Source organism: Pseudomonas sp. UFMG81, assembly GCF_015354575.1.
Taxonomy (GTDB): Bacteria; Pseudomonadota; Gammaproteobacteria; order Pseudomonadales; family Pseudomonadaceae; genus Aquipseudomonas.
Genome location: NZ_JACAFQ010000007.1, coordinates 1 through 57,671 on the forward strand (window position 1 = coordinate 1; position 57,671 = coordinate 57,671).

Annotated in this window: 47 protein-coding genes and 1 pseudogene (1 of these 48 running past the window's edge); 34 read left to right on the plus strand and 14 right to left on the minus strand. The window is 65.3% G+C overall.

Annotated features, from left to right (window positions below; all coding sequences use genetic code 11):
• The 13 genes from IX761_RS27095 to IX761_RS07205 all read left to right on the plus strand — a co-directional run.
• On the plus strand, positions 1 to 312 hold a 312-nt coding region (locus IX761_RS27095; RefSeq protein WP_194788915.1), incomplete at its 5' end, for an integrase core domain-containing protein.
• A 331-nt stretch (positions 313 to 643) separates the two neighbouring features.
• The gene (locus IX761_RS07150) at positions 644 to 1,636 is read left to right on the plus strand and encodes an isocyanide synthase family protein (protein ID WP_194788916.1); all 993 of its coding nucleotides are present in this window, start codon (positions 644 to 646) and stop codon (positions 1,634 to 1,636) included.
• A complete protein-coding gene (locus tag IX761_RS07155; RefSeq protein WP_194788917.1) occupies positions 1,636 to 2,343 on the plus strand; it encodes an HAD family hydrolase in 708 nt (235 codons plus the stop codon). Before IX761_RS07150 ends, IX761_RS07155 begins: the two co-directional genes overlap by 1 nt.
• A 24-nt stretch (positions 2,344 to 2,367) precedes the next feature.
• On the plus strand, positions 2,368 to 4,128 hold the full coding sequence (locus IX761_RS07160) for an isocyanide synthase family protein (RefSeq protein WP_194788918.1): 1,761 nt from the start codon (positions 2,368 to 2,370) through the stop codon (positions 4,126 to 4,128).
• 299 nt (positions 4,129 to 4,427) lie between these two features.
• Positions 4,428 to 5,636: an alanine transaminase gene (gene alaC / locus IX761_RS07165; protein WP_194788919.1), complete on the plus strand. Its 1,209-nt coding sequence runs from the start codon at positions 4,428 to 4,430 to the stop codon at positions 5,634 to 5,636.
• Between the two features lie 195 nt (positions 5,637 to 5,831).
• Positions 5,832 to 6,215, plus strand: a complete 384-nt coding sequence (locus IX761_RS07170; protein ID WP_194788920.1) for a YkgJ family cysteine cluster protein — start codon at positions 5,832 to 5,834, stop codon at positions 6,213 to 6,215.
• Positions 6,216 to 6,500: 285 nt separating this feature from the next.
• Positions 6,501 to 20,483, plus strand: a complete 13,983-nt coding sequence (locus tag IX761_RS07175; RefSeq protein ID WP_194788921.1) for an autotransporter-associated beta strand repeat-containing protein — start codon at positions 6,501 to 6,503, stop codon at positions 20,481 to 20,483.
• Positions 20,484 to 21,266: 783 nt separating this feature from the next.
• On the plus strand, positions 21,267 to 21,512 hold the full coding sequence (locus tag IX761_RS07180; RefSeq protein ID WP_194788922.1) for a hypothetical protein: 246 nt from the start codon (positions 21,267 to 21,269) through the stop codon (positions 21,510 to 21,512).
• Positions 21,509 to 21,760: a DUF3077 domain-containing protein gene (locus tag IX761_RS07185; RefSeq protein WP_194788923.1), complete on the plus strand. Its 252-nt coding sequence runs from the start codon at positions 21,509 to 21,511 to the stop codon at positions 21,758 to 21,760. Before IX761_RS07180 ends, IX761_RS07185 begins: the two co-directional genes overlap by 4 nt.
• Before the next feature lie 1,254 nt (positions 21,761 to 23,014).
• Positions 23,015 to 24,376: a PAAR domain-containing protein gene (locus tag IX761_RS07190; protein WP_194788924.1), complete on the plus strand. Its 1,362-nt coding sequence runs from the start codon at positions 23,015 to 23,017 to the stop codon at positions 24,374 to 24,376.
• The gene (locus tag IX761_RS07195; protein ID WP_194788925.1) at positions 24,369 to 24,758 is read left to right on the plus strand and encodes a hypothetical protein; all 390 of its coding nucleotides are present in this window, start codon (positions 24,369 to 24,371) and stop codon (positions 24,756 to 24,758) included. Before IX761_RS07190 ends, IX761_RS07195 begins: the two co-directional genes overlap by 8 nt.
• A 429-nt stretch (positions 24,759 to 25,187) precedes the next feature.
• The gene (locus IX761_RS07200) at positions 25,188 to 25,751 is read left to right on the plus strand and encodes a GNAT family N-acetyltransferase (RefSeq protein WP_194788926.1); all 564 of its coding nucleotides are present in this window, start codon (positions 25,188 to 25,190) and stop codon (positions 25,749 to 25,751) included.
• A gap of 50 nt (positions 25,752 to 25,801) precedes the next feature.
• Complete coding sequence (locus IX761_RS07205; protein ID WP_194789054.1) at positions 25,802 to 26,341, plus strand: hypothetical protein; 540 nt, start codon at positions 25,802 to 25,804, stop codon at positions 26,339 to 26,341.
• Positions 26,342 to 26,401: 60 nt separating this feature from the next.
• On the opposite strand, the gene IX761_RS07210 is transcribed toward IX761_RS07205, so the two are convergent.
• Complete coding sequence (locus tag IX761_RS07210; protein WP_194788927.1) at positions 26,402 to 26,869, minus strand: DMT family transporter; 468 nt, start codon at positions 26,867 to 26,869, stop codon at positions 26,402 to 26,404.
• Between the two features lie 93 nt (positions 26,870 to 26,962).
• Between IX761_RS07210 and IX761_RS07215 the strand changes: the two genes are divergently transcribed.
• Positions 26,963 to 27,883 (plus strand): LysR family transcriptional regulator, encoded by a 921-nt coding sequence (locus IX761_RS07215; RefSeq protein ID WP_194788928.1) that lies wholly within the window; start codon positions 26,963 to 26,965, stop codon positions 27,881 to 27,883.
• Between the two features lie 33 nt (positions 27,884 to 27,916).
• Positions 27,917 to 28,303, plus strand: a complete 387-nt coding sequence (locus tag IX761_RS07220) for a lysozyme inhibitor LprI family protein (protein ID WP_194788929.1) — start codon at positions 27,917 to 27,919, stop codon at positions 28,301 to 28,303.
• Positions 28,304 to 28,564: 261 nt separating this feature from the next.
• On the opposite strand, the gene mnmH is transcribed toward IX761_RS07220, so the two are convergent.
• A complete protein-coding gene (gene mnmH, locus IX761_RS07225; protein ID WP_194788930.1) occupies positions 28,565 to 29,680 on the minus strand; it encodes a tRNA 2-selenouridine(34) synthase MnmH in 1,116 nt (371 codons plus the stop codon).
• The gene (gene selD, locus IX761_RS07230) at positions 29,680 to 30,714 is read right to left on the minus strand and encodes a selenide, water dikinase SelD (RefSeq protein ID WP_194788931.1); all 1,035 of its coding nucleotides are present in this window, start codon (positions 30,712 to 30,714) and stop codon (positions 29,680 to 29,682) included. The genes mnmH and selD overlap by 1 nt, the downstream gene beginning before the upstream one ends.
• Before the next feature lie 124 nt (positions 30,715 to 30,838).
• On the opposite strand from selD, the gene IX761_RS07235 reads away from it, so the two are divergent.
• From IX761_RS07235 to phnE, 4 genes are read left to right on the plus strand one after another with little or no spacing between them, the layout of a single operon-like run.
• The gene (locus IX761_RS07235) at positions 30,839 to 31,693 is read left to right on the plus strand and encodes a putative selenate ABC transporter substrate-binding protein (protein ID WP_194788932.1); all 855 of its coding nucleotides are present in this window, start codon (positions 30,839 to 30,841) and stop codon (positions 31,691 to 31,693) included.
• Positions 31,690 to 32,484: a phosphonate ABC transporter ATP-binding protein gene (locus IX761_RS07240; RefSeq protein WP_194788933.1), complete on the plus strand. Its 795-nt coding sequence runs from the start codon at positions 31,690 to 31,692 to the stop codon at positions 32,482 to 32,484. The genes IX761_RS07235 and IX761_RS07240 overlap by 4 nt, the downstream gene beginning before the upstream one ends.
• Positions 32,478 to 33,305 (plus strand): PhnE/PtxC family ABC transporter permease, encoded by an 828-nt coding sequence (locus tag IX761_RS07245; RefSeq protein WP_194788934.1) that lies wholly within the window; start codon positions 32,478 to 32,480, stop codon positions 33,303 to 33,305. Before IX761_RS07240 ends, IX761_RS07245 begins: the two co-directional genes overlap by 7 nt.
• Positions 33,302 to 34,069 carry a phosphonate ABC transporter, permease protein PhnE gene (gene phnE / locus IX761_RS07250; protein WP_194788935.1) on the plus strand — a complete coding sequence of 256 codons (768 nt, stop codon included), beginning with the start codon at positions 33,302 to 33,304 and terminating at the stop codon, positions 34,067 to 34,069. The genes IX761_RS07245 and phnE overlap by 4 nt, the downstream gene beginning before the upstream one ends.
• A gap of 3 nt (positions 34,070 to 34,072) precedes the next feature.
• Here phnE and IX761_RS07255 read toward each other — a convergent pair whose 3' ends face one another.
• Positions 34,073 to 34,861 (minus strand): lysophospholipid acyltransferase family protein, encoded by a 789-nt coding sequence (locus tag IX761_RS07255; RefSeq protein WP_194788936.1) that lies wholly within the window; start codon positions 34,859 to 34,861, stop codon positions 34,073 to 34,075.
• A complete protein-coding gene (gene olsB, locus IX761_RS07260) occupies positions 34,861 to 35,616 on the minus strand; it encodes an L-ornithine N(alpha)-acyltransferase (protein WP_194788937.1) in 756 nt (251 codons plus the stop codon). The genes IX761_RS07255 and olsB overlap by 1 nt, the downstream gene beginning before the upstream one ends.
• A gap of 136 nt (positions 35,617 to 35,752) precedes the next feature.
• Between olsB and IX761_RS07265 the strand changes: the two genes are divergently transcribed.
• The 6 genes from IX761_RS07265 to IX761_RS07290 all read left to right on the plus strand — a co-directional run bounded on the left by IX761_RS07265 (position 35,753) and on the right by IX761_RS07290 (position 40,636).
• Positions 35,753 to 36,640 (plus strand): acyl-CoA dehydrogenase, encoded by an 888-nt coding sequence (locus tag IX761_RS07265; RefSeq protein WP_194788938.1) that lies wholly within the window; start codon positions 35,753 to 35,755, stop codon positions 36,638 to 36,640.
• Between the two features lie 167 nt (positions 36,641 to 36,807).
• Entirely contained in the window at positions 36,808 to 37,893 is a 1,086-nt protein-coding gene (locus tag IX761_RS07270; RefSeq protein ID WP_194788939.1) for a serine hydrolase domain-containing protein, read from the plus strand.
• Entirely contained in the window at positions 37,890 to 38,186 is a 297-nt protein-coding gene (locus IX761_RS07275; protein ID WP_194788940.1) for an amidase, read from the plus strand. Before IX761_RS07270 ends, IX761_RS07275 begins: the two co-directional genes overlap by 4 nt.
• Before the next feature lie 44 nt (positions 38,187 to 38,230).
• Complete coding sequence (locus tag IX761_RS07280; RefSeq protein ID WP_194788941.1) at positions 38,231 to 38,824, plus strand: YceI family protein; 594 nt, start codon at positions 38,231 to 38,233, stop codon at positions 38,822 to 38,824.
• 1 nt (position 38,825) lies between these two features.
• Complete coding sequence (locus IX761_RS07285) at positions 38,826 to 39,983, plus strand: phospholipase D-like domain-containing protein (protein ID WP_194788942.1); 1,158 nt, start codon at positions 38,826 to 38,828, stop codon at positions 39,981 to 39,983.
• Positions 39,984 to 40,057: 74 nt separating this feature from the next.
• Positions 40,058 to 40,636, plus strand: a complete 579-nt coding sequence (locus IX761_RS07290) for a DJ-1/PfpI family protein (protein ID WP_194788943.1) — start codon at positions 40,058 to 40,060, stop codon at positions 40,634 to 40,636.
• A 185-nt stretch (positions 40,637 to 40,821) separates the two neighbouring features.
• Here IX761_RS07290 and IX761_RS07295 read toward each other — a convergent pair whose 3' ends face one another.
• Complete coding sequence (locus IX761_RS07295; protein ID WP_194788944.1) at positions 40,822 to 41,220, minus strand: nuclear transport factor 2 family protein; 399 nt, start codon at positions 41,218 to 41,220, stop codon at positions 40,822 to 40,824.
• A gap of 114 nt (positions 41,221 to 41,334) precedes the next feature.
• Here IX761_RS07295 and IX761_RS07300 point away from each other — a divergent pair, with 114 nt between their 5' ends.
• Together IX761_RS07300 and IX761_RS07305 are read left to right on the plus strand one after the other, a co-directional pair.
• Positions 41,335 to 41,925, plus strand: coding sequence for a GNAT family acetyltransferase (locus IX761_RS07300; RefSeq protein ID WP_194788945.1), 591 nt, complete (start codon positions 41,335 to 41,337; stop codon positions 41,923 to 41,925).
• Positions 41,922 to 42,794, plus strand: a complete 873-nt coding sequence (locus IX761_RS07305; protein ID WP_194788946.1) for a carbon-nitrogen hydrolase family protein — start codon at positions 41,922 to 41,924, stop codon at positions 42,792 to 42,794. Before IX761_RS07300 ends, IX761_RS07305 begins: the two co-directional genes overlap by 4 nt.
• Positions 42,795 to 42,880: 86 nt before the next feature.
• On the opposite strand, the gene IX761_RS07310 is transcribed toward IX761_RS07305, so the two are convergent.
• Positions 42,881 to 44,404: a fumarate hydratase gene (locus IX761_RS07310; RefSeq protein ID WP_194788947.1), complete on the minus strand. Its 1,524-nt coding sequence runs from the start codon at positions 44,402 to 44,404 to the stop codon at positions 42,881 to 42,883.
• Positions 44,405 to 44,811: 407 nt separating this feature from the next.
• Here IX761_RS07310 and IX761_RS07315 point away from each other — a divergent pair, with 407 nt between their 5' ends.
• The gene (locus IX761_RS07315) at positions 44,812 to 45,741 is read left to right on the plus strand and encodes an iron-sulfur-binding ferredoxin reductase (RefSeq protein ID WP_194788948.1); all 930 of its coding nucleotides are present in this window, start codon (positions 44,812 to 44,814) and stop codon (positions 45,739 to 45,741) included.
• A gap of 13 nt (positions 45,742 to 45,754) precedes the next feature.
• On the opposite strand, the gene IX761_RS07320 is transcribed toward IX761_RS07315, so the two are convergent.
• Positions 45,755 to 47,062 carry a hypothetical protein gene (locus IX761_RS07320; RefSeq protein WP_194788949.1) on the minus strand — a complete coding sequence of 436 codons (1,308 nt, stop codon included), beginning with the start codon at positions 47,060 to 47,062 and terminating at the stop codon, positions 45,755 to 45,757.
• Positions 47,063 to 47,233: 171 nt separating this feature from the next.
• The gene (gene pyk, locus IX761_RS07325) at positions 47,234 to 48,685 is read right to left on the minus strand and encodes a pyruvate kinase (RefSeq protein ID WP_194788950.1); all 1,452 of its coding nucleotides are present in this window, start codon (positions 48,683 to 48,685) and stop codon (positions 47,234 to 47,236) included.
• A 181-nt stretch (positions 48,686 to 48,866) separates the two neighbouring features.
• On the opposite strand from pyk, the gene IX761_RS07330 reads away from it, so the two are divergent.
• From IX761_RS07330 to sbcB, 3 genes are all read left to right on the plus strand, one after another.
• Positions 48,867 to 49,250 carry a tetratricopeptide repeat protein gene (locus IX761_RS07330; protein WP_194788951.1) on the plus strand — a complete coding sequence of 128 codons (384 nt, stop codon included), beginning with the start codon at positions 48,867 to 48,869 and terminating at the stop codon, positions 49,248 to 49,250.
• Positions 49,251 to 49,374: 124 nt separating this feature from the next.
• Positions 49,375 to 49,734, plus strand: coding sequence for a PilZ domain-containing protein (locus IX761_RS07335; protein WP_194788952.1), 360 nt, complete (start codon positions 49,375 to 49,377; stop codon positions 49,732 to 49,734).
• 63 nt (positions 49,735 to 49,797) lie between these two features.
• Entirely contained in the window at positions 49,798 to 51,228 is a 1,431-nt protein-coding gene (gene sbcB, locus IX761_RS07340; protein WP_194788953.1) for an exodeoxyribonuclease I, read from the plus strand.
• Between the two features lie 78 nt (positions 51,229 to 51,306).
• Here sbcB and mvaT read toward each other — a convergent pair whose 3' ends face one another.
• On the minus strand, positions 51,307 to 51,684 hold the full coding sequence (gene mvaT / locus IX761_RS07345; RefSeq protein WP_194788954.1) for a histone-like nucleoid-structuring protein MvaT: 378 nt from the start codon (positions 51,682 to 51,684) through the stop codon (positions 51,307 to 51,309).
• A gap of 298 nt (positions 51,685 to 51,982) precedes the next feature.
• Between mvaT and purU the strand changes: the two genes are divergently transcribed.
• Complete coding sequence (gene purU / locus IX761_RS07350) at positions 51,983 to 52,834, plus strand: formyltetrahydrofolate deformylase (protein ID WP_194788955.1); 852 nt, start codon at positions 51,983 to 51,985, stop codon at positions 52,832 to 52,834.
• Positions 52,835 to 53,155: 321 nt separating this feature from the next.
• Positions 53,156 to 53,374, plus strand: a complete 219-nt coding sequence (locus IX761_RS07355) for a hypothetical protein (RefSeq protein ID WP_228533325.1) — start codon at positions 53,156 to 53,158, stop codon at positions 53,372 to 53,374.
• Positions 53,375 to 53,416: 42 nt separating this feature from the next.
• Here IX761_RS07355 and IX761_RS07360 read toward each other — a convergent pair whose 3' ends face one another.
• The 4 genes and pseudogenes from IX761_RS07360 to IX761_RS27530 all read right to left on the minus strand — a co-directional run.
• Positions 53,417 to 54,181: a DUF2334 domain-containing protein gene (locus tag IX761_RS07360; protein ID WP_194788957.1), complete on the minus strand. Its 765-nt coding sequence runs from the start codon at positions 54,179 to 54,181 to the stop codon at positions 53,417 to 53,419.
• Complete coding sequence (locus IX761_RS07365) at positions 54,174 to 55,295, minus strand: glycosyltransferase family 4 protein (protein WP_194788958.1); 1,122 nt, start codon at positions 55,293 to 55,295, stop codon at positions 54,174 to 54,176. Before IX761_RS07365 ends, IX761_RS07360 begins: the two co-directional genes overlap by 8 nt.
• Positions 55,296 to 55,478: 183 nt before the next feature.
• Complete coding sequence (locus tag IX761_RS27525) at positions 55,479 to 56,243, minus strand: methyl-accepting chemotaxis protein (RefSeq protein WP_416366763.1); 765 nt, start codon at positions 56,241 to 56,243, stop codon at positions 55,479 to 55,481.
• A 93-nt stretch (positions 56,244 to 56,336) separates the two neighbouring features.
• A pseudogene (locus IX761_RS27530) lies at positions 56,337 to 57,353 on the minus strand (cache domain-containing protein); the annotation flags it as partial.
• Between the two features lie 172 nt (positions 57,354 to 57,525).
• On the opposite strand from IX761_RS27530, the gene IX761_RS07375 reads away from it, so the two are divergent.
• Positions 57,526 to 57,671, plus strand: partial view of a helicase HerA-like domain-containing protein gene (locus IX761_RS07375; protein WP_194789055.1) — the 5' portion only. Its footprint extends 1,330 nt past the window's final position; only the first 146 of its 1,476 coding nucleotides appear in the window; it begins with the start codon at positions 57,526 to 57,528; its stop codon lies off the right edge, out of view.

The window sequence follows — 57,671 nt, forward strand, 5'->3', positions numbered from 1 at the left end:
ACAGGAGTGGTGTTCCATTCGGATCAGGGGCGTCAGTATGCGAGCAGCCGCTTCCAATCGGTACTGGCCAGGAAAGACTTCACGCAAAGCATGAGCCGAAAGGGAAACTGCTGGGACAACGCAGTGGCTGAGAGCTTCTTCGCTACGCTGAAAAGGGAAGAAGCATTCAGTGCATATCCCAGTAAACGACATGCTCAACTAGCCATCGCCAGCTATGTTCATGGTTTTTACAACAGCTGTCGGCTGCACTCCGCCCTTGGCTACCGTTCTCCGAACGAATATGCCAAGAGCTTAAGGCCGAAGGCTAAATAGCCAGCTTTTTGGCGTCCGTTGTCACGGGACAGGCCCATGCCTACTTTTTCCAAGAAAAAAGTAGGCCGCCGTAAGGGCGGAAGGGTGAATCAGCGTCTCCATAGCCAATGGATATTCACTCATCAACAAAACCCACACGCTAAAAATCGACCTCGACCTCGACCTCGACCTCGACCTCGACCTCGACCTCGACCTCGACCTCGCCCCCACAGAAAATTCATCACCCCCCAGTTGACATGACCACACCCTTTGCAGGATTTTATCCGCCGCAGGTCAGGACGACCTGACGGCCAAGGGTTGGCCGAGCTCCATTCAGACAAAGGACTGTTCCATGACCGAATCGAATTTCGCGATTTCGGCGTGTGGCGCATTGCTGCGCCAACGCCATCCAGATACCCCCATCGACACCGCGCTCGCAATCCTCGACTGCCTGTTCCGCCGCCGCAGCCTGGCCCCTGGGCAAGACCCGGCGCTGAACGAAGCCGCACTCGCCCCACACCTGCCCAAGGTTCTGGCCGCCCTCGAGCAAGGCCTGCCGATCGAAATGGTGCTGCCCGCCTTCCCAGGCAAGTCACCCAACCGCCAGAAAACCCTGGGCCCATTGCCCGACCTGGCCGAGCACCACGCCATCGACGAACTGCACCGGCTCTGCGAAGAGATCCGCGCACTGCATGCCCCAGGCGCGGTGATCCATATCTGCTCCGACGGCTACGTGTTCTCCGACCTGGTGCGCGTACCCGACGCCCACGTCCAGGCCTACACCGACGACATCCAGCGCTACGCCGACCAGCACTACCCAGGTAGCTTCACCCTGTTCGACCTCAAGGACGCTTACCCGCAACTGGGCTGCCTGGACTCGATGCGCGAAGAGCTGATGATCGAGCACGGCCAGTCGCTGCGTGCATTGCAGCAACGCTTCGAGGACGAGGAGCACATGATGCTGATGTATTGCGGCATCCACCGCTTCCTCGCCGAGGACTACTCGGGCCTGGCGGATTTCGCCGGCATGAGCCTGAACGCGGTGAAGAAGGTCGCCAAGCCCGCCTCCCAGCGCGTGATCCAGCGCAGCGAAGCCTGGAGCGCATTGCTGCAGGCGCGCTACCCCCATTGCCTGCGCTTGTCGATCCACCCGCAGTTGGCCGTGTCGAGCAAGATCGGCATCCGCCTGGTGCCCACCAGCGACCTGTGGCGCACCCCCTGGCATTCGGTGGCCATCAAACGCCGCGGCGTGGTCACCCTCGAGCGGCGCAGCAATGTCGACGAACGCTACAGCCGCCTGGTGTTCCGCCGCGGCCGCCCCTGCCACTACGCCAGCGTGCAGTGATGACGCAGCTGAATGAAGTACACGCGGTGCTGTTCGACCTGGATGGCACCCTGGTGGACACCTTGCCCGATATCGCCTGGTGCCTGAATCAAGTGCTCGAACAGCATCGGTTGCCCGAACTGCCCATGGACCGCGTGCGCGCCATGGTCGGCGGCGGCGTGGCGGCAATGATCGAGCAGGTGGCGCAGGGGAGGGCAGATGCGGCGCGCCTGCATACGGATTACAGCGCCTGCTATCGGCAAAACCTGGTGCGCCTGTCCAGGCCCTACACCGGGATCGGGCCTTTGCTCGAGGCCCTTGCGGCGCGCGGTCTACCCATGGCCGTGGTGACCAACAAGGCCCATGCGCTGGCCGTGGAGCTGGTTGCTCACCTGTTGCCGGCCGATGCCTTCGCCGTGGTGCTGGGGCACCAGCCTGGGCAACGGCTCAAGCCCGCGCCCGAGATCGCCTTGCGCGCCGCCGAACGACTCGGCGTGGCACCTGCCCACTGCCTGTTCGTCGGCGACACCGCCATCGACCTGCTGACGGCCCAGGCGGCGGGCATGCCGGTGGCGGCAGTCGGCTGGGGCTACGGTGAAGCCACCCTGTTGCACGCCCATGGGCCACAGCTGTACTGCGAACACCCCCATCAGTTGCTCGCGGCCTTGCGCCCGGCAACTGTGACGCCCCCCGCGAGCCAACCCGTGGAACGCACCGGCTCGCTGTAACACCCACTCAAGGACGACAACACGATGCATGACAAGGACAGCTGGATCGCAGCCGTCAGCCAGGTGCTGGACGGTTATCTGCTCAAGGCCGTGGACGACCGCTTCGCCGAAGCCGGCCAGGCCCATCTGGCACAGAGCCTGGCCCGGTGTTTCGAGCGTGGCGAACCGGTGCGCATGGTGCTGCCGGGCTTCCCCTGCAAGTCACCGAACGACCGCGACAAGACCTTCGGCGTGCTGCCGGACTACGGCGAGGTGATGGCCATCGAGCGCCTCGACCAGCTTGGCCAGGAGATCGCCGCCCTGCACGCGCCCGGGTGCGAGATCACCATCCTCAGCGACGGCACCACCTTCAACGACATCGTCGGAGTGCCCGACGACGTGCGCCGCGCCTACAACCAGGCCCTGCGCACCCTGTGCGTTACCCACTGCATCCGTTGGGTCAGCATGGAGGACCTGTTCCCCCAGGCCAGCAGCCCCGAGGCGCTGCGTGCAACGCTGGTCAAGCAGGCCCGCCTGCCGTGGAAGCATGTCGAGGCGCTGATCGAGCAATGCCACCAGGACGAAAACTTGGCCCGCAGCCACGACAAGCTGTGCAGCCACCTCTACAACGACCTGCGCCTGTGCCGTGAGCCTGGGCAGGACGAAGACGAGCACCTGCGCCAGATCAGCCACAAGGCCTACCAGATGATGCTGCGTGGCCAGGCGCTCAACGCTGCGGTCGATCGCTTCTTCCCCGAGCACATTCGCCTGTCGGTGCACCAGTACGACAACGCCGGGCCCAAGTTCACCCTGGCCCTGGCCGAGGGCCTGAACCACGTGGTCAGCCCCTGGCACGCGGTGCCGGTGCGTCAGCTCGACGGTAGCCAGTCGTTGCGTGGCCGCGCCGAGGTCGACAGTGCTCGCCATGTGTCGGTGACCTGGCAGGGGCGGCCATGGCTGCTGCACGAAACCAGCGGTGAGGCCCTGGAAGGTTACCGCTTCGAACTGCAAAAACTACCGCTGTTCGGCCTGGTGATCAGCGACCCCCTGGGGCAGGGCTGGCAACGGCTGACTACCGAGACCTTGCAAGGGCTGGTGCGCAGCTTCGGCTTCGTTTGCCTCAAGGGTTGCGAGTACCCCGACCAAGCCGCGTTCGCCGCCGACTGCGCGCGTTTCGGCACCATCTACCGCTGGGCCTTCGGCGAGGTGCACGTGGTCAAACCGGCCGACCAGCCCCAGGGGGTGGTGCACTCGCTGGAGAAGACCCCGCTGCACTGGGACCTCAACCTGCTACCCGACAGCGACCCGCTGGTGCAGCGCGACCCCAAGTTCTGCGCCCACACCTTCATGCTCTACTGCAAGACCCCTCCGCAGCCTGGGGAAGGGCAGACCACCATCGTCGACAGCCGCAACGCCCTGCGCCAGGTCGGCCTTGAGGTGGCGCGCCGATGGCAGGGCGTGGACATCACTTACTACACACGCATGACCTACTTCGGTGGCTCGCCGCGCACCTACCCGCTGGTGGACCGCGACCCACGTACTGGCGAACCGGTGCTGCGTTACCAGGAGGGTTGCGAGTCATCGCTGCAGACGCTGGAGCAACAGGTGCAGGGCGGTGATGACGCCTCCCGGCGCGCGCTGATCGACCAGCTCGACGGCCTGGTCTACGACCCGCAGTGCCTGATCGCTCATGAATGGGCGGCGGGTGACCTGGTGTTGATCGACAACTACCAGACCTTGCACGGGCGCCTGCCCATGAGCCCTGCCTCGGCATCGCGCGAGCTGTGGCGAGTGCAGGTGTACTGATGCATTTACCAGGAAGCTTGCAACACTGACCTCGAGGACGGCTCGTTCCCTGTGGGAGCGGGCTTGCCCGCGAAGGCGGCGGTGGATTCACCCTCGTAATCGCGAGCAAGCCCGCTCCCACAGGGGGAGGGTGTGATTCTGTAAATTCTGCTTATTCACTTTTTGCGCCTGAAAACATCGATAAAAACAGAAAATTGTCCTTTACCTTTGTTGCTTGGCGGGATTATCTTCTTGTTCGGCCGCCGCAGCGGCCAACGTCGCTCGGACGGTTCCGGGCGCTTACGTCTCTAGAGGAAACCATGGCCAACCCAGGTTCGCCGCGCCGTTTCGCGCGCATTGATCGTCTGCCCCCCTACGTCTTCAACATCACCGCCGAACTCAAGATGGCCGCCCGCCGCCGTGGCGAGGACATCATCGACCTGAGCATGGGCAACCCCGATGGCGCCACTCCGCCGCACATCGTCGAGAAGCTGGTGCAGGTCGCCCAGCGCGAAGACACCCATGGCTATTCCACCTCCCGCGGCATCCCACGCCTGCGCCGGGCCATCTCCAACTGGTACAAGCAACGCTACGCGGTCGACATCGACCCGGAAAGCGAAGCCATCGTCACCATCGGCTCGAAAGAGGGCCTGGCGCACCTGATGCTCGGCACCCTCGACCATGGCGACACGGTGCTGGTGCCCAACCCCAGCTACCCCATCCATATCTATGGCGCGGTGATCGCCGGCGCCCAGGTGCGTTCCGTGCCACTGGTGCCGGGCGTGGATTTCTTCAACGAGCTGGAGCGGGCGATCCGCGAGTCGATCCCCAAGCCGAAGATGATGATCCTCGGCTTCCCCTCCAACCCCACCGCCCAGTGCGTCGAGCTGGACTTCTTCGAGCGCGTGGTGGCCCTGGCCAAGCAGTACGACGTGCTGGTAGTGCACGACCTGGCCTACGCCGACATCGTCTACGACGGCTGGAAGGCCCCGTCGATCATGCAGGTGCCAGGTGCCAAGGACATCGCGGTGGAGTTCTTCACCCTGTCCAAGAGCTACAACATGGCCGGCTGGCGTATCGGTTTCATGGTCGGCAACCCCGAGCTGGTCAGCGCCCTGGCGCGGATCAAGAGCTACCACGACTACGGCACCTTCACCCCCTTGCAGGTGGCCGCCATCGCCGCCCTGGAAGGCGACCAGCAGTGCGTGCGCGACATCGCCGAGCAGTACCGCCAGCGCCGCAACCTGCTGGTCAAGGGCCTGCATGAGCTGGGCTGGATGGTCGAGAACCCCAAGGCGTCGATGTACGTCTGGGCGAAGATCCCCGAGCAATACGCACACCTGGGTTCGCTGGAGTTCGCCAAGAAGTTGCTGGCCGAGGCAAAGGTCTGCGTATCGCCAGGCATCGGTTTCGGTGATTACGGCGATGACCACGTGCGTTTCGCCCTGATCGAGAACCAGGACCGTATCCGCCAGGCGATTCGCGGCATCCGCCAGATGTTCCGCGCCGACGGCCTGGCCAGCAAGTAAGCAGGCAGGGCCTTATCGCGGGGCAAGCCCGCTCCCACGGACTTTGCGTGGGAGCGGGCTTGCCCCGCGATGCATTTGTGCCGATCAGCGGCGATCTTTTTTTCATCTCCCCCTCTTCTCAGCCGCACGCGCCTGCATTACAAATAGCGCCGCGGGCGCTCGCCCCCATAACAACAACCTCCCTCCCTGGTCATCATGTCCGAACAGAACCCTTGCCTGACCTGCGGCGCCTGCTGCGGCTACTTTCGTGTGTCTTTCTTCTGGGGTGAATGCCAATCCGCCGGCGGCTTGGTGCCGGACGATCTGGTGGTGCAGATCAACCCGACCCGCGTCGCCATGATCGGCACCGACGCCAAACCCTGCCGCTGTACCAGCCTGGGGGGCGAAATCGGCAAGCAGGTCGCCTGCGGCATCTACGAGAACCGCTCGAGCCCCTGCCGCGAGTTCGAAGCCTCGTGGGAAAACGGCGTGCACAACCCCAGCTGCGACGACGCCCGGGCCGCCTATGGCCTGCCACCGCTCACCCCACCCGGGGCGAACGAGCCGCACTGGCCGGATGACGGCGCGGAAGTGGCCTGAGGCCCAAGCGAAACGGTAAAGCGGTCACATTCTGGCCATTGGCCATGACCGCTCGTCGGATGGATCCAATCTTCACCGGGCTGTAGCCCCCGAAACACGTGCCGCCTCGACAAAGTATTAACACCATTTGATCGCCCCACACGGCGTGCTGCCTGGCCCCGAGCGGCTACACATTCCCACAAAGGAACTTGTAGCCAGGGTCAGGCGTTTCGGCCGCCGTGTGTAGCGTTGCTGCGACACACGCATTCAAGGACTGAATGGCCTGATCCACGAAGGAGCTCTTACGTGGACAGATGTGTCGCCGCCCGTTCGCCCGCCCGTTTCCATCAACTTTCCCTGGCCATCAGCCTGGCTGTCGGTGCCATGGGCTTCGGCCTCGGCAGCGGGCCAGTGCTGGCCGCCTGTTCCGCCGCCGCCCTGACCGTTACCTGCAACGGCGCCGCCAACCCGCTGGCACCCAGCTATTCCAACGCCACCAGTGGCCTGACCGTCAACATCAACCCCGGTGCTGGCGTGGGTGTGCTGCTGGGCGTGGGCGGCACCGCGCTGACGCTGACCGGCAACAACAACACCCTCAACAACTCCGGTACCGTCAACCCCGCACTGCTGGGGGTGTTGAGCCTGCTGTCCAGCGGTACCGTGATCGGCAATACCAGCACCGCCAGCACCCTCCTAATCACCAACACCGCCACGGGCGTGCTCAGGGGCACCAGCGGCCTGCTCGGCGCGAGCCTGATCAACCTCACCGGCATGGCGCTGGACGCGCGCAACGCCGCGGGTGGCACCACCACCATCAACAACGCCGGCTCCATCGGCTCCACGGCATTGGCCGGCGTTTCCCTGCTGGGCGAAGACATGCCGGTGATCGCCGTGAGCGGCGGCGGTGCGGTGAACTTCACCAACACCGGTACCGTGCTTGGGCGCACGGCGTTCCAGGCCTCCTCGGCCGGCAATATCTTCACCAACGCCGGCAACCTCACCGGCAGCCTGTCGATGGGCGCGGGCAGCACCAACCGTTTCAACGCCATCACCGGCTCCAGCGTCAGCGCCGGGGCAGGCATTGCCGTGTCCTTGCTGGTCACCAGCAACCCCAACCTGGCCTTCGCACCCACCGGGGTGATCGACGGCGGCGCCAGCGGCGACAACACCCTGGCGCTGCAGAACGCCATCGGCGGTGGCAGCGGCACCAGCGGCAGCGGCACCATCAACGCCAGCAACTACATCAACTTCAACCGGCTGATCGTCGACGCCGGCACCTGGAGCCTGATCGGCCAGGTGCTCAACGGCACCACCCAGACCACCCTCAACGGCGGCCAGCTGAACTTCGACAACGCCAGCGCATTCGGCAGCGGCGGCATCGTCGCCAACGGCGGTGGCCTGGCCGGCACCGTCGCCGGCCTGAGCCTGAACAACACCTTGACCCTGAACGCCGGCCTGAACGTCGGTGGCGCCACCGACATGACCTTGGCCGGGGTGATCAGCGGCGTCGGCGGGCTGACCAAGACCGGTGCCGGCCTGCTCACCCTGGGCGCCGGCAACACCTATTCCGGCGGCACCACCCTGGCCGCTGGCGGGCTCAACCTGACCAGTGCCGCGGCGCTGGGCAGTGGCGGCCTGACCGTCAGCGGCGCCGGCAGCCTGCAAGGCAGCGTGCCGCTGGTGCTGAACAATGCCGTGGCACTCAACGCCGCGTTGAGCCTGCCCGGCAGCAATGCCCTGACCCTGGGCGGGGTGCTCAGTGGCAGCGGCTCGCTGCTCAAGAGCGGCAGCGGCAACCTGACCCTGAACGGCGTCAACACCTTCAGCGGCGGCACCACCCTGGCCACCGGCACGCTCACCCTGGGCAACGACAACGCCCTGGGCACGGGTGCCCTGAGCCTCACCGGCAACGCCACCCTGGACACCACGGCGGCGATGACCCTGGGCAACGCCATCAACCTGGGCAGCAGCGCCCTGACCTTGCCGGGCAATAACGCGCTCACCCTCGGCGGCGTGATCGGCGGTACCGGCAGCCTGGTCAAGAACGGCATTGCCGACCTCGCCCTCAACGGCGTCAACACCTACAGCGGCGGTACCAGCCTGGCCGCCGGCAAGCTCACCCTCGGCAACAGCGCCGCGCTGGGCACGGGGGCCCTGGCCCTGACCGGCAACGCCAGCCTCGATGCCAGCACCGCAGTCAGCCTGGGCAATGCGATCAACCTGGGCGCCAACACCCTCAACCTGCTGGGCACCAGCGCCACCACCCTGGGCGGCGTGATCAGCGGCACCGGCGCAGTGGTCAAGAACGGTGCCGGCGACCTGGCGCTCAATGGCAACAACACCTTCAGCGGCGGCCTGACGCTGAACACCGGCAAGCTCACCGTCGGCCACAACAATGCCCTGGGCGGCGGCGCGCTGACCCTGGGCGGCAATGCCAGCCTCGATGCCAGCACCGGGGTCAACCTGGGCAACGCCGTCAACCTCGGTGCCAACACCCTCGACCTGCTCGGCACCAGCGCCACCACCCTGGGCGGGGTGATCAGCGGCACCGGCGCGCTGGTGAAAAACGGCAGCGCCGGGCTGACCCTCAACGGCGCCAACACCTTCAGCGGCGGTACCACCCTCAATGCTGGTGTGATGACCGTCGGCAACAACGCTGCCCTGGGTACCGGCGCGCTGACCCTCGGCGGCAATGCCGGGCTCGACGCCAACACCGCGGTCAACCTGGGCAACGCCATCAACCTCGGCGGCAACACCCTGACCCTGCTGGGCAGCAACGCCACCACCCTGGGTGGCGTGGTCAGCGGCACCGGCGCACTGGTCAAGAACGGCTCCAGCAACCTCACCCTGGCCGGCGCCAACACCTTCAGCGGCGGCCTCACGCTCAATGCCGGCACCCTGACCCTCGCCGACGCCGCCGCGCTCGGCACCGGCGGGCTGACCGTCGGGGGCGCGGCCACCCTGAGCAACAGCCAGGCCATGACCCTGAACAACACCGTCAGCCTGGGCGGCAACCTGACCCTGGCCGGCGCCAACAACCTGACCCTGGCCGGCAATGTCAGCGGCAGCGGCGGGCTGATCAAGAACGGCGCCGGCAGCCTGACCCTCAGCGGCACCAACAGCCAGAGTGGCAGCACTGCGCTCAACGCCGGCAGCCTGATCCTGGGCAGCGCCACGGCACTGGGCAGCGGCGCGCTCAACGCCGCCAATAACACCACCCTCGACAGCAGCGTGGCCGGGCTGAGCCTGGGCAACAACCTCAACCTGGCCGGCAACCTCAACCTGACCGGCAGCAATGACCTGACCCTCGGTGGTGTCATCGCCGGTGTCGGTGGCCTGACCAAGAACGGCAGCAGCACCCTGACCCTCAACGGCGCCAACACCAACGTGGGCAACACCAACCTCAATGCCGGGCGCATCGTGGTTGGCAGCAACACCGCCTTGGGCTCGGGCGCGCTCAACGCCGCCGCTGGCACGATCCTGGACGCCAGCACCGCCGTCACCCTCGGCAACGCGGTCAACCTGGCCGGCGCCCTGACCCTCGGTGGCAGCGCCAACCTTGGCCTGGGCGGGGTGATCAGCGGCGCTGGCAGCCTGGTCAAGAACGGCAGTGCAACCCTGACCCTGTCCGGCCCCAACACCTACCTCGGTGGCACCACCCTCAACGCCGGTGGCCTGGTACTGGGCAACGGCAGCGCCCTGGGCGCAGGCAAGCTGACCGTGGCGGGTGCGGGCAGCCTCGACACCAACGCCGCGCTCAGTGTCGGCAACGCCGTCACCCTGGATGCAGACCTCACCCTGGCCGGCAGCAACAACCTCAGCCTCAACGGCGTGATCGACGGCACCGGCCGCCTGATCAAGAACGGCGCCGCCACGCTCACCCTCGGCGGGCTCAACACCTATGCCGGTGGCACCTTGCTCAACGCCGGCAGCCTGGTGCTGGGCAACGGCAGTGCGCTCGGCACGGGCACCCTGACCGTGGCCGGTGCGGCCAACCTGGACAACAGCAGCGCCATCAGCCTGGGCAACAACGTCGCGCTCGACGCCAACCTCACCTTGGGCGGCAGCAACGCGCTGACCCTCGGCGGCGTGCTCAGCGGGGCAGGGCAACTGATCAAGAACGGCAACGCCAGCCTGACCCTCAATGGCGTCAACACCTACGCCGGTGGCACCACCCTGAATGCCGGCGGCCTGGTCATCGGCAACGGCAGCGCCCTGGGCAGTGGCGCCTTGAACGTGACCGGTGCCGCCAGCCTCGACAACAGCGCCGTGCTGGCCCTGGCCAATAACATCGGCCTGGGCGCCAACCTGACCCTGGGCGGCAGCAACGACCTTACCCTGGGCGGCGTAATCAGCGGCACGGGCGGCCTGATCAAGAACGGCCTGGCCGACCTTACGCTCACGGGCAACAACACCTTCAGCGGCGCCATCGACCTGCTCGCCGGCAGCCTGACCACCGTCGGCACCGGCGCCCTGGGCAATGCGTCAGCGCTCAATGTCGGCGCCGGTGCCAGCCTCAACCTCGGCAACAGTGCCACGGTCGGCGGCCTGAGCGGCGCCGGCACGGTGAACGTGGCCGGCGGCGGCAACCTGAGCGTGGGCGGCAACAACCTCAGCAACGTGTTCAGCGGCGTGCTGGCGGGCGCAGGCGGCCTGGTCAAGAACGGCACCGGCAGCCTGGAGCTGTCGGGCATCAACGTGCTGGCGGGCAACACCACGGTCAACGCCGGCCTGCTCAATGTCACCGGCACCCTGGCCAGCGCCAACCTGCAGGTCAACAGCGGCGCCAGCCTGGGCGGCACCGGCAGCCTGCTCGGCGCGGTGGACATCGCCAACGGCGCGCACCTGCTGGCCAACAGCGGCGCGACCCTGGCCACCGGGGCACTGACCCTGCACAGCGGCTCGATCCTCGATTTCGGCCTGGGTTCGCCGTCCACCGGCGGTACCGCGCTGGTCAACGTCAACGGCAACCTCACCCTCGACGGCACCCTCAACGTCACCGATATCGGCGGCTTCGGCACTGGCATCTACCGCCTGTTCGACTACACCGGCGCGCTGGTCGACAACGGTGTGCTGTTCGGTTCGATCCCGGGCAGCGTGCTGCCGGGCGACCTGCAGGTGCAGACGTCGATCGGCTCCCAGGTCAACCTGCTGGTCGGTGGTGCCAGCGGTACCGTGCAGTTCTGGGATGGCAGCAACAGCGTCCCCAACGGGGTGATCGACGGCGGCACCGGTACCTGGAATGGCGTCAATACCAACTGGACCGATATCAACGGCGTGCTCAACAACTCCTGGGGCAGCGACTTCGCGGTGTTCCAGGGCACCGCGGGCGACGTGACCCTGGTCGGCACCCAGAGCGCCAGCGGCCTGCAATTCGTCACCAACGGCTACCGCCTGATCGGCGCGGGCGGGCTGAACCTGGTCAATGGCAGCAACGGCGCCTTCGCCGTGCGTGTCGACCCGGGCGCCACCGCCACCCTCAACGTTGGCCTGTCCGGCAGCGGCCAGCTGGCCAAGATGGACAGCGGCACGCTGGTGCTCAACGGCGCCAACAGCTACACCGGCGGCACCCTGCTCAACGGCGGGACGCTGGTGGTCGGCAGCAATACCGCCCTGGGCACCGGTGCGGTCAGCACCGCGGCGGGGACCAGCCTGGACAGCAACACCGCCGTCACCCTCGGCAACGCCTTCGCCCTGAGCGGCGCGCTGACCGTGGCCGGCAATGCCGACCTTGGCCTGGCCGGTGTCGTCTCGGGCACTGGCAACCTGGTCAAAGCCGGTGGCGCCAACCTCACCCTGGGCAGCGCCAACACCTACAGCGGCGGCACCGAGCTCGGCGCCGGCACCCTGACCCTGGGCAACGCCCAGGCGCTGGGCACCGGTGGCCTCACGGTCAACGGGGCTTCCAGCCTGACCAGCACCGGCGACTTCAGCCTGGCCAACAGCGTTGCCCTGAACGGCAGCCTCACCCTGCCGGGCAGCAGCAACCTGACGCTCAACGGCGCGGTGAGCGGCAACGGCGGGCTGATCAAGTCTGGCAGCGGCGTGCTCACCCTCAACGGCAGCAACAGCTACCAGGGCAACACCAGCCTCAATGGCGGCACCCTGGTGGTGGGCAGCAACATGGCACTGGGCGCTGGCGCGCTGAATGCCGTGGGTGGCACCACCTTGAGCAGCAATGCCAACGTGACCCTGGCCAACCAGATCACCCTGGGCGGCAATCTGACCCTGACCGGTGCCCAGGACCTGACGTTGGGCGGCAACATCACCGGCGTCGGCGGCCTGACCAAGACCGGCAGCGGCACCCTGACCCTGAACGGGACCAATGGCAACCTGGGCAACACCCACCTCAATGCCGGCACCCTGGTGCTCGGCAGCGCCAGCGCGCTTGGCCTGGGCCAGCTCAACGCGGCCGCCGGCACCACGCTGGACAGCAACACCGGGCTGAACATCGGCAACACCGTCAACCTCGCTGGCAACCTGACCATCGCCGGCAGCAACGACCTGGGCCTGGGCGGCCTGGTCACCGGCGCCGGCAGCCTGACCAAGAACGGCGCCAGCAACCTGACCCTCAGTGGTGCCAACACCCTCATCGGCGGCGTGACCCTCAACGCCGGCACCCTGACCCTGGGCAACAACCAGGCGCTGGGCAGCGGCACCCTGACCGTCGGCGGTGCTGCCAACCTGGCTACCCTCGGCCCGTTGAACCTGGCCAACCAGCTGATCCTCAACGACACCCTGAGCCTGATCGGCAACAACAACCTGGCGCTCAATGGCGCGATCAGCGGCACCGGAGGCCTGAGCAAGGCCGGAAGCGGCAACCTCACCCTCGGCGCCGCCAACACCTACCAGGGCACCACCACCCTGGGCGGCGGCACCCTGACCCTGGGCAACAACACCGCCCTGGGCCTGGGCAACCTGGCGGTCACCGGCAACAGCACCCTGGCCAGCAATGGCGTGCTGCAGGTGGCCAACGCCATCGGCCTTGGTGCCAGCAACACCCTGAGTGTCAACAACAGCCAGGCCCTGACGCTCGGCGGCGTGATCAGTGGCGCCGGCGCTTTGAGCAAGCAGGGCGGCGGCCAGCTGATCCTCAATGGCAACAACACCTACAGCGGTGGCACCACCCTGCAGGCCGGCAGCCTGCTGCTGGGCAACGCCAACGCCCTGGGCAGCGGCGCGCTGACCGTCAACGGCGCCGCAGGCCTCGACGCCAGCGTGGCGCTGGCGCTGGCCAACGCCATCAACCTGGCCGGGGGCAACCTCACCCTCGGCGGCAGCCAGGCGCTGACCCTCAACGGCGTGCTCAGCGGCAACAACGGCCTGGTCAAGAACGGCGCCGCCAGCCTGACCCTCAACGGCAACAACACCTACAGCGGCGGCACCACGCTCAACGGCGGCACCCTGGTGGTGGGCAGCAACACCGCCCTGGGCAGCGGTGCCCTGAGCACTGGCGCCAATACCAGCCTCGATGCCAGCGGCGCCGGCGTCACCCTGGCCAACGCCGTGCACCTGGGCGGCACGCTCAATGTGCCCGGCAGCGCCGACCTCACCCTCGGCGGCGTGATCGATGGCGTGGGTGGCCTGAACAAATCCGGCGCCGCCACCCTGACCCTCAATGGCGCCAACAGCTACCTGGGCGGCACCACCCTGAGCGCCGGCCGGCTGGTGGTCGGCAACGACAATGCCCTGGGGCAGGGCGCCCTGACCGTGGCCGGGGCTGCGAGCCTGGCCAGCAGTGCCAGCACCACCCTGGCCAACAACCTCACCCTCAATGCCGGCCTGACCCTCGACGGCAGCAACGACCTCACCCTCAACGGTGTGATCAACGGCACCGGTGGCCTGAGCAAAAGTGGCAGCGGCAACCTGACCCTCAACGGCAACAACGGCTACCAGGGCGGCACCCAGCTCAATGCCGGGCGCCTGACCGTGGGCAGCAGCGGCGCCCTGGGCACCGGCACCCTCGCCGTCACCGCCGATGCCACCCTGGCCAACAGCTCGCCAATGGCCCTGGGCAACACCATCGCCCTGAGCAACAACGCCAACCTGACCTTCGACGTCGCCAACGTGCTGATCCTCAGCGGCGACCTCAGCGGCACCGGCAACCTGGTCAAGCTCGGCGTCGACGACCTCACCCTGGTCGGCGTCAAGACCTTCACCGGCAACGTCGACATCCAGGCCGGCTCGCTCACCACCCTGGGCAGCGGCGTGCTGGCCAACGTCGACACCCTCAATGTCGGCGCCAGCGGCCAGCTCAACCTCAATGGCAACGCGAGCCTGGGCAGCCTGACCGGCAGCGGCAAGGTCGATGTCGGTATCGGCAGCGTCCTCAGCCTGGGCAGCAACAACCTCAGCAGCACCTTCGCCGGCGGCCTCAACGGCCTGGGTGGCCTGACCAAGGTCGGCACCGGCACCCTGACCCTGACGGGCACCAGCAACCTGGCCGACAACAGCCAGGTCAATGGCGGTACCCTGAAGGTCGACGGCACCCTGGGCAGCAACCTGCTGACCGTTGGCAATGGCGCCACCCTCACCGGTGGCGGCAACGCCAACGCCACGGTGATCATCAGCAACGGCGGGCACCTGGCCGGGCAGAGCGGCAGCACCCTGGGCCTGGGTTCACTGGTGCTCAACAGTGGTTCGGTGGTCGATGCCGGCCTCGGCTCGCCCTCCACCGGCGCCACTGCGCTGTTCAACGTCGGCGGCAACCTGACCCTAGACGGCACGCTCAACGTCAGCAACATCGGCGGCTTCGGCAACGGCGTGTACCGCATCTTCGACTACGCAGGCGCCCTCACCGACAACGGCCTGGACTTCGGCAACCTGCCGCTGGGGATCGGCCTGGGTGACGTGAGCCTGCAAACCGCACTGGCCAACCAGGTCAACCTGCTGGTCAGCGGCACTGGCCAGAACATCCAGTTCTGGGATGGCAGCCAGACCGTGGCCAACGGCCAGGTCGATGGCGGCACCGGCGTGTGGAATGCCGGCAACAGCAACTGGACCGACCTCAACGGCACCACCAACAGCGCCTGGGGCAACACCTTCGCCGTGTTCCAGGGCACTGCGGGGGATGTCACCGTCAATGGCAGCCAGAGCCTCACCGGCCTGCAGTTCGTCAGCAACGGCTACCGCCTGCTGGCCGGCACGGCCGGCGCGCTCAACCTGGTCAACGGCAGCGGTGGCGACACCAGCATGCGCGTCGACCCGGGCGTCACCGCCACCCTCGATGTCGGCCTCACCGGTGCCGGCAAACTGAACAAGCTCGACAGTGGCACCCTGGTGCTCAACGGCAGCAACAGCTACAGCGGCGGCACCGCGCTCAGTGGCGGCAAGCTCATCCTGGGCAGCAACAGCGCGCTGGGCAGCGGCGTGCTGGCGGCCGCCACCGGCACCAGCCTGGACAGCAACAAGAGCGTGACCCTGGGCAACGCCATCACCCTGGCCGGGCCCTTGAACATCACGGGCAGCAACGACCTGGCGCTTACCGGTGCCATCAGCGGCGCCGGTGGCCTGGTCAAGGCCGGCAGCGCGCGCCTGGCGCTGGCCGGCAACAACAGCTACGCCGGCAACACCGCACTCAACGGCGGCACCCTGGTGGTCGGCTCCAACACCGCGCTGGGCACCGGCGCGCTCAACGCCGCCGCCGGCACCCTGCTCGACAGCAGTCAGGCCGTAACCCTGGGCAATGCAGTCAACCTGGCCGGCGCCCTGACAGTGCTGGGCAGCAACGACCTCACCCTCGGCGGCACCGTCGCCGGCACCGGCCGCCTGCTCAAGGCCGGCGCCGCGCGCTTGGCGCTGCTGGGGGCCAACAGCTACAGCGGCGGCACCGAGTTGCAATCCGGCACCTTGGTGGTCGGCAACAACGCCGCCCTGGGCAGTGGTGGCCTGGACGTCACCGGCAATGCCAGCCTCGACAGCAGCAGCGCGGTGACCCTGGCCAACCCGGTCAACGTCAGTGGCATCCTCAACGTGCTGGGCAGCAACGACCTGCAACTGGCCGGCGTGCTCAGTGGCGCCGGGACCCTCAACAAGAGCGGCCTGGCCGACCTGACGCTGTCGGGCAACAACACCTTCAGCGGCATCCTCAACATCCTCTCCGGCAGCCTGAGCACCCTGGGCACCACTGCCCTCGGCACCCAGAGCCAGCTCAACGTGAGCAGTGGCGCTTCGCTGAACCTTGACGGCAACACCAGCCTGGGCGTCATCGGTGGCACCGGTGCGATCCAGATCGCCCCGGGCAACAGCCTCAATGTCGAAGGCGGGGTGTTCGACGGTGCGATCAGCGGCACCGGCACCCTCAACAAACTGGGCACCAGCCTGCTGGCGCTGAGCGGCAACAACAGCCACAGCGGCACCACCAACGTGCAGGCCGGTGGCCTCAAGGTCGATGGCAGCCTGGCCAGCGGCACGGTCAACATCGCCAGCGGCGCCACCCTCAGCGGTGCAGGCAGCCTGGGTGGCTCGGTGGCGGTGGCCAACGGTGGCACCCTGGCCGCCATCAGCGGGGCCACCCTCAATGCCGGCAACCTGTCGTTGGCCAGCGGTTCGATCTTCAATGCTTCGCTCGGTGCGGCGGGCGGCAGTGCGGGGGCATTGGTCAACGTGGCCAACAACCTGACCCTGGGCGGCACGCTCAACATCAACGACATCGGCGGCTTCGGCGCCGGTGTGTACCGGCTGTTCGCCTACGGCGGCAGCCTGACCAACAACGGCATGGCCATCGGCAGCACACCGGTGCCGCCCAGCGACCTGACCGTGCAGACCGCCATCGCCAACCAGGTCAACCTGGTGGTGGGCGGCGCCAGCAACGTGCTGTTCTGGGATGGCAGCCAAACCGTCGCCAATGGTGTGATCGACGGTGGCAACGGCGCGTGGGATGCCACCAACACCAACTGGACCGACGCCAACGGTGTGCTCAATACCCCGTGGAACGACACCTTCGCGGTGTTCCAGGGCAGCGCCGGCACGGTCACCGTGAACGGCAGCCAGAGCATCACGGGCCTGCAATTCATCAGCAACGGCTACGTGCTCGCGGCCGGCAGCGCCGGCGAACTGCTCACCAGCACCAGCGGCGCCACCAACCTGCGGGTCGACAGTGGCGCCACCGCCACCCTCAACGTGGCCCTCAACGGCACCGGCAACGTCGCCAAGTACGACAGCGGCACCCTGGTGCTCAACGCCGCCAACGGCTACAGCGGCGGCACCGCGCTCAATGGCGGCACCCTGGTGGTGGGCAATGACAGCGCGCTGGGCAGTGGCACCTTGACCGCCGCTGCTGGCACCACGCTCGACAGCAACACCGCCGTCACCCTGGCCAACGCTGCCGTGCTCAACGGTGCCCTGGCCATCGGCGGCAGCAACGCGCTGACCCTCAACGGCGCCATCAGCGGCGGCGGTGGCCTGGTCAAGAACGGCGCCGGCAGCCTGACCCTGGGCGGGGCCAACAGCTACACCGGTGGCACCCAGATCAACGCCGGCAGCGTGGTGGGTAACAGCAGCAGCCTGCAAGGGGCGATCCTCAACAATGCCGCGCTGACCTTCGAACAGAACGCCAACGGCAGCTACACCGGCAACCTCACCGGTACCGGCAGCCTGACCAAGAACGGCAGTGGCGAATTGCTGCTGACCGGGGTCAACGGCCTGACCGGCGCCACCACCGTCAACGCCGGCAGCTTGCGGGTCAATGGCCGCCTCGACAGCAGCAGTGTGCAGGTCGCCACCGGCGCCCGCCTGGGCGGCAGCGGCACGCTGTCGGGGGCGGTGCAGATCGCCAATGGCGCCACCCTGGCCGCGGGCCAGAGCAGTACGCCACTGACCCTGGGCAGCCTCGCCCTGAACAGTGGCAGCGCCCTGGACTTCAGCCTGGGTGCGCCGGCCGCCTCCACCACCGTGGTGCGGGTCGACGGCAACCTGGTGCTCGACGGCACGCTGAACATCAGCAATGCCGGCGGCTTCGGCACCGGCGTCTACCAGCTGTTCAGCTACGGCGGCGCGCTCACCAACAATGGCCTGGTGTTCGGCGCCATTCCCGGCAGCGTGGCGCTGGCCAACCTCAGTCTGCAAACGGCCATCGCCAACCAGCTCAACCTGGTGGTGCAAGGGGCGGGCGACCAGTTGCAGTTCTGGAACGGCGGCAAGACCAACCCCGATGGCAGCATCGGCGGTGGCAGCGGTGTGTGGGGCCCAGGCACCAACTGGACCAACGCCAGCGGTACCAGCGGCGAGGGTTGGGGGGCGCAGTTCGCCGTGTTCGGCGGCGCGCCGGGCACGGTCACCGTACTGGGCAGCCAGGCCTTCACCGGCATGCAGTTCCTCAGCGGTGGTTACCAAGTGGTACCGGGGGCCGACGGCAGCCTGAGCCCGGTCAATGGGGCTGACGGCAGCCTGGCACCGGTGCGGGTCAATGCCGGCGCCACCACCGTGGTCAGCGCGCCGTTGGTGGGCAGCGGCGGTATCGAGAAGCTCGATTCCGGCACCTTGATGCTCACGGGCGCCAACAGCTACAGCGGTGGCACCACCGTCAGCGGCGGTACGCTGGTGGGTAATACCTCCAGCCTGCAAGGCGCCATCGCCAACAATGCCAACCTGGTGTTTGCCCAGACCAGCAACGGTACCTTCAACGGCACCCTCAGCGGCACCGGCACCACCACCAAGCAGGGCGCCGGGGCGCTGCTGCTGACCGGCAACCAGCCGTTCAGCGGTGCCTTCAACGTCAACCAGGGCGTGCTGCAAGTGGGCGACGCCGCCCACCCAGGCACCACCCTGGCGGCCCAGGTGAGCGTGGCCAGTGGCGCCGCGCTGCAAGGCAACGGCACCGTCGCCAGCCTGAGCAACAGCGGCACCGTGATGCCAGGCCCGGGCGGCAACTTGAACGTCACCGGCAACTTCACCAACACCCCCAGCGGTACGCTGCTTATCGACTTGGGCATCGAGCCTGCGAACTACCTGAACGTGGGTGGCACCGCCAACCTGGGTGGCACCCTGCAGGTGGTCAACCATGACGGCGACGATGGCCAGTACATCGTGGTCAACGCCGCTGGCGGGGTAACCGGGACCTTCAGTGGCACCAACCTGAGCAACTCGGCGTTCCTCAACAGCGCCCTGGGTTATGGCGCCAACCAGGTGACCCTGTCGATCAGCCGCAACGGCACCAGCTTCGCCGACGTCGCCGCCACCGGTAACCAGCGCGGTGTGGCCCTGGCCCTGGCCAGCGCCGGAGCGCCGGCCACGCTGAGCAACAACATCCTGCAGATGAGCGGGCAGCAGGCCCGGGAAGCCTTCGACAGCCTGTCTGGCGAAATCCACGCCAGCACCGCCAGCGTGCTGATCGAGGATTCGCGCTACATCCGCGACGCGGTCAACGACCGCCTGCGCCAGGCCGATTGCACCCGCCAGGACGACCCACGGCGCACCCTGGCGCCCACCGCCAACCAGCAGCTCACCAGCGAAGGTTGCCAGGGCCAGGCGGTAGGCTGGATCCGCGCCATTGGCGGCTGGGGTGACTACGACGGCAGCAGCAACCACGCCAGCGTCGACCGCGACCTGTCGGGCTTCATGCTCGGTGTGGACCGTGCCCTGGACGACCAGTGGAAAGTCGGCGTGGCCGCTGGCTACACCCGCGACAGCATCGACGCGCACCATCGCCGTTCGGACGCCACTGTCGACAGCTATCACCTGACCACCTACCTCGGCTACCAACTGGACGCCTTCGCGGCGCGCATGGGCGTGGCCTACAGCTGGCACGACATCGACACCAAGCGCGATGTCTCGGTGGGCAGCTACGACGACCGGCTCAAGGCGGGTTACAAGGCCCGCAGCGCCCAGGTGTTCGGCGAGGTAGGCTATGCCATCGATGCCGGCGGCATTGCCCTGGAGCCGTTCGCCGGGTTGGCGTATGTCGACTACGACAGCGATACCGCCCATGAGAAGGGCGGGGCAGGGCGGCTGGAAGGGAGCGTTGATCAGGACGTGACCTATTCCACCCTCGGCGTGCGGGCGGGCAAACACATCGCGCTGGACAATGGCAGCGTGATCACGCCGCGGTTGTCGGTGGGCTGGCGGCATGCGTTTGGTGATACCAAGCCGGATGCCGACTTGCGCTTTATCGGTGGTGGGGCTGGGTTCAGCACCGAGGGCGTGCCGATTGCCAAGGATGCGGCGGTGGTCGAGGCCGGGTTGGATTTGTCGGTGGGCGAGAGCGGCAAGCTGGGGATTGGCTACTCGGGGCAATTGTCCAATGAGGCCAGGGACCATGGGGTGACGCTGAGCTTTAGCATGGGGTTCTGAGGTGGGGCGACGCGGTGCCCTGTCATGCCAACAAGGCGGACAGTGGAGACCTCACAGGCATAACTGGCCCGAAACAGATGTGGGAGCTGGCTTGCCAGCGATGCGCCGCGCGGGCGGCGCTCGATCTTGAGAGCGCTGCAAATGTGTCGGCAGGCACCTGGCGGCCTACATGCGATCCCAAGGCAGGCACCTGGGCGCCACACCGCTGGAACTGGATAAGCAGAATTGCGCGGTGGGCTGGAGGTGCATGTCGAGAGATCGGGTGAGGGCCACCAGGTGCTAGCCGGTGTTGTTGTAGCGCTCTTGAGATCGAGCGCCGCCCGCGCGGCGCATCGCTGGCAAGCCAGCTCCCACATCTGTTTCGGGCCAGTTATGCCTGTTGTTTCACCGCTGTCCGCCTTGTTGGCACGACGCGAAATCGCGTTGACGCGGTCAGGGTGGAAGCAGGCCAAAAGGCGTAAGACATTTCCGAATCTGAAACCGAATACTTCAATCGACTAGTGCTTGGGACCTATCCTACGCGCCTGTCGGAAGGCTCTGCATTGGCTGGGAAATACCCTGGGGTTAACGTCGCTGGGTCGTCACGAATGGCGACCGGGTGTGAGAAGCCCGTCGTATTCACCATGCAGGCTTTCCATGTTTATGGCAGCCGTGCGCGTGCGGGCTTCGGCCCGGCCGTGGTTTCATGGTGTTTACACGGTCTTCTCACCACTCGTACGGCTGCCACCCTTGTCTGTGAGAAGGATGGAGGTGGTTGTTTCCCTTACGCTTGAGGAGAACACCATGAAAAAACTCGTCCCCGATCCACCCTTTCCAATCCCCTACATCGCCATCATCAACGACCTCACCGCCGAACAAGCCATGGCCCAAGCGGCCAAGCTGATGGGCTCGCTGGTCGATACCGTCCACGCCTACACCACCGGCGACCCCGAGCGCCGCCCGGCCATCCTGCTGGACAACGCCACGATCCTCTCCCACCTGGTCATCGCCCTGATCAACCACGCCAAGTCGAAGAGGGCCGAGTCATGAGCGATGAACCCCGTCTTGGCGTGACCCAGGGCAACACCACCTGCCTTGAGCTGTTCCGTATCCAGCCCGGTATCCCGTTCGAGCATGCATTCAGCGAACTGTCCGTGCTGCTCGGCTGTGTTCGGCACCTGACCACCGAAGCTGAAATGGAGGGCGATCTGCTGGCCGGCAGTGCCGCGCGGATCCTCAGCGGGCTGGCCAAGGGGTTGATCGATGATATGGAACTAGGGATGAGCCACGGCAAGTAAGCCCAACACTTATCGAGACTGCCGGGCAGTCTCGATAAGCCAAGGTCATGAGTTACGTGGATGGCTTATTTTCTTTTACTCTTGATTTTCAAAGTTTCATTCGGTAAGCCGAAAATGGCACCAGGCCAGGAGCAATTGCTCTGTGTCAGGTAACGTTTGAGTTTTAATGAGGCAATAATGTCCACGGAGACAAACACGGCCAGTATTAATAGCATTTTCGGAATGATCCACTATCTATAGAGGGTTCGGCGTGTGACTTGCGCGTAGATAAACGAGCTGACTTGCAGGGCTGATGGACGGTCCTGGCTAGGTAGGGATTAAGGACGACCGAAGAAGAATATCGCCAGCAAGGTGACCACGGCGATTGGCGCGAAAAATAGAAGAATTAGGATCAGCATGTGTTGCAGGGCTCCAGCAGCTGCGGTTGCGAGTGGGAACTCTAGGGCACAGCTGGCGGAAGATATGCAGGACGGCGCCGATGGCGGATTCAGAAAATGCGGCGTCCTTTGCGGCTTTGGTACTACAAAGTGGTGTGACGGATAAACATCGGAACCAGCAGGGAGTGGCTGTTGCCGCTACTACCTTGGGGCATTCACCAAGGCGGACAGTGGAGACCTCACAGACATAACTGGCCCGAAACAGACTGTGGGAGCCGGCTTGCCGGCGATTCGCCGCGCGGGCGGCGCTCGATCTTGAGAGCGCTGCAAACCTGTCGGCAGGCACTTGGTGGCCCTCATGCGATCCCAAGACAGGCACCTGGGCGCCACACCGCTGGATTTGGATAAGCAGAGTTGCGCGGTGGCCTGGGTGTGCATGTCGGGGTATCGGGTGAGGGCCACCAAGTGCCTGCCGGTGTTTTTGCAGCGCTCTTGAGATCGAGCGCCGCCCGCGCGGCGCATCGCGGGACAAGCCCGCTCCCACATCTGTTTCGGGCCAGTTATGCCTGTGAGGTCTCCACCGTCCGCCTTGTTGGCACGACCCGGCATCGCGTTGGCGCTGCTGGTGCTGCGCATGGCGTGTGAATGCGGTGCAAAGTGGTTCCACTTCTCTGACAGATCACAGCTCGAGGATGTTTGTTGTTCAGGGCAAGCCATGGCCGAGTGAGCATTCCGCCTTTGCTGTAGGACGTTTCCTGACCTGCTTCTGGCGCCGCCGGAGGCGTCATCGAGCTGCTAGCGTTCGGCGTTTTCTGCGCACAAGGAAAGGCCGCATGACCAGCAACCGCTTCAAGGGCATCGCCGCAGGTGAGCGTCCATGACCTATCGCATCGTGATCTACGGCAAGGGCCAAGGCCTCGACGGTGACCGCACCACCACCGGCGCCATTTGTATCGGCAAACGGGCAGCGGGCAACGTGAATGGCCGAGCCTGGCTGCTCGAAGGCGACCAGACCACCGCCTGCCCGAAGTGCGGGCAGGTGGGGACCCTCATCGATGGCGAACAGCGCTTCCTCCAGGATGGCGTACCCACCGTCGTCGACGGCGCCCGCGTGCGCTGTGGCTGCCCGCTGGGCAGCAACCGCCTGATCGCATCGTCGGATGCCTCCCCGGCGAATGCTCCTGCACCCTCACCGGTGGCTGCCGAGCGCACCATGCCCACCCCACAGGCCGCCATGGCGACCCCTGCCGCGCTGCAACCCGGCTTCTACATCGTGCCGCGCAGCATGACCGGCGAGCAGGTGCTGCAACAGCTGGCTGCGCTGCCGGGCAACCTGCCGCTGTCGCTGGTGCGCCGGCTCAACCCCACCTTCGACCAGGGCTTCAAGGCGGGCGAGCTGTTCGTGCTCGGCGCCCCCGAGCACAGCTACGCCTGCACCCGTGAAGAAGCCGAGCTGATGGCCGCGGCCCGCAGTGCCCGGGCGTCGCTGGCGCTGCTCAGTACCGAGGAAGCCGACTTCATGATGCGGCACATGGCCGAGATCGCCGGCGTGCTCAACGGCGCGAGCCAGTCGATGGGGGTGGGCAAGGACATGCTGTCGCGAGGGTTGGGGCAGGTGGAAGACACGCTCAAGGGCATCGAGCGTTTGCACCAGCGCGAGTTCATCGCGCATCGGCACCTGAACAGCCCGCAGTTCTTCGCCGAGCGCAAGGCGCTGTATGGCCAGCTGAACGCACAGCTGCGCAGCGCGTTTCTCGGCAAATACCTGAATTTGGGGCAGCACGAGAACCTGCGTCGTGGGCTGGGGATCTCGACCAAGAGCCTGGTGCATCACTGGTCGAAGGCCGGTGCGCCGGGGGCTATTCCTGGGTATGCGACGCACCTGGATGAGGTGGCGAAGATGACCAAGTACCTCAAGTACGGCGGGCATGTGGCGGTGGGGTTGGGGGCGACTTCGTCGTACATGAAGATCTACGAGGCGTGCCGGGCGGGGGAGACCGAAGAGTGCAAACGGATTAGGTTCACCGAGACAGGTAGTTTCACCGGTGGTTTATTGGGTGGATCTTTAGGAGCGGCCTTGGGAGGCTTTGCAATCAAAGCGGTCTGTCGTTTCACTTCCCATGGCAGAGCTATCTGTGGTATTGCCGTTGTTGGTGCTGGATCCTTTGCTGGTAGTTCAGGGGGGGGAGCTGGAGGCGAGGCGTTGGGAGAGTTCATTCATGGAGTCATTTATGACTGATCCTGCCAATTGGCCTGTTGCTGCAAAGCTGATTTTATTGTTGGTGCCCACGCTAGTTGTCCTAGTCGGAATGTCCGCTACGTGGCTGGTTGCAGGTACGCGCTATTTTTCTGCTATGTGCGAAGCATTCAAGAATAGTCGCGGTTTGGAAGATGATCGGAAATTATGGGGTACATTGACACTCCGCTCGCGAGTGGTGATTGTTGCGGGAGTCAGTGTCGGTGTGGTTTGGCCAAAATTTGGTATTCGTCATGGCTGGTTGAGTGAAAGCGATTATCGGAACGTCCCGATATTTTTAAAGCGCTGTCTGCAGCTGACATTTTGGGCCAACACCCTAGGGGCATGTTTGTTGACGGTAAGTTACTGCCTGATAAAGTGCTGAGGGCAGAAACATGTTGGGTGTGTCGGTATTGTTTTCCATTCTCACGTAGCACGTAGAACTCGCCGTCTGCACGAATGCCGATGGCAGGCACTGGGTAATCTGTATTGCGCGGTGGCCAGCGGGTGAATGTCGAGAAATCGGATGATGGCCACTAGGTGCTTGCCGGTGTTTTTGCAGCGCTCTTGAGATCGAGCGCCGCCAGCGCGGCGCTTTGCTGGCAAGCCAGCTCCCACATCTGTTTCGGGCCAGTTATGCCTGTTGTTTCACCGCTGTCCGCCTTGTTTGTACGACGCGGTATCGAGGTGGCGCTGATCCCGCCCCACAAGGCTTGCGACATGCACCCAAGCAGGCGCTAACTGTCTCGGGGATGCCAGACCCCCGCACTGTCGCTAGACTGTCATCTCCCCACCACCGGACAGGAGTCCCGGCGTGCCCGACCCTCGCAGTTTCCCCAGCGACCTGTGCCTCGAAAGCCCTCGCCTGCAGCTACGCCCCATGCGCCATGGCGATGCGCAGCAGTGGCTGACCATCATGGCCGACCCCGAGGTGATGCGTTACTGGTACCACGCCCCCTGGCAAACCCTGGCCGAAGCCGAAAGCGCCCTGGCCGCAGACCGCGAGGCCTTGGCCGCCGGCCAGCAACTCAAGCTGGGGATGTACCGCCGTGACAACGGCGAGCTGATCGGCATGGTCCAATTGTTCAATCTCGAAGAGGGCTCGCGCCGTGGCGAGATCGGCTACTGCCTGGCCAAGTCCGCGCAGGGCCGGGGCTACATGGACGAAGCGCTGACCTGCTTCATCGACTACCTCGCCCACACCCTGCACCTGCGCCGCCTGGAAGCGGAGATCGACCCGCGCAACCTGGGCTCGGCGCGCACCCTGGAGCGCCAGGGCTTCGTGCTCGAGGGCACCTTGCGCGCGCGCTGGTGCGTGGCGGGCGAACTGTCCGACTCCGGACTTTACGGGTTGCTGCTGGAGCCGCCTGTCGCCTGACGTCCTGGTGCGGTATGGTCGGCGTTTGCGATTACCGATGGAGCATGCGCTTGCCCGCCTTCTACCTCACCGCCACCTTGTTGCTGTACCTGCTGAGCCTGGGGTTCGACGGCGCCTTGATGGGCGCCGGGCGGCACATGCCGGCCCTGCAGATGCTGCTCTACGGCCCCTGGGGCATTCCGTTCGGGCTGTTCCAGTGGTTCGCCAACCCACTGCTGGCGCTGGCCATCCTTGCTCATCGGCGCTTTCGCCGGCTGGCGTTGGGCTGTGGCGTGCTGGCGCTGTACCTGGCGGCGAGCAGCCTGGGCATCGAGCGGCTGCCGGATAACCATAGCTACGCGTTCCAGGATGTTATCGGTTTGGGCGCGGGGTACTGGCTGTGGGCGCTGGCGATCCTGGTGTTCTGCCTGGGGCAGGGGTGGTGGTGCTGGAAAGCCAGGTCGGCGGCGGACGTGCCCGGCTGGCGCTGGCTGGACGTGGCGTTGATGGCGGCACTTGGCGTGGTGTTCTGCGCGGCGACGCAGATGGCGTCGCTGCGCTTCGAGCCGCACAAGGTGATCATGCCGCCGGAGCATCAACAAACGTTGTGAGGGCCCTGTGGGAGCCGGCTTGCCGGCGATAGCATTCGAGCATGCGCAGCAACGTGCAGCTCAGCGCGCTGTCCCCCACTGCACCACCAGCATCCCCACCACGATCATCCCCACCCCCGCCAGCCGCAGCAGGTTCACTGGCCGTTCCGGCAACCCCATCAACCCGAACTGGTCGATCAGCAGCGACGACAGCACCTGCCCGGCAATCACGCAGACGATGAACCCAGCGGCCCCCAGGCGCGGCGTCAGCACCAGCGCTGCGGTGATGTACAGCACCCCGGCGACCCCGCCGAACCAGGCCCACCAAGGCGCATGGGCCAGGTTCTGCAACTGTGGCAGTGGCGCGCGCATCAGCAGCAGGGCGGGCACCAACATTAGCAGGCTGACCAGCAGCGAAACGCCGGCAGCCCACAGTGGGTGCCCGAGCAGCCTGCCCAGGGCGGCATTGCTGCCGGCCTGGAAGGGCACGGCGGCACCGGCGAGCAGGGCGACCAGCAGGGGGAGGGCGGTGATGAGACTGTTGGGCATGGTGTCGACTCCTTTTAACCAGACACTGGCCTCAGTCTCGGTTATGCATTTGAATGATGGAAATTCGAATCTTGCACAGGCTGTATTCGCCCCATGGATGATCTGCGCCGCATCGACCTCAATCTGCTGCTCACCCTGCATGCCCTGCTCAGCGAGCAGCACGTCTCCCGCGCCGCGCTGCGCCTGCACCGCAGCCAGCCGGCGGTAAGCCATGCTCTGGCGCAACTGCGGGAAATCTTCGCCGACCCGCTGCTGGTGCGCCGCAGTGGCGGGCTGCAACTGAGCGCCCGCGCCGAAGCCCTGCGCGAGCCCTTGCAGCAGGCCTTGCAACAGCTCGACGGCCTGCTTGGCAGCCCGGGCTTCGAGCCGGGCCGGGCGCGGCGCACCTTTCGCCTGGCGATGTCGGACTACGGCGCGCGGGTGGTGCTGCCGGCACTGATGCCGCTGCTGCACCGCGCGGCGCCGGGCATCGACCTGGTGGTGTCGCAGGGCAGCCGTGAGGCGATGCTCGGGCAGTTGATCGATGGTGAAGTCGACCTGGCGCTGGGTGTGTTCCCCGAGTTACCCGCAGAGATTTGCCAGCAGGTGCTGTTCGAGGAATCGTTCGTCTGCCTGGCCGACCGCGCCGGCTTGCCGCCGCGCGGTGGCCTGGACTTTGCGCAGTGGCTGGCGCGGCCCCATGTGCTGGTGGCGGTGCGCCCTGGTATCGACAACGAGATCGACCTCGCCCTGAGTGCGCTCGGGGCCAAGCGCCGCATTGCCCTCACCCTGCCGCACTGGGGCGCGGCCCAGGGCCTGCTGGCCGGCACCGACCTGGTGCTTACCGTGGCCCGCCGCAGTTTGGCCGGCGCCCGCCTGGACCCGGCCTTGCGCCAGTTCCCGCCACCCTTGGCGATCGCGCCGTTCCCCTTCACCCAGGCTTGGCATTCGCGCCGTGAGGGCGATGCCGGGCACCGTTGGTTGCGGGGGCAGCTTCAGGCTTTATGTACGGACCAGGCGTTGGCCGAGTGCTAGGCTGTGCGCCGTTCACCTGTGAAAGGATCACCCATGTTCAAACCTGCCCTGATCGGCGGCGCCGCATTGCTGGCGCTGGCCACGGCCCAGGCCGACGACTATTCCCCCGCCTACACCCAGTGCATGGACAAAGCGTCCAGCACCGTGGCCATGGGCGCTTGCATCCAGGCCGAGACCCAGCTGCAGGATGACCGCTTGAACCGCGTGTACAAGCAACTGATGGCCAAGCTCGACGGCCAGCGCCAGAAAGACCTGCGCGAGGTGCAGCGCAACTGGCTGAAGTACCGCGACGGCCACTGCGCGTTCCTCGGCAAGCTGGACAACGGCAGCATCTACCGCATCGAAGGGGCCATGTGTGTGATGGACACGACCAAGGACCGGGCGGCGGAGCTGGAACGGGTGCTCAGCCCGGGGCAGTGACGCAGCATCAGCTTATTGAACGATGGCTCAAGGTGAGAGACGCGCAGCGCCCAGATCAAGGTGCGCCAGAATGCGATATAAGCAACTGATGTGCACAGATCCTCTGTAGGAGCGGCCTTGTGTCGCGAACGGGCTGCATCGCAGCCCAAGCCATTTGTGCCGCACAATCGATAGCTGGGGCCGCTTTGCGGCCCGTTCGCGACACAAGGCCGCTCCTACAGGGCGGGCAAGCTTCAAGGTGGGCTTGCCGGCGAAGCGTCCCTAGCGCGGAGCGCGACGTTCGCGCTGGGCGCGTGCCTTCAGGTACTCACGCACCTCAACGCCATCCCCGGCAAACTCGATGCGGCTCGACTTGGCCTCGCGCTGGTAGGCGTACATCGGGTCGTAGTACTCGTTGAGCAAGCCCTCGATCCAGCCTCGGTGCAGGCTCACATCGCCACTGCGCAGCTGTTCGTCCAGCGCCTGCCCCAGCAGTTCGGACAAGCGTTGGAAACGCTCGCCGCCCAGGCGTTTGTGGATGTTGGCCATGCTCTGGCGCATGCGTTCGGCGAACAGCGTGCGGCCCTCTTCTTCCCCATGCACGGCGATGAATTCGGCGCACAGGTTGATCACGTAGTCGCGCAAGATGCGCTCCACGCGGTTGGCGAAACTGTCTTCCAGCCACACCAGCGGGTAGTGCTGCATGCCCTGGTACAGCTCCAGCGGTACCGAGCAGCTGCCGACGATGCGGCCTTCATCTTCCAGCACGAACTGCTCGATGCCCTGGGCGCGCTTTTTCAGCACGTCGATGGCCAGGGCGTTCTCGAAGTCGATCTGCGCCGGCTGCGCGGTGGCGCGCTTGCCGAAGCTGGAGCCGCGGTGGTTGGCGTGGCCTTCCAGGTCGAGCACGTTGTCCAGCTGGTGCAGCACGTCGGTCTTGCCGGTGCCGGTGAGCCCGCCCACCAGTACGAAGTCGCACTGCTCGACGGCCTGCTGGGTGGTCTCCAGCAGCAAGGTGCGCATGGCCTTGTAGCCACCGACCACCTTCGGGTACGCGATGCCGGCTTCCTTGAGCCAGCCCTGGACGATCTGCGAGCGCAGGCCGCCACGGAAGCAGTACAGGTAGCCGTCGGGGTGGGCCTGGGCGAAGGCCGCCCAGGCTTCCAGGCGCTGCGCTTTCACCGCGCCGTTGACCAGCTGGTGGCCGAGGGCGATGGCGGCGGCCTGGCCCTGCTGCTTGTAGCAGGTGCCGACTTTCTGCCGCTCCGGGTCGGTCATCAGCGGCAGGTTGATCACGCCGGGGAAGGCGCCCTTGGTGAATTCGATCGGCGCGCGCATGTCCATCATCGGCACGTCGTCGAGGAACAGCTGTTTCAGGTCGGTGCAGTCGGGGCGCATCAGATCACCTCGACCGCGTGGCTCTGTCGCTCGACCAGCTCACCGATCGGCGCCAGTTCAAGGCCCAGCTCGGTGGCCACGGCGAGAAACTCGGCCTCGCCCTCGGGCGTGACCGCGACCAGCAGGCCACCACTGGTCTGTGGGTCGCACAGCAGGTGTTTCTGGTCGTCGGTCAGGGCGCCGATCTTGTGCCCGTAGCTCTCGAAGTTACGCAAGGTGCCGCCGGGGATGCAGCCTTCGGCGAGATAGTGGTCAACGCTGGGCAGGCGTGGCACGTCTGCGAATTGCAGGCGGGCGGTGAGCTGGCTGCCCTCGGCGACTTCGACCAGGTGGCCGAGCAGGCCGAAACCGGTGACGTCGGTCATGGCCTTGACCCCGTCGAGCTTGCCGAAGCGGCTGCCCGGGGTGTTGAGGGTGCACATCCAGTCGCGGGCCAGGCCTTGGTCCTGCTCACGCAGCTTGGCCTTCTTCTCGGCGGTGGTGAGGATGCCGATGCCCAGTGGCTTGGTCAGGTACAGCTTGCAGCCGACGCTGGCGGTGTCGTTGCGCTTGAGGTGGCGCTTGCTCACCACGCCGGTCACGGCCAGGCCGAAGATCGGCTCGGGGGCGTCGATGGAGTGGCCGCCGGCCAGCGGGATACCCGCTTCGGCGCAGACGGCGCGGCCGCCACGGATCACTTCCCGGGCCACCTCTGGCGGCAGCACGTTGACCGGCCAGCCGAGGATGGCGATGGCCATCAGCGGGTCGCCGCCCATGGCGTAGATGTCGCTTATGGCGTTGGTGGCGGCGATGCGGCCGAAGTCGTAGGGGTCGTCGACGATGGGCATGAAGAAATCGGTGGTCGAGACCACGCCGCGCTCGTCGTCCAGGGCATAGACCGCAGCGTCGTCACGCGAGGCGTTGCCGACCCAGAGCTTCGGGTCCAGCGCTTGCGTGCCGCTTTCGGCGAGGATCACATCCAGCACCTTTGGAGAAATCTTGCAGCCACAGCCGGCGCCATGGCTGTACTGTGTCAGACGAATCGGCTCGCTCATACGCACCTCGGATTTTTCGTGATGCGCGATTGTAGCAAAGCTGGCCTTTGCGCCTGCGGCTCTTATAATTCCCCATCGTCGGCGCATCGCCGCACTTTCCCCGCTATTGAACCGGAGAACCCCCATGCTCAAACGCCCCCTGGCACTCGTTGCCGGCCTCGCGCTGTCCTGCTGCGCCGTCATCGCCCAGGCCGCCGACGTACTGCGCGTCAGCGCCATCCCAGACGAAGCGCCGACCGAACTGCTGCGCAAGTTCAAGCCGCTGGGCGAATACCTCGAGCAACAGCTGGGCATGAAGGTGCAGTTCGTGCCGGTGGCCGACTACCCGGCGGTGGTCGAGTCGCTGGCCAGCAATCGCTTGGACATGGCCTGGCTGGGTGGCTTCACCTTCGTCCAGGTGCACCTGAAGGACCCGACCGCAACGCCTTTGGTACAGCGTGAGCAGGACGCCCAGTTCACCAGCAAGTTCATCACCGCCAACCCCGACGTGAAGAGCCTCAAGGACCTCAAGGGCAAGACCTTCGCCTTCGGTTCGATCTCGTCCACTTCTGGCAGCCTGATGCCGCGCTACTTCATGTTGAAGCAAGACAACATCCAGCCAGAAAAGTACTTCAGCCGTGTCGCCTACTCCGGTGCTCACGACGCCACCGTGGCCTGGGTCCAGGCCGGCAAGGTCGACGGCGGCGTGCTCAACGCCAGCGTGTGGCAGAAGCTGGTCGACGCCGGCAAGGTCGACACCAGCAAGGTGAAAGTGTTCGCCACCACGCCGACCTACTACGACTACAACTGGACCGTGCGCGGCAACATGGACCCGGCCCTGAAAGAGAAGATCAAGCAAGCCTTCCTCGCCCTGGACCCAACCAAGCCCGAGCAGAAGGCGATCCTCGACCTGCAGGCCGCCAGCCGCTTTATCGAGACCAAGCCCGAGAACTACGCGGGCACCGAGCAAGCCGCGCGCGAGGCCGGCCTGCTGAAGTGAGTATTTGTCTGCAAGGGGCCGGTCTGCGCCATGGCCAGGTCCAGGCCCTGCACGCCATCGACCTGCGTATCGAAAAGGGCGAACGGGTAGCGATCATCGGCCCGTCCGGGGCTGGCAAGTCCAGCCTGCTGCACCTGATGGCCACCGCCGTGCAACCCAGTAGCGGGCAACTGCAACTGCTCGACAGCCAACCCTGGGCCTTGTCGGCGCATGCCCGGCAGCGCCTGCGCGCCCGGGTCGCGCTGGTGCACCAGGCACCGCCACTGCCGCCGCGCCAGCGGGTGGTGACGGCGGTGCTGGCCGGGCGGCTGGGGCAGTGGAGCACCCTGCGTGGCCTGCTCAACCTGCTGCACCCCAGCGATGTGCCGGGCGCGCGCCAGGCACTCGCCGAACTGGGGCTGGCGGACAAGTTGTTCGTTCAGTGCGGGCAGTTGTCCGGTGGCCAGTTGCAGCGGGTCGGCATCGCCCGGGCGTTGTACCAGCAGCCGGAGGTAATGCTGGCCGATGAGCCGGTGTCGGCGATGGACCCGGTGCTGGCCGACCATAGCCTGGGGCTGCTCAATCGCCACGCCGTGGCCCATGGCGTGACCCTGGTGGCCAGCCTGCACGCGGTGGAGCTGGCGTTGGCGCACTTCCCTCGGGTCATCGGCATCCGCGAGGGCCAGGTGGCCTTCGATTGCCCGGCGCAGGCGGTGAGCGAAAGCCTGCTCGATGCGCTCTACGCCAATGAGCAGCTGGTTTCGCCGGTTGTGGCCGGCCCGACGCTGACGGTGCAGATTCCGCGATGCTGAAGCGTGATACCCGCGACCCTGCGGCGCTGCCCCGCCTGCTGCTGACTGTGTTGTGCCTGGCCGTGCTGTGGCCGGGGCTTCACTTGAGCGAATTGAACCCCGGCGTACTGCTGCAGGCGGAAAACCGTCAGCAGATGGCCAGCTTCGTCAGCGCGTTCTGGCCGCCGGCCCATGACCGCGATTTTCTTGCCCTGCTGTGGCAGGCCACCTTGCAGACGCTGGCCGTCGCCACCGCCGGCATGACCTTGGCGCTGCTGCTGGCGGTACCAGCCAGCCTGCTGGCCAGCCGCGCGCTGTCGCTGCGCGCCGCGTCCCGTGGCGGCAAGCCGGGCTTCTGGTCGCGCACCTTGCGCCTGCCGGTGCGTGGCCTGCTGGTGTTCCTGCGCAGCGTGCCCGAAATCGTCTGGGCGCTGCTGTTCGTGCGCGCCGTGGGCCTGGGCCCGACCGCCGGGGTGCTGGCCATCGCCATCACCTACGCCGGCATGCTCGGCAAGGTCTATGCGGAAATCTTCGAATCGGTCGACCAGCGCCCGGCCCACGCCTTGCTGCAAGCCGGTAGCGGGCGGTTGGCGGCGTTCTGCTACGGCATCTTGCCCAACGCGGTGGCCGAGCTGGTGTCGTACACCGTGTATCGCTGGGAGTGCGCGGTGCGCGCCTCGGTGGTGATGGGCTTCGTCGGCGCCGGTGGGCTGGGCCAGCAGATCGACTTGTCGATGCGCATGTTCGCCGGCGCCGAGGTGGCGAGCATGCTGCTGGCGTTCCTGGTGCTGGTGATCCTGGCCGACCTGCTCAGCCGCCTGCTACGCGGGAGGCTGGCATGAGCCGGGCGCTCAACCTGTTGGTGTTGGCGGGTCTCGTGGCGGTAGTGGTCGCCTCGTTCGGGTATCTGGAACTCGACCTGCAGGCCGTGATCGGCAATGGCGGGTTGGGGCAGATGGGCGAGTATGCCGGGCGCTTCCTGCACCCGGACCTGTCCCTGGGCCATCTGCGGGCGGTAGGCTGGGGCGCGCTGGAAACCTTGGCGATGTCCGGGCTGGGCACCTTGCTGGCGATGCTGCTCGGGATGCTGCTGGCGCTCCCTGCCGCCGGGCGTTTCGGCTGGCCGCTACAGGGGGCGGCGCGGCTGTTGCTCAATGCGCTGCGGGCGATCCCTGAGCTGGTGTGGGCGGCCTTGACCGTGCTGGCCGCCGGGTTGGGGCCCAATGCCGGCACCCTGGCGTTGGCGCTGCACACCGCTGGCGTGCTCGGCCGGCTGTTCGCCGAAGCGTTGGAGAATGCGCCGCCCGAGCCCGCCGCAGCGATCCGCCTGCAAGGGGGCAGCCAGGTCGCGGCGTTCTGCTTCGGCACCTTGCCCAACCTCTGGCCCCAGTTGCTGGCCTACAGCCTCTATCGCTGGGAGAACAACATCCGCATGGCCAGCGTGCTGGGCTTTGTCGGTGCGGGTGGGTTGGGGCAGATGCTCTACACCACCCTGAGCCTGTTCCAGGAAGCCCAGGCCAGCACGGTGATCATCGCCATGCTGGTGCTGGTGCTGCTGGTGGATGCGTTCAGCGACCTGCTGCGCCAGCGCTTCGTGCGCGCCTGAGTGTCAGGCCGCGCGCGCCTGGCGGCGTGGCGCGGTGTCCACGGCCTGGGCGCCGAACAAGGTCAGCTGGATCGCCTGTTGCGCCTGGAACGCCAGCGCGGCGCGCTCCTTGCCGGCACTGCTGACCGGCGCCAGCAGGTGGATCACCACTTCGCCGCGGTCCTGCCGGAACAGGCGCATCAGGTGCGACACCAGATCGTCCTCGCCAATGAACGGCGCGATCAGGTCCGGCTCGCCGCCGCGCAGGTACTGGATCGCCACCGGCTGCAAGGGCGTGGCGTGGTCGATGGCGCCCGCCAGCAGGCGCCCGTGGAAGGTGCGCAGGCTGCGGCCATCGGTGGTGGTGCCTTCGGGGAAGATCAGCAGTGGCTGTTGCTGGCCCAGTTGGCCGGCGATCTGTTCGCGCAGGCGCTGGCCGTCGCCGCCACCGCGGCGGATGAACAGGGTGCCGGCCTTTTCGGCCAGCCAGCCGGCCAGCGGCCAGTGGCGCACTTCGGCCTTGGACAGGAACGACAGTGGGGTGAGCATGCCCAGCAGTGGGATGTCGGTCCACGACACATGGTTGCTGACCCACAGCATCGGCCGTTGCGGCAACTCGCCGACCACCCGCACCTCGAAGGGCAGGGCGCCGACCAGGCGCTGCATGAACAGGCGGGTCCAGCGTTGGCGGCGCTCCAGCGGAGCCTTCAACCCCACGCGCTCGCCCAGGGCGATGATGCCGGCCAACACCAGCCCCAATGCCAGGACCATGAACAACCGCAGCAGGCGGGCGCTGGCCCGCAGGCTCGGCATCAGACCGCCGCCTTGAAGTGGCGGGCGTAGCGCGGGCAGAGGTCGTCGCGTTTGAGCAGGATGAACACGTCGGCGACCTGGAAGTCCTCGTCCCAGCACGGCTCGCCACAGATCTTCGCGCCCAGGCGCATGTAGGCCTTGAGCAGCGGCGGCATCTCGGTGATGACGTTGCCGGGGATGTCCAGGGTGGGCAGCGGATTCTTCGGCTCGGCGCGCAGGTGCTCGGTGCACAGGTAGCGTTCGCGCAGGCGCTGCATGATCGCGTGGGCCTGGATGCCGCCGTCCTGCATGGGGATGCTGGCGCAGCCCATCAGGTAGCTGTAGCGGCCCTCGTTGAGCACTTCGGCCAGCTCCCCCCAGAGCACGGCGATGGTGCCGCCGTTGCGGTAGTCGGCGTCGACGCAGGTGCGGCCCAGTTCGAGGATCGGCCCTTGCAGCTGCAGCAGCCCGTGCAGGCGGAATTCTTCTTCGCTGTAGAAGCGCCCCAGGCTGCTGGCGGCCTGGTGGTCGAGCAGGCGAGTGGTGGCGACCAGTTGGCCGGTGGCCAGGTCGCGCACGCCGATGTGGCGGCAGTGGATGTCGTAGTCGTCCATGTCCAGGCCCTGTTCGGCGCCCTTGAGCTTGGCCTTGAATTCGGCGCTGAACACCTTGAAACGCAGGGCCTGTGCTTCCTGCAAGGCCGCGGCGCCGACCAGGCGTTCGGCTTGCAGACGGCGTTCAGTGCTGTTGTCGCCAGAGCGAGCGATCCGAGTCATTGCGAGTCTCCATAAGCCAGCCAAAGGGTTGCGGCCGGTCGGCTTTGTTGTGCAAAGTCAGCCTAGGTACGCCCGGTGTCACCCCCGTGAATCTTTGGTGATGCTTGCGTGACACCCCTTTCTCGAGGAGCTTGCGATGGCCTGGTTGCAACGTATCAACGACCCCCTGCGCCACCCGCTGGCGGCCACCCTGGGCGAAACCTATGCCGCCGTGCTGGAGCGGCTGGGTGCGGTGGCGCCGTTCGAGCTGGCGGTGCTCGGTGGGCGGGCCATGGCCACCCCAGGCTTGGCCTTCCTCATGGGTTACCAGGCTGCCCTGCGCGTGCTCTGGCCCAGTGCGCCGGCCAGCCTTGGCGCCTTGTGCGCCACCGAGCGGCGCAGCGTGCGCCCGGCCGACATGCATACCCGTCTCGACGGGTTGCGCCTGACCGGCAGCAAGGACTTCGTCACCGCCGGGCTGGACGCCGAATGGCTGTTGGTGGCAGCGCGCAGCGAAGGGCCGGGCGAGGCGCCGCGGCTGCAGCTGGCGGTGGTCTACCCCGGTGAGCAGGGGGTGCGGCTCGAGGCCTTGCCGACCCTGCCGCTGATGCCTGAGGTCGGGCACGGCCGCCTGGTGATGGACGGCGCGGCCTGCGAGTTGCTGGCCGGTGATGGCTGGGATGACTACGTCAAGCCTTTCCGCTCCCTCGAAGACCTGTATGTGCTCGCCGCGCTGGTGGGCTGGCTGCACGGTGTGGCCCAGGAGTGTGGCTGGCCGCAAGGCGTGCGTTTGCGCCTCGTCGGGTTGCTGGCGGCTTGCGCCGAGGGCAGCCGGCAATGCGCCGACAGTGTGGCGTGTCATCTGTTGCTGGGTGGGCTGTTTGCCCAGTTCGCCAGCCTGCGCGGTGAGATCGACCAGGCGTTGGCGGCCGGGCCGGCGCAGTGGGCGCAGCTGTGGCAGCGTGACCAGGGGCTGCTGGCGCTGGCCACTGCGGCCCGTGACAAGCGGCTGGCCAAGGCCTGGGCGGCTGCGGGATTGTCATGAAAGTTTGAGAGGGTGGGTGATCCGTTGAACCCGGGCCGCTATGCGGCCCTTTCGCGGGCAAGCCCGCTCCCACAGGTACAGCGTTGTTCTCAGGAGCAGCGCCGCACCTGTGGGAGCGGGCTTGCCCGCGAAAGGGCTGCAAGGCAGCGCCAATCAAGGCGATCAAGATGAAGGCAGCGTGGTTGATCCTGGCAATGCTGGTGAGCCCCGCCTGGGCCGAAGACTGGCCCATGCCCACCTGGCCGGTCGACCCCGCCGCGATCGACTGGAAAGCCGTCGATACCTACGCCTTCCCCGCGCGCAGCCCCGACCGCAACGGTATCCGCACCGACGCCCTGCTGATCATCCGCGATGGCCGCATCCTCTACGAGCGCTACGCCGCGCCTACCCGCGCCGACACCCCGCACCTGACCTGGTCGGTGAGCAAGAGCGTGCTGGCCACGGTGATGGGCGTGGCCTACAGCGAGCGGCGGTTCACCCTCGACGATCCGGCCGTACGCTTTTATCCCGCGCTGCAAGGCCACCCGCAACTGCGCCTGAAGGACCTGCTGCACTGGGCCAGCGGCCTGGCCTGGCAGGAGGACTACGAGTACGCGCCGCTGAAGTCGTCGGTGGTGGCCATGCTCTACACCCGTGGCCGTGCCGACATGGCCGCGTACGCCGCGGCGAAGCCCGCCGCCAGCGCGCCCGGCCAGCACTTCGTGTATTCCAGTGGCGACAGCAACCTGCTCGCCGCCAGCCTGCGCGGCATGCTCGAAGCGGGGCAATACGCCGACTATCCCTGGCAGGCGCTGTTCACCCCGCTGGGTATCGACAGCGCGGTCTGGGAGCGCGACGCGGCGGGCACCTACGTGGGCTCTTCCTACCTTTACCTGAGCGCTCGCGACCTGGCGCGCATCGGCCTGTTGATGCAACGCGACGGGCGCTGGGGCGGGCGGCAATTGCTGCCCGCCGACTGGGTGGCGTTCAACCGCACCCTGTTCACTCAGGCCGAGCCGTTGCCCGGCGAAGCCAATCCCGGTGGCCACTGGTGGCTCAACCAGCCGTTGCCGGGCCAGCCCCGGCCATGGCCGGCCGCGCCGGCGGACACCTTCGCCGCCCTCGGCCACTGGGGCCAGGCGTTGTATGTGTTGCCGGCGCAAAAACTGGTGATCGTGCGCTATGCCGATGACCGCGACGGTAGCTACGGCCACAACGAGTTGATCAAGCGGGTGCTGGCCGCGCTGGCCGCGCTGGCCGGGGAGGGCGCATGAAACGGATTTTCCTGCTGTTGGCGCTGGCCCTGCTGGCCTGGGCCTGGCATGAGCGCCAGGCGCTGGCGGACTTCCCCGGCATCCTCTCGGCCTATTCGGCCAAGGAGTATTGCTCCTGCCGCTATGTCATGGGCTTCGACCCGGCGTACTGCCGGGGTTATGTACAGCAATACCTGCCGCTGGGGCTGCTCGAGGAGGACAACACCCGGCGCTTGGTCCGCGCCGAAGGCCTGGGCCGTGGCAACCAGGCGCAGTGGCAGGGCCCGCGCGAGGGCTGCCGCTTGCTGCCGTGAAACCGGGCGGGTAAGGTTGACGGCCTTATGTAACAGGATTTCACATGTTCAAGCCGTCCCGTCTGCTGCCCTCGCTGCTGCTCCCCCTGTTCATGGCCGTTGGCCTGCCCGCCCATGCCAACTGGCACCTGGACGGCGAATCGTCACGGCTGTCTTTCGTCACCGGCAAGAACGGCAATATTGCCGAGGTGAACCGTTTCCTGGTGCTGCACGGCAAGGTCGACCGCAAGGGCGCGGCCGAGCTGAGCATCGAAATGGACTCGGTCAGCAGCGGCATCCCGCTGCGTGACGAGCGCCTGCGCGACAACCTGTTCGAGGTGGAGCGCTTCGCCGAGGGTACGGTGCAGGCGCAGATCGACCTGGGGCCGATCAACGACCTGGCCAATGGCGCGCAGCTGGAATTGCGCCTGCCGGTGAGCGTCACCGTGCACGGCCAGACCCACAGCTACGACACCCTGCTGTTGGCCATGCGCCTGGACGAGCGGCGTTTCCAGGTGGTGACCCTGGAGCCGCTGGTGCTGCGCGCCGAGCATTTCGGCCTGCTGCCGGGGCTTCAGACCTTGCGCAAGCTCGCCGGGCTCAAGTCGATCAACCCGTCGGTGCCGGTGAGCGCGGTGCTGATCTTCAACGCCCGCTGACATGCCGGGGCCGGTCTTCCCCTGGCGCGATGGCAACCAGTTCGAACTGCTGGTCGACGGCCCTGAGTTCTTCCCGCGCATGCTCCTGGCGATCGTGCGCGCCGAATTCCAGGTCGACCTGGAACTCTATCTGGTGGAGGCCGGTGCCTGCGCCGAAGCGGTGGTGGATGCCCTGGAGCAGGCTGCCCGGCGTGGCGTGCGAGTGCGCTGCCTGTTCGACGACTACGGCTCGCTGGCCTTCCCCACGGCCTTGCGCCAACGCTTGCTGGACGCCGGTGTGTACCTGCGCTGGTACAACCGCCTGCGCTGGCGCCGAGGCTTGCGCAACCTGTACCGCGACCACCGCAAGTTGTTGCTGGTGGATGAGCGTTGGGCGGTGGTCGGCGGCACGGGTGTCACCGACGAATTCTGGCAGCCCGCTGAGGACACCAGCGACTGGCACGAAGTGATGGTGGGCATCCAGGGACCGCTGGTCAGCGACTGGCAGCTGTTGTTCGACCGCCAGTGGACCGCCAACCAACGGCGCACTGCCTGGCGCCCGCCGGAGGGCTTCGGCCTGCCACGTCTGCCGCAGGTGCCGGCGCAAGGCCAGGGCATGGGTCGGGTGGCCTACGCCGACGCCCGCCAGCACAAGGACATCCTGCATGCGCTGGTGCGGGCGCTGAACAGCGGCCAGCAACGCGTGTGGCTGGCCACGCCGTACTTCTTGCCCACCTTCAGCGTGCGCCGTTCGCTGCGCCGGGCGGCGCAGAAGGGCGTCGACGTGCGCCTGCTGCTCACTGGCCCGCGCACCGATCACCCGGCGGTGCGCTACGCCGGCCACCGTTACTACCCCAGGTTGCTGCGCGCTGGGGTACGGATCTTCGAGTACCAGCCGTGTTTCCTGCACCTGAAGATGGTGCTGGTGGACGACTGGGTCAGCGTGGGGTCGTGCAACTTCGACCACTGGAACCTGCGCTTCAACCTCGAGGCCAACGTCGAAGCACTCGACCCCGCGCTGACCGCCGCCGTGGCCGCCAGCTTCGAACGCGACTTCGGGTTGAGCGAGGAAGTCGACCTGGCGCGCTGGCATGCCCGGCCGCTATGGCGGCGGGCGCAGCAGCGGTTGTGGGGCTGGCTCGACCGGGTGGTGGCCAACCTGCTTAACCGTCGCGACTAGCGGCGTATATCGCTGCCCGGCAAAGCGGACTATCGTGCTGGGATTGATCCCTAGCAACGGAAGGAGTGGATGCGATGACGGCGAAGAAAATTCTCATGCTGGTGGGTGATTACGTCGAGGACTACGAGGTGATGGTGCCGTTCCAGGCGCTGGCCATGGTTGGCCATACCGTCCACGCGGTGTGCCCGGAGAAAATTGCCGGGCAGACCGTACGCACGGCGATCCACGACTTCGAGGGCGAGCAGACCTACAGCGAGAAGCCCGGGCACAACTTCGCCCTGAACTACGACTTCGTCCAGGTGCGCGCCGAAAGCTATGACGCGCTGCTGATCCCTGGCGGACGGGCACCGGAGTACCTGCGCCTGAATGAGAAAGTGCTGGAGCTGGTAAGAGCGTTCGACCAGGCAGGCAAGCCGATTGCGGCGGTGTGCCATGGCGCGCAACTGCTGGCGGCGGCCGGGGTGCTGGAAGGGCGTGAATGCAGCGCTTACCCGGCGTGTGCTCCGGAGGTGCGCCTGGCCGGTGGCACGTTCATCGATATCGCGGTGGACCAGGCGCATGTGGACGGCAATTTGGTTACCGCGCCGGCGTGGCCTGCGCACCCGGCGTGGCTGGCGGCGTTCTTGAAAGTATTGGGCACCCGTATCGCCTGACAGGGCCTGCTCGCTGGCAAGCTAGCGCTCAGCTTTTCTGTAGGAGCGGCCTTGTGTCGCGAAAGGGGCGCGCAGCGCCCCCAGGATCTCAAGTACACCTCCAGACTGCTGGGGCCGCTTCGCGACCCTTTCGCGACACAAGGCCGCTCCTACAGGGGGAAGCCGCCTGATGGGCTTGTCAGCGGTCAACCCACCTGTTCGACCCAGTCATTGAGGTTGTAGTAGTTGCTCACCCGGGCAATCTTGCCGCAGTGAATGTAGAAGAACGCCCCCGCCGGCAGCACATATTTCTGTCCCTTGGCTGGTGGCAGCCCCTCATCGTCGGCCAGGTACTCGCCATGCACGGTGAACTCCGCTGCAGCACGGTTGCCTTCAGCGTTCTGCATCACCACAAGATCAGCCAGCCGCTCGCGGTAGCAGCGGTTCATCTTGTCCATGAACGCGGCAAACCGGGCCTTGCCCATCTGCCGCTCACCCTGGTTGATGTCGTGGATCACGTCCTCGCTGAGCAGGGCGAGGAAGGCGGGCATGTCGCCCGCGTTGAAGGCGTTGTAGTAGGCGGTGACGAGTTCGGTAGCGGTCATGGAGAAATACCTGTCGCGCAGGGGAAAGGGCGTGATGTGGACCCGATGATAGGGTTTCCCCTCAGGCCCGGCTTAGCCGAGCGCGTCATCCACATCGACAAAACGACCGCCCCCATGGAAATCCGCCTGCTCCATGGCGCCGCCATCGCGCCTTATATCGATGACCTCGCTCGCCTGCGCCTGACGGTGTTCCGCGAGTTTCCCTACCTGTACCAGGGCACTGAAGCGTACGAAACCGACTACCTGGCCACCTATGCCCAATCCGGGCGCAGCCTGGTGGTGCTGGCGCTGGACGGCGGCCAGGTGGTCGGCGCCTCCACCGGCCTGCCGCTGGTGGACGAGACGCCCGAGTTCCAGCAGCCGTTCCTGGCCCAGGGCCGTGACCCGGCCTCGGTCTACTACTTCGGTGAGTCGGTGTTGCTGCCGGCCTACCGGGGCCAGGGGCTGGGCGTGCGGTTCTTCATCGAGCGCGAGTCCTATGCCCACAAACTGGCCGAGTTCGACTATTGCGCCTTCTGCGCGGTGGAGCGCCCGGCCGGGCATCCGCGCCGACCTTCGGACTACAAGCCGTTGCATGGGTTCTGGCGCAACCGTGGTTTCCTGCATGAGCCCTCGCTGCGCACAACCTACAGCTGGCGCGACCTCGACGAGCCGGAGCAGTCGAGCAAGATAATGTCGTTCTGGCTCAAGGCGCTGCCGGCATGATTCGCCTCGCCGCCTGCCAGTACGCCATCGAGTTGCATGACAGCTGGGCCGCCTACGCCGAGCACCTGCAAGGGCTGTGTGCCGAGGCCGTGGGGCAGGGCGCCCAGCTGTTGCTGTTGCCCGAGTACGCCGGGCTGGTGCTTAGCGGTCAGTTGCCAGCGGATCAGCGCGGCGATCTGCTGGGCTCTATCGTCGGTATCCAGCCGTTGATCGAACCGTGGCTGGCATTGTGCGAGGGCATCGCCCGGCGGTGGGGCATTTATCTGCAACCGGGCAGCGCACCGGTGCTGGACGCGGACGGCCGCTACCGCAACCGGGCCTGGCTGTTCGGCGCCGAGGGTGTGCTGGGGTATCAGGACAAACTGATGATGACCCGCTTCGAACGCGAGCAATGGGACATTGCCCCAGGAGAAGGGCTGAAGGTGTTCGATACCGCCTTGGGGCGGCTGGGCATCCTGATCTGCTACGACAACGAATTCCCGATGTTGGCCCGCACCCTGGCCGAGGGAGGCGCCGACTTGATCCTTGCCCCCAGCTGCACTGACACCGAGGCCGGTTATCACCGGGTGCGGATCGGCGCCCAGGCACGGGCGTTGGAAAACCAGATCGCAGTGTTGCAAAGCCCGACCGTGGGCCTGGCGCCGTGGTCGCTGGCGCTGGACGAGAACGTCGGCAAGGCGGGGTTGTTCGTACCGCCGGACCATGGCTTGCCGAAGGATGGGGTGATGGCTGAAAGTGAATTGCTGATGCCGGCGGGGAGCCGGTGGCTGGTCAGTGATATCGACCTGGATGCAGTGAGGCGCGTACGGCAGGCGGGGCAGGTTTTTACCTTCAGGGACTGGCCGGAGCAGTTTGACAAGGTCTTGTAGAAACAGCGGCGGCCCTCATCGCATGACACCCCACGCGTTTTGCGTAGGGGGCATGCGATGAGGGCCGCCGCTGTTACAGCTGGAGCTTACTTGACTTCGACAGCCAGGCTTTCGGCGATCTTGCCCTGCCACAGCGCAGGGCCGGTGATGTGTACCGACTCACCCTTGCTGTCCACCGCGACGGTGACCGGCATGTCCTTGACTTCGAACTCGTAGATCGCTTCCATGCCCAGCTCGGCGAAGGCCAGGACCTTCGACTTGCGGATGGCCTGGGCTACCAGGTAGGCAGCGCCGCCGACGGCCATCAGGTACACGGCCTTGTTGTCCTTGATCGCTTCGATGGCGGTCGGGCCACGTTCGGACTTGCCGATCATGCCCAGCAGGCCGGTCTGCTCGAGGATCTGGCGGGTGAACTTGTCCATGCGGGTGGCGGTGGTCGGGCCGGCTGGGCCTACCACTTCGTCACCGACCGGGTCGACCGGGCCGACGTAGTAGATGAAGCGGCCTTTCAGATCGACCGGCAGCTCCTCGCCACGGTTGAGCATTTCGACCATGCGCTTGTGCGCGGCGTCGCGGCCGGTGAGCATCTTGCCGTTGAGCAGGATGGTCTCGCCCGGCTGCCAGCTGGCGACTTCTTCCGGGGTGATTTCGTCGAGGTTGACGCGGCGGGCGCTTGGGCCGGCTTCCCAGACGATTTCCGGGTAGGCGTCCAGCGACGGCGCTTCCAGCTCGGCCGGGCCGTTGCCGTCGAGCACGAAGTGGGCGTGACGGGTGGCGGCGCAGTTGGGGATCATGCACACCGGCAGCGAGGCGGCGTGGGTCGGGTAGTCCATGATCTTGACGTCGAGCACGGTGGTCAGGCCGCCCAGGCCCTGGGCGCCGATGCCCAGCTGGTTGACCTTGTCGAACAGCTCCAGGCGGATCTCTTCAAGGCGGTTCTGCGGGCCACGGGCCTTGAGCTCATGGATGTCGATGGACTCCATCAACACTTCCTTGGCCATTACCGCGGCTTTCTCGGCGGTGCCGCCGATGCCGATACCCAGCATGCCAGGCGGGCACCAGCCAGCGCCCATGGTCGGAACGGTCTTGAGAACCCAGTCGACGATCGAGTCGGACGGGTTGAGCATGGCCATCTTCGACTTGTTTTCCGAACCGCCGCCTTTGGCAGCGACATCAACTTCAACTTTGTCGCCAGGGACGATCGAGTAGTGGATGACGGCCGGGGTGTTGTCCTTGGTGTTCTTGCGGGCACCGGCCGGGTCGGCCAGGATCGAGGCGCGCAGGACGTTCTCGGGCAGGTTGTAGGCGCGGCGCACACCTTCGTTGATCATGTCGTCGACGCTCATCGTGGCGCCGTCCCAGCGTACGTCCATACCGACACGGATGAACACGGTGACGATACCGGTGTCCTGGCAGATCGGGCGGTGGCCGGTGGCGCACATGCGCGAGTTGATCAGGATCTGGGCGATCGAGTCACGCGCGGCGGGCGACTCTTCACGCAGGTAGGCCTCGTGCATCGCCTGGATGAAGTCGACGGGGTGGTAGTACGAAATGAATTGCAGGGCGTCGGCAACGCTCTGAATCAGGTCGTCTTGCTTGATCACGGTCATGCAGCGCGCTCCTCTTAAAGACGGGAACATTCAAAAAGGCACACCGACAACGCACACCGGTATGTCGGAGGTGCCTGGCAAGGCTCCGGCTGGTCGGGCCGGGGCAAAAAGGCGCGGCAGTATACCGCGCCCCGCCCGGGGAAACACCTGCGGGTGGTCTGGACATTGGTCGGCTGCGAGGCGGGCATCGTTTTTGCTGGGGAGGTAGGATTGAGTGGGCTGGTTGCCTTGAGAAGAGCATCAAGCTTTTGTTGAGCGTTGGAATCGATTTCGCCAACGAGCCGTGTAGCCTGTGGGAGCGGGCTTGCCCGCGAAGCAAGCGACACGGTGGATGGCACCGGCTGCGCCGGTGTTCGCGGGCAAGCCCGCTCCCACAGGGACCTGCTAAATCAAGAAGAGAACCGAACATGCCCGAACTTCGCGTGGGCGAGCACCGCTTCACGGTACCGCCCGCCAGCAACCTGCTCGACGCCCTCAACGACGCCGGTTGCGCCGTACCCTACAGCTGCCGCGCCGGCAGTTGCCATGCCTGCCTGGTGCGTTGCCTGGACGGTGTGCCCGACGACGCCAAGCCCGAGGCCCTGGCGGCTGACAAGCGGGAACAGGGCTGGCGCCTGGCCTGTCAGTGTTCGGTCAGCAGCGACCTGCGTCTGGAGTTGTTCGACCCTCGACGCGACGGTGTTCCGGCAAAAGTCAGTGAGCTGGATTGGTTCGGCGACGTGCTGCGCTTGCGTCTGCGGCCCGAACGACCGTTTCGCTACCAGGCCGGCCAGCACCTGGTGCTATGGCGCGAGGGGGTCGCACGGCCCTATTCACTGGCGAGCCTGCCGGGAGAGGACGACTTTCTCGAATTCCACCTGGATTGTCGTCGGCCTGGAGCGTTTTGCGACCAGGCCAGGCGCTTGCAGGTGGGTGATGAAGTGCGCCTGGGCGAGCTAAGGGGAGGGGCGCTGCACTACGACCCGGAGTGGAACGATCGGCCGCTCTGGCTGCTGGCTGTCGGCACCGGTATCGCACCGCTGATGGGGGTGTTGCGCGAGGCATTGCGGCAGGGGCATCAGGGGCCTGTTCGGGTGTGGCATGTCGACGATACATGCTACCTGGAACAGACCATTGTCAGACTGGCGGTGGGCAACATTGATCTGATGTTCAGCTGTGTTTCGCGGTCTCAGTGGACCACCTTTTTGAATGATCTGCAGCCACCAAGGCAGACTATTGCATTGGTGTGCGGCGGTCCACAGCGTGTGCAAGCCTTGACGCGTCGCTTGCTGGTCGCCGGGCTCGCCCGGCGCCAGGTCTTCGCGGATGCTTTCGTGCGGGGGGGCAGCGTCGGTTGATGGCTGCTGTATCTCACTGCTTGACGGATGGTGTGTGGCTGTAAAATCGCAGCACAAAGCCCTTACCTGTTGCGTAATCGTCGCCAAAACCCACTGTCGCGCCATCGGGCTGCATCACATATCCGTGTAGATGGACGTTGTAAAGTGGGCGGACGTGAAAAGTACCTGCATCAAAGAACGAATCGTCGATAAGCCCACTGGCGTGATAGCGCCCGAGGACCAAACCATAGGGGCCGGTGATCGGTTCCTTTTGTCCTGATCCAAACAGCATAAAGACCTGCTTCGGTTGCGCAGTGCTGATGAATTGCCAGGAACTGTTCGAGCTATCCGTGCGATAAAAATCCTTGTAGTTGGTTTCCAGCTCGAGCTGATGACCGTCAGCGGTGAAAAGGCGTATGACGGCGCGCTTGCCGTACATCAATGCGTTGTCACCGATGCAAACAATGCTCCCATCCTCTTTCAAGGCTGCACTCAGGAACCATTCGTTGGCAATTTTTACTTCCCCGTAATCACCGAATTCTTCGTCCCTCTCGCCATTGGTCTTCAGGCGTATGATGATTGCGCCATAGAAGTCATAGCGGCGATAACCGACCAGGAGTATTCGATCATCCTGTAGCAATAGCATCTGGGGTATGAGTTCACCCGGCTCCGTGAACTGCCTGTAGCCCTGCTCAGCGAATCCCGTATCGATTTTCCCCTCGAGATCAAGCTTGCATAGATACCTGCCCTCGTTGTGGCGGGCGATGACATATAGAGCATCTGTGCCTTGCACAATGCATGGGCCGAGGGCACTTCCGTGGTGAGGTTCTAGAAAGGCTGAGTGATCGGATTTGCCATGCTGATCGTTGAATGTATGGCTTGAGTCATTGTACGTCGTGCTAGGCAGTGTCAATGCTTTATCTGGCCGATCAGCAGGTGGTGTGAAAATCCAATACCCTGCATTACCGAACGTGGTATCCAAGGCGCCATTCTTGTGCAGGCAGACCAACCCATGGTAGATGTTGTTGTTACTTTGCAAGGGGCCTGACAACAAAAGACGTTTATCTGCGAGCAAGGTGATTCCGGTTGGGTGAAAGACACCAAGATCGCCAGGGAAGACGCCTTTGACAATGCCATCTTCGGGAAATACGGGGTCTAACGTGCCATGGTTATTCAACCAGAACAGGACGTAATGCCCTTCGCGACCAATCCCTGCGCATAGCAGCCGGTCCTTCACCGGCAAGCACGCGGTGATTCTGCTTATTTTTTCCGAAACCCAGGCTATTCCGCCCTCCCCGAAGTTCGGGTCCAGGGGCGAATCGGCGGTATTGGAGTTGTGCATCGTCGAGACCTCCAGGAGAGAGCTCTTAATATGTCAGACCGCAGTGGGGGCTAATACTGGTAAAAATGCTAGCTGCTCAGTCCCAGAGAGTCGTGGTGCATAGAGGATGACAGCACCAAACAAAAAGCCCCGGGACTCGCATCCCGGGGCTTTTTCGTCAAACCAACAGCTTCAGACCAGCGGATCACCGACATGCAGGATCTTCATGCCATTGGTGCCACCGATGGTGTGGTAGCTGTCGCCCTTGGTGAGGATGACCCAGTCACCTTGCTCCACCAAACCACGCTTGAGCAGCTCGTCCACTGCTGCCTGGCTGACCTTGTCGGCCGGCAGCGAGGCCGGGTCGAAGGCGATCGGGTAGACGCCGCGGAACATGTTGGCACGGGCCTGGGTGGCACGGTGCGGCGACAGCGCGTAGATCGGCACGTGCGAACGCAGGCGCGACATGATCAGCGGGGTGTAGCCACTTTCGGTGAGGGCGATGATCGCTTTCACACCTGGGAAGTGGTTGGCGGTGTACATCGCCGCCAGGGCGATGGACTCGTCGCAGCGCTCGAAGGTGGTGTGCAGGCGGTGGCTGGACTTCTGGCTGGTCGGGTGCTTTTCGGCGCCCGAGCAGATACGCGCCATGGCCTGGACCGCTTCGATCGGGTAGCTGCCGGCGGCACTTTCGGCCGACAGCATCACCGCGTCGGTGTTGTCGAGCACGGCGTTGGCCACGTCGGACACTTCGGCACGGGTCGGCATCGGGTTCTGGATCATCGACTCCATCATCTGGGTCGCCACGATCACCGCCTTGTTGTTGCGGCGGGCGTGCTGGATGATCTTTTTCTGGATGGCGATCAGCTCGGCGTCGCCGATTTCCACACCCAGGTCGCCACGGGCAACCATGACCGCGTCGGAAGCGAGGATCAGCTGGTCGAGGGTCTCGTCGTCGGCTACGGCTTCGGCACGCTCGATCTTGGCCACCAGCCAGGCGCTGCCGCCGGCTTCGTCACGCAGCTTGCGGGCGTATTCCATGTCGCTGGCGTCACGTGGGAACGACACGGCCAGGTAGTCCAGGTCCATTTCCGCGGCCAGCTTGATGTCGGCCTTGTCTTTCTCGGTCAGGGCCGGCGCGGTCAGGCCGCCACCCTTGCGGTTGATGCCTTTGTGGTCGGACAGCGGGCCACCGATGATCACCACGCAGTGCAGGGCGTCTGCCGTGGCGGTCTCGACGCGCATGACCACGCGGCCGTCGTCGAGCAGCAGTTCGTCACCGACACCGCAGTCCTTGACCAGGTCGGGGTAGTCGATGCCGACGATGTCCTGGGTGCCTTCGGTGAGCGGGTGGGCGGTGGAGAAGGTGAACTTGTCACCGACTTTCAGTTCGATGCGCTTGTTGGCGAACTTGGCGATGCGGATCTTCGGACCCTGCAGGTCGCCCAGCAGCGCGACGTGGCGGCCGTTCTTGGCGGCGATGTCGCGGATCAGGCGGGCGCGGGCCTTGTGCTCGTCCGGGGTGCCGTGGGAGAAGTTCAGGCGTGCCACGTCCAGGCCAGCGAGGATCAGTTGTTCGATCACTTCCGGCGAGTTGCTGGCGGGGCCAAGGGTGGCGACGATTTTGGTACGGCGGATGGTCATGCACAGACTCCTATAGTGAAGCGCAGCGAAAGGCTACTCCTCAATTACGCTGTAGTCATTGTTCCGTTGCACTACGTGCACATCAGGCTGGGTTGCGTTTGAACGGCGGGGGTATGCTTGCAAAAGCCTGTGAAGATTTGCCGTTAAAGGCCGATACACTGCCCATCAAAGGAGAACTCCCATGCGCACCCTGATCGTTTTGACCATGGCGGCCAGTGTCGTCGGCTGCACCCGTTGGTCCATGGACCACCACTTGAACAATGCCTACCGCGCCTACGACCGTGGCGACTGCTCGAAAGTGATGCTGGAGCTGTCCCAGGTCGACCGCACCAGCCGCGCGCGCCCGTTCATCCACCCGGAAGTGTCGATGCTGCGTGGCCAGTGCCTGGAGCGCGAGAAGCTCTACGTCGATGCGGCGCAGACCTACCAGTACCTGATCCAGCAATACCCGCGCAATGAATACGCCTACCGCGCCCAGGCCCGCCTGCAGACGCTGGAAAAACTGGGCTATCTGCGTGGCGAGTCGGCAGTGGCCACGCCAGCGAATGCTACACCTTGGCGTTAATCCCAAGGTGTCAGCGATTTCATGGAAGTGGCCCACCGTGCTGCGCTAATCTGGTAAACATGTTGTAACGATCATTGCCAGTACCTTGCATTCCTGGCACCGGGTACAGGATTGCTCTGCCGCCATGTTTATCGAACGCCATATAGAACGTCATCAACTGCCTTGTGTGCTCAAGGTGTACAACCGCTTCACCGACCAGCAGATCGGCTATCTGGGCAATGCCTCCGAGGATGGCATGATGCTGATCAGCCAGTTGCCGGTGCTGGTGGGGCCGGACTTCGAGCTGCAATTGCGCGTGCCGCTGGCTGGCGGCGGCGTGCAGTTCATCAACCTCACAGCCAGTTGCCTGTGGTGCCGGGAAGACGAGACACCCGGCCACTACGATGCTGGCTTCATGTTGTTGCAAGCCCCTGCCGAATATGACGCGTTCGTCCGCTCCCTGCGCGCTTTCTTCAGCTTCCGCCCGGTGAACGCTTCGGCCTGAAGGCTGGCTCGGGTCGGGCAAGGCCCGTAGACTCTGGTCGACCTTGAGTTACAGGACGACCCCGTGAGCTCCAGCATCTTCTGGCACGACTACGAAACCACCGGCATCAATCCGCGCTGCGATCGCCCGTTGCAAGTGGCCGGCGTGCGCACCGACCTTGACCTCAACGAGGTCGAGGCCCCGGTCAATCTCTATTGCCGGCCCTCCGACGATATCCTGCCGCACCCGGCGGCCTGCCTGGTGACGGGCATCACCCCGCAGCAACTGGCCAGCCAGGGCGTGTGCGAAGCCGAGTTCATGACCCGCGTTCATGCGCAGTTGGCTCGGCCGGGCACCTGCGGTGCCGGCTACAACACCCTGCGCTTCGACGACGAGGTCACCCGCTACAGCCTCTACCGCAACTTCTTCGACCCCTATGCCCGCGAATGGCAGGGCGGTAACAGCCGCTGGGACCTGATCGACGTGGTACGCACCGCTTATGCCTTGCGCCCTGAAGGGATCGTCTGGCCGCAGCAGGATGGGCGCACCAGCCTGCGCCTGGAGTTGCTGAGCAAGGCCAACGGCATTGACCATGGCCATGCCCACGAAGCGCTTTCCGACGTACGGGCGACCATCGCCCTGGCGCGGTTGATTCGTGAAAAGCAACCGAAACTCTATGACTGGCTGTTCCAACTGCGCAGCAAACACAAAGTCATGGAACAGATTCGCTTGTTGCAGCCGTTGGTGCATGTGTCCGGGCGTTTCTCGGCCCAGCGCAACTATATCGGTGTGGTGTTGCCGCTGGCCTGGCACCCGGTCAATCGCAATGCACTGATTGTGTGCGACTTGAGCCAGGACACATCACCCCTGTTGCAGGAAAGTGCCGAGGCACTGCGACAGCGGTTGTACACCCGCCGCGAAGAGTTGGCCGCAGGGCAACTACCCGTACCGCTCAAGTTAGTGCATATCAATCGTTGCCCGGTACTGGCACCGTTGTCGGTAATACGCCCGGCCGATCAACAGCGGTTGGCCCTGGACATGGCAGTGTTGCAAGCGCACGGCGAACAGTTGGCTAACCAGCAGGCACTTTGGCAGGACAAGCTCGAGGTCATCTATGGCCGGGAAGAGTTCGCCCCCTGTGAGGATCCTGAACAACAGTTGTATGACGGGTTCCTCGGCGACCGGGACCGACGCCTGTGCGAACAAGTGCGAATTGCTGAGCCTGCGCAGTTAGGGCAAGGGCATTGGATGTTCGATGATGCGCGGATGCCCGAGCTGTTGTTCCGCTACCGTGCACGCAACTTTTCCGACACGCTCGATGAACAGGAGCGGGCGCGATGGCATGCATTCTGTCAACAGCGACTCAGTGATCCGAAGATGGGCGCACCCAATACCCTGGACGGCTTTGATACCGCGCTGCAGGACTGCTGGGCCGGCGCTGGCGAGGCGGGCCGAGAGGTGCTGGACGCCTGGCGGGCGCATGCCGGGCAATTGCGCTTGCAATTCCAGCTTTGAGTTGAACGAGTAAACAACAAAAAACGCCGGCAATGGCCGGCGTTTTTCATCTTGTAACCGATACGCTTGCGCGGAATATCAGTCCAGCAGAGTGGCCCAGCCTTCGACGACGTCGCCGCCCCACTTGGCTTTCCATTCTTTCAGGGTCTTGTGGTTGCCACCCTTGGTTTCGATAACCTCGCCATTGTGCGGGTTCTTGTATTGCTTGACCTTGCGCGCACGCTTGGTAGCAACGGCCTTGACCGCACCGCGTGGGGCTTTGCTCAGTTTGCTTTCCGGGTCGAGCAGGGCGATTACGTCACGCAGCGACTTGCCGTTCTCGGCCATCAGCTCACGCAGCTTCTTTTCGAATTCCAGTTCTTTCTGCAGCTTGCCGTCTTGCTGCAGGTTGGTCAGGCGAGCCTGAAGTTCCTTGATGGCTTCTTCGGTAGCGCGGTATTCGTTGATCAGGGACATGGAGTGTTCCTTAATGCATGTTCAGGGAGACAGTGTCGGGATAATAGACAGCCGATACTCGCAAGTAAACAATTAAAAAGTATTGAATCATTTAATAGTGTTGATAGGACGGGAACAGAATTAGGTTAAGAAAAATTTACATAGTGTGTGGGCCAGTGGCCATACCCCTTTGCCAAGCAGGGAAATGCCTGATGCGCATGTGCCTTGCTGACGCAGGCGGCAAGGCTGTCGATCCTTACTGCGTTTTTCCCCTCAGGCCGCTAGAATATGCGCCTTTGCGAAGTTCTGGAGCTCCCTCATGCGCACCTATCGACTGGTGATTGCCTGCCCCGACCGTGTCGGTATCGTGGCGAAAGTCAGTAATTTCCTGGCCCTCTACAATGGCTGGATCAACGAAGCCAGCCACCACTCCGACGAGCAGAGCGGTTGGTTCTTCATGCGCCATGAGATCCGCGCCGAGTCGCTGCCGTTCGGCATCGAAGCCTTCCGCGAAGCCTTTGCACCGATCGCCGAAGAGTTCCAGATGACCTGGCGGGTTACCGATTCGGCGCAAAAGAAGCGCGTGGTGCTGATGGCCAGCCGCGAGTCCCACTGCCTCGCCGACCTGCTGCACCGCTGGCACACTGACGAGCTGGACTGCGAGATCCCCTGCGTGATCTCCAACCACGACGACCTGCGTAGCATGGTCGAGTGGCACGGCATTCCGTTCTTCCATGTACCGGTCGACCCCAAGGACAAGGCTCCGGCCTTCGCCGAGGTCTCGCGCCTGGTCCAGGAACACGGTGCCGATGTGGTGGTACTGGCTCGCTATATGCAAATCCTGCCGCCGCAGCTGTGCCAGGACTACGCGGAAAAGGTCATCAACATCCACCACAGCTTCCTGCCATCGTTCGTCGGTGCCAAGCCGTATCACCAGGCCGCCCTGCGTGGCGTGAAGCTGATCGGCGCCACCTGCCACTACGTCACCGAAGAGCTGGATGCCGGCCCGATCATCGAGCAGGACGTGGTGCGTGTGAGCCATGCCGACAGCATCGAAGATATGGTCCGTTTCGGCCGTGACGTAGAGAAGATGGTGCTGGCCCGTGGCCTGCGCTATCACCTGGAAGACCGCGTGCTGGTGCACGGCAACAAGACTGTCGTGTTCGATTGATGTGTGCGAGGGCTGCCTTGCAGCCCTGATCGCCGGCAAGCCCCACCCTGAAGTTTGCACGTCACCTGTAGGAGCGGCCTTGTGCCGCGATAGGGCCGCAAAGCGGCCCCGGCGATCTTGGACGTACTCGAGATCCTGGGGGCGCTGCGCGCCCCTTTCGCGGCACAAGGCCGCTCCTACAGAGGCCTGCGCAAGACAGTTGCTCCCACCTTGACCGCGCTATTCTGAAGACATGCGTTACATCTGTGGGAGCTGCGGTTCGCCGCCGCGGCTTGCCGGCGATCAGGGCGCATGGCGCCCATACTTCGTGAGGCTAGCTCCATGGCCCGTCGCAATACACCCACCGCATCGCCCCCCGCGACCCGCGGCGAAGGCTGCCTGGCCCGTTTCGATCCCGATGCGCTGAGCGCTGAGGACGGCACCGAGTTCCCCGGCGCCGCCGAGCTGTGGCAGGCCCTCAACCCGCCAGCCGCCGACAGCGCTCCACCTTCAGCTGCACTGCAAACGGTGGTGAGGGCCCGCGGGCGTAGCAACAACTGACCGGCGTCGAACTGGCCCCTCCACACGGTCAGGTTGATCGGTTCAATGGGCGGCCTGGCGCGCCAGCCAGGCGGACTTGGTCAGTGGCTCGCGGCCTTGGGCCAGCAAGCCCTGCAGGGTCTCGAGCCAGTATGTGCGCGAACTGGCGTGGCGCATGTCCACCGGGTGCAGGCCCAGGCGCAGGGTGTTGGCGTCTCGCCAGCGTTGGCATTGCCAGTTGCTGACCATGTGCGACAGGCCACGGCGCCAGGCACTACCTGCGCTCCAGACCAGCCCAGGGGCTTGGAAGGCCGCAAAGTCGGGCAGGCGGTACAGGTGCTGTGGGGTGCTGGTATAGCGCAATGGCAATTGGCGCAAGGCCTGGCGCGTACCTTCGCTCATGAGCCAGGCGGGGGCGACGAAGCCGGCGACCGGCCAACCCTGTTGCTCGAACATCGCCAGGCCGGCCTGTAGCCGTTGCAACGCAGCAGCCTGGCCGAGCCCATGGAACTCGCCTTCGTGGGTGTAGATGCGACGCATGAAGTACTCGCGCGGCCCGCGCGGCGCCGGCCCGTCATCGGCATGGTAATAGCCATGCAACGCCAGTTCGTCGCCCATGGCCAGCCGCCGTTCGAGCAGGCGGCAGAAGGTCGGCGACCGGGTCAGGGCATTGCGGTGATGGAAATCCGGCACCACCAGCCAGGTCATCGGCACCCCGCCAAGTGCGTCAATGGCCTGGACGAAGGGTTGGTAGTCCGGCCAGGTTTCGGGCGCGACATCGTGCAGCACCAGCATCAGGCTGCGTGCGGCGCCGCCAGCCTCAGCCATGGGCGCGAGCCCGGGGTTGGTGGCCGAGCACCGCTTGATAGTGCTGCAGCAGGCCACCGACCACGGCGTCCCAGCTGTAGTGGAGCTCGGCGTGCAGGCGAGCCTGCACGCCGAGCTGACGAACCCCTGCCTCGAAGGCCTCGTGCACCGCCTCGGCCATTGCCGCACCGTCGTTGGGACGGCACAGGCGGCCACAGTGTTCGTTGACGATTTCGCCGAACGCCCCGGCCCGCACGGCGACCACCGGGGTGGCGCTGGCCATGGCTTCGAGTATGACCAGGCCGAAGGTTTCCTGGTCGCCTGCATGCAGCAGCAGGTCGGCGCTGGCGAGCAGCCGCGCGACGTCCTGCGGTGGGCAGAAGTGATCGATGACGCTGACGTTGTCCGGCACGCTGGCCGGCATGCTCGAACCCACCAGTAGCAGGTGGTAGCGAGGCCCCAGCATGCGCATGCAATCGAGCAGCACCGGCAGGTTCTTTTCCCGCGAGCCGCGCCCGGCGAACACCAGTAGCCGGCTGGTGTCGGCGATGCCCAGTTCGCGGCGCAGGCCCGGGTCGCGCCGGGCGGGGTTGAACAGCGTCAGGTCGACGCCCAGGCGCTGCACATGCACATCTTTAACCCCTAGCCTGCGCAACTTGTCGGCCATCACCTGGCTGGGCGCCAGCACCCGGTCGAAGTTGCCGTACAGCTTGCTGACGTAGGCCTCGACATTGGGGGTGAACCAGTTGCCCATGCGATTGCTCACCAGCAGCGGCAGGTCGGAGTGATAAAAGCCGATGACCGGCACACCCAGCTTGCGGCGAGCCTCCAGCGCAGCCCAGGCGGTGAGGTAGGGGTCGCCGACTTCGATCAGGTCGGGTTGCAGGCGGCGCAGCACCTTGCACCAGGGGGCCAGGCGCACCGGGAAGCGGTAGCCATTGCCAAAGGGCAGGGGCGGGGCGGGGACCTGGTAGATACCGTTGCTATGGACGGTACTGGCGCCGGGGATCAGCAGGCTGTGACGTACGCCGGGCATGGCGTCGAGGCGGTGGTGTTTGGCATCAAGGTAGGTCCGTACGCCGCCGCTGGCCGGGGCGTAGAACATGGTGATGTCAGCGATGTGCACGATCAGCATCCCTCCGGGATCGTCCTCGGGTCTGTCATCCGGCGACTACAGGCCGGCGATGACGCGCCTAAAGGTTGACCTTTATGAAGGATAGTTTGTTCGATCGGGCTATGAAGGGAGGATGGCCGGGAGTACCCATCGCGGGGCAAGCCCGCTCCCACGTGGGAGCGGGCTTGCCCCGCGATAAGGCCGTTAGATACGGAAGCTGCCGACCAGGTGTTTCAGGCGGCCGGCCTGCTGCTCGAGGTCCGAGCAGGCGCGCAGGGTGGCCTGCAGGTTCTCGACGCCTTCCTGGTTGAGCATGTTGATTTCGTTGATGTCCATGTTGATCGAGTCGACCACGGCGGTCTGCTCTTCGGTGGCGGTGGCCACCGACTGGTTCATGCCGTCGATCTCGCCGATGCGCTGGGTCACGCTGCCCAGGCGCTCGCCGGCCTGGTTGGCGATGTCCATGCTGTCCTGGCTGTGGCGCTGGCTCTGGCCCATGGTGTCGACCGACTCGCGGGCGCCGACCTGCAGCTCCTCGATCATGGTCTGCACCTGCTGCGCCGACTCCTGGGTGCGGTGCGCCAGGTTACGCACCTCGTCCGCCACCACGGCAAAACCACGCCCGGCCTCACCGGCACGGGCGGCTTCGATGGCGGCGTTGAGCGCCAGCAGGTTGGTCTGCTGGGAGATGCTGGTGATCACTTCGAGGATCTGGCCGATGTTGACGGTCTTGTTGTTGAGGGTCTCGATGTGCGCGCTGGAGTCGACGATCAGGTCCGACAGGCGGTTCATCGCTTCGATGTTGCGCTGCACCACCTGCTGCCCTTCCTCGGCCAGCAGGCGTGCGGAGCTGGCGTGCTGCGAGGCTTGCGCGGCGTTGCCGGCGATTTCCTGGGCCGCCGCGCCGAGCTGGTTGATGGCTGCGGCGACGCTATTGGTGCGGTTGGACTGCTCGTCGGAGTTGGTCATCGACGAGTTGGAGGCGCTGATCACCCGCAGTGCCACCTCGTTGACCTGCTCGGTGGCCGAGGACACTTCGCGGATCGAACCGTGGATACGTTCGACGAAGCGGTTGAAGGCGGTGCCGAGGATGCCGAATTCGTCGTGGCTGTGAATTTCCAGGCGGCGGGTCAGGTCACCCTCGCCCTCGGCGATGTTCTCCATGGCGCGGGTCATGGTGTTCAGCGGCTGCAACAGCACGCGGATCAGCAGGCCGAGCAGGGCGATGATGATCACCACCGCCACTGCGGTGGCAATCACCGCCGAGGTACGGAAGTTGCTGAGCATGACGAAGGCTTTGTCCTTGTCCACCGACAGGCCGATGTACCAGTTGGCCGACGGCAGGCCTTTGACCGGGGTGAAGGTCAGCAGGCGGGTCTGGCCGTTGAGCTCGACTTCGGTCAGCTCACGGGACAAACGGGGGGTGTTCTGCGGGTACAAGTCCGACAGCGACTTCATCACCAGGTTCTTGTCCGGGTGCACCAGGATCTTGCCCTGGTCATTGACCAGGAAGGCGTAGCCCATGCCGCCGAAGTTCAGCGAGTTGATGATCTCTACCAGGCCGTCCAGGGCCAGGTCGCCGCCGACCACGCCCACCGAGCGCGAGGCGGTGCTGATGATCGAGATGACCATCTTGTTGGTGGCCATGTCGATGTAGGGTTCGGTGAGCATCGGGCCGCTGGCGTTCAGGCCGTCCTTGTACCAGGGGCGCACACGCGGGTCGTAGCCATCGGGCATCTTGGTGTCGGGGCGTACGGTGAAGCTGCCGTCGGGCTGGCCCAGGTAGATGGTCAAAAAGCTGGAGGTCAGGGCGTTCTGGCCCAGCAGGGTGCCGATGTTCTGCGGGTACTGGGCCAGGTTCTGGGCGACGTTCTCGACCAGCTTGATGCGCCCTTCGAACAGGTTGCGGATGTTGGTGGACGTGGATTCGCCCATCTCAGCCAGGTAGTTCTCCAGGTTTTCGCGAATGGCATTACGCTGGAGGTAGTCGTTGTACAGGGTGAACAAGCTGAAGGCGAGGATCACGATCAGTGATGCTGCCAGAAGAATCTTGTGGCTGAAACGTAGGCTTTTATTCATGACGTGATGCGTCCGCTAAGGTTTTTTTATCGGGTCGTTCGCACAAAGCACGGTGGGAAAACAGTGCAACAGGTCCCGTGGGTCCTTTTCGGGGTTGTTACTGTCTTTCTGGTTGGAATCATTTTGAAATATCGGCAGTTACCGCGCAGAACTTGAGCAGAGGATGAACCAGATGTCGGAATTCTCGACCATAGTTGTAGGCGCTGGCCTGGATGGCCAGCCCGTGAGCCAAGCGATGCGCCTGGCCAACCGTCACGGCCTGGTTGCCGGCGCCACAGGGACCGGCAAGACCGTGACCTTGCAGCACCTGGCGGAGGT

What these genes read in the sequence shown, in the direction of transcription:
- mnmH (WP_194788930.1), bottom strand. Translation starts at nt 29,680, where the DNA reads ATGCGCCCCGACTGCACCGACCTGAAACAGCTGTTCCTCGACGACGTG.
- IX761_RS07285 (WP_194788942.1), top strand. Translation starts at nt 38,826, where the DNA reads ATGCCGGGGCCGGTCTTCCCCTGGCGCGATGGCAACCAGTTCGAACTG.
- pyk (WP_194788950.1), bottom strand. Translation starts at nt 48,685, where the DNA reads ATGACCATCCGCCGTACCAAAATCGTCGCCACCCTTGGCCCCGCCAGC.
- IX761_RS07245 (WP_194788934.1), top strand. Translation starts at nt 32,478, where the DNA reads ATGCTGAAGCGTGATACCCGCGACCCTGCGGCGCTGCCCCGCCTGCTG.
- alaC (WP_194788919.1), top strand. Translation starts at nt 4,428, where the DNA reads ATGGCCAACCCAGGTTCGCCGCGCCGTTTCGCGCGCATTGATCGTCTG.
- IX761_RS07185 (WP_194788923.1), top strand. Translation starts at nt 21,509, where the DNA reads ATGAGCGATGAACCCCGTCTTGGCGTGACCCAGGGCAACACCACCTGC.
- IX761_RS07335 (WP_194788952.1), top strand. Translation starts at nt 49,375, where the DNA reads ATGTTTATCGAACGCCATATAGAACGTCATCAACTGCCTTGTGTGCTC.
- IX761_RS07270 (WP_194788939.1), top strand. Translation starts at nt 36,808, where the DNA reads ATGAAGGCAGCGTGGTTGATCCTGGCAATGCTGGTGAGCCCCGCCTGG.
- olsB (WP_194788937.1), bottom strand. Translation starts at nt 35,616, where the DNA reads ATGACTCGGATCGCTCGCTCTGGCGACAACAGCACTGAACGCCGTCTG.
- IX761_RS07210 (WP_194788927.1), bottom strand. Translation starts at nt 26,869, where the DNA reads ATGCCCAACAGTCTCATCACCGCCCTCCCCCTGCTGGTCGCCCTGCTC.
- IX761_RS07265 (WP_194788938.1), top strand. Translation starts at nt 35,753, where the DNA reads ATGGCCTGGTTGCAACGTATCAACGACCCCCTGCGCCACCCGCTGGCG.
- IX761_RS07235 (WP_194788932.1), top strand. Translation starts at nt 30,839, where the DNA reads ATGCTCAAACGCCCCCTGGCACTCGTTGCCGGCCTCGCGCTGTCCTGC.
- IX761_RS07305 (WP_194788946.1), top strand. Translation starts at nt 41,922, where the DNA reads ATGATTCGCCTCGCCGCCTGCCAGTACGCCATCGAGTTGCATGACAGC.
- IX761_RS07315 (WP_194788948.1), top strand. Translation starts at nt 44,812, where the DNA reads ATGCCCGAACTTCGCGTGGGCGAGCACCGCTTCACGGTACCGCCCGCC.
- selD (WP_194788931.1), bottom strand. Translation starts at nt 30,714, where the DNA reads ATGAGCGAGCCGATTCGTCTGACACAGTACAGCCATGGCGCCGGCTGT.
- IX761_RS07195 (WP_194788925.1), top strand. Translation starts at nt 24,369, where the DNA reads ATGACTGATCCTGCCAATTGGCCTGTTGCTGCAAAGCTGATTTTATTG.
- mvaT (WP_194788954.1), bottom strand. Translation starts at nt 51,684, where the DNA reads ATGTCCCTGATCAACGAATACCGCGCTACCGAAGAAGCCATCAAGGAA.
- IX761_RS07300 (WP_194788945.1), top strand. Translation starts at nt 41,335, where the DNA reads ATGGAAATCCGCCTGCTCCATGGCGCCGCCATCGCGCCTTATATCGAT.
- IX761_RS07170 (WP_194788920.1), top strand. Translation starts at nt 5,832, where the DNA reads ATGTCCGAACAGAACCCTTGCCTGACCTGCGGCGCCTGCTGCGGCTAC.
- IX761_RS07160 (WP_194788918.1), top strand. Translation starts at nt 2,368, where the DNA reads ATGCATGACAAGGACAGCTGGATCGCAGCCGTCAGCCAGGTGCTGGAC.
- IX761_RS07290 (WP_194788943.1), top strand. Translation starts at nt 40,058, where the DNA reads ATGACGGCGAAGAAAATTCTCATGCTGGTGGGTGATTACGTCGAGGAC.
- IX761_RS07320 (WP_194788949.1), bottom strand. Translation starts at nt 47,062, where the DNA reads ATGCACAACTCCAATACCGCCGATTCGCCCCTGGACCCGAACTTCGGG.
- IX761_RS07355 (WP_228533325.1), top strand. Translation starts at nt 53,156, where the DNA reads ATGGCCCGTCGCAATACACCCACCGCATCGCCCCCCGCGACCCGCGGC.
- IX761_RS07220 (WP_194788929.1), top strand. Translation starts at nt 27,917, where the DNA reads ATGTTCAAACCTGCCCTGATCGGCGGCGCCGCATTGCTGGCGCTGGCC.
- IX761_RS07180 (WP_194788922.1), top strand. Translation starts at nt 21,267, where the DNA reads ATGAAAAAACTCGTCCCCGATCCACCCTTTCCAATCCCCTACATCGCC.
- IX761_RS07150 (WP_194788916.1), top strand. Translation starts at nt 644, where the DNA reads ATGACCGAATCGAATTTCGCGATTTCGGCGTGTGGCGCATTGCTGCGC.
- IX761_RS07255 (WP_194788936.1), bottom strand. Translation starts at nt 34,861, where the DNA reads ATGCCGAGCCTGCGGGCCAGCGCCCGCCTGCTGCGGTTGTTCATGGTC.
- IX761_RS07190 (WP_194788924.1), top strand. Translation starts at nt 23,015, where the DNA reads ATGACCTATCGCATCGTGATCTACGGCAAGGGCCAAGGCCTCGACGGT.
- IX761_RS07275 (WP_194788940.1), top strand. Translation starts at nt 37,890, where the DNA reads ATGAAACGGATTTTCCTGCTGTTGGCGCTGGCCCTGCTGGCCTGGGCC.
- IX761_RS27525 (WP_416366763.1), bottom strand. Translation starts at nt 56,243, where the DNA reads ATGACCAACTCCGACGAGCAGTCCAACCGCACCAATAGCGTCGCCGCA.
- purU (WP_194788955.1), top strand. Translation starts at nt 51,983, where the DNA reads ATGCGCACCTATCGACTGGTGATTGCCTGCCCCGACCGTGTCGGTATC.
- IX761_RS07280 (WP_194788941.1), top strand. Translation starts at nt 38,231, where the DNA reads ATGTTCAAGCCGTCCCGTCTGCTGCCCTCGCTGCTGCTCCCCCTGTTC.
- IX761_RS07310 (WP_194788947.1), bottom strand. Translation starts at nt 44,404, where the DNA reads ATGACCGTGATCAAGCAAGACGACCTGATTCAGAGCGTTGCCGACGCC.
- phnE (WP_194788935.1), top strand. Translation starts at nt 33,302, where the DNA reads ATGAGCCGGGCGCTCAACCTGTTGGTGTTGGCGGGTCTCGTGGCGGTA.
- IX761_RS07215 (WP_194788928.1), top strand. Translation starts at nt 26,963, where the DNA reads ATGGATGATCTGCGCCGCATCGACCTCAATCTGCTGCTCACCCTGCAT.
- IX761_RS07365 (WP_194788958.1), bottom strand. Translation starts at nt 55,295, where the DNA reads ATGCTGATCGTGCACATCGCTGACATCACCATGTTCTACGCCCCGGCC.
- IX761_RS07295 (WP_194788944.1), bottom strand. Translation starts at nt 41,220, where the DNA reads ATGACCGCTACCGAACTCGTCACCGCCTACTACAACGCCTTCAACGCG.
- IX761_RS07330 (WP_194788951.1), top strand. Translation starts at nt 48,867, where the DNA reads ATGCGCACCCTGATCGTTTTGACCATGGCGGCCAGTGTCGTCGGCTGC.
- IX761_RS07360 (WP_194788957.1), bottom strand. Translation starts at nt 54,181, where the DNA reads ATGGCTGAGGCTGGCGGCGCCGCACGCAGCCTGATGCTGGTGCTGCAC.
- IX761_RS07155 (WP_194788917.1), top strand. Translation starts at nt 1,636, where the DNA reads ATGACGCAGCTGAATGAAGTACACGCGGTGCTGTTCGACCTGGATGGC.